Source organism: Acaryochloris thomasi RCC1774, from assembly GCF_003231495.1.
Taxonomy (GTDB): domain Bacteria; phylum Cyanobacteriota; class Cyanobacteriia; order Thermosynechococcales; family Thermosynechococcaceae; genus RCC1774.
Genome location: NZ_PQWO01000029.1, coordinates 1 through 44,371 on the forward strand (window position 1 = coordinate 1; position 44,371 = coordinate 44,371).

At 48.1% G+C, this 44,371-nt stretch carries 39 protein-coding genes; 18 read left to right on the top strand and 21 right to left on the bottom strand.

Features of this window, described 5'->3' with window-relative positions; genetic code table 11:
• A partial coding sequence (locus C1752_RS24715) for an alpha/beta hydrolase (RefSeq protein WP_110988721.1) occupies nt 1–981 on the bottom strand: 981 nt, incomplete at its 3' end.
• A 161-nt stretch (nt 982–1,142) separates the two neighbouring features.
• On the opposite strand from C1752_RS24715, the gene cysH reads away from it, so the two are divergent.
• Entirely contained in the window at nt 1,143–1,868 is a 726-nt protein-coding gene (cysH, locus tag C1752_RS24720; RefSeq protein ID WP_110988722.1) for a phosphoadenosine phosphosulfate reductase, read from the top strand.
• Between the two features lie 2 nt (nt 1,869–1,870).
• The gene (locus C1752_RS24725; protein ID WP_233501876.1) at nt 1,871–2,125 is read left to right on the top strand and encodes a MoaD/ThiS family protein; all 255 of its coding nucleotides are present in this window, start codon (nt 1,871–1,873) and stop codon (nt 2,123–2,125) included.
• Nucleotides 2,126–2,136: 11 nt separating this feature from the next.
• Here C1752_RS24725 and C1752_RS24730 read toward each other — a convergent pair whose 3' ends face one another.
• On the bottom strand, nt 2,137–2,805 hold the full coding sequence (locus tag C1752_RS24730; RefSeq protein WP_110988724.1) for an HAD family hydrolase: 669 nt from the start codon (nt 2,803–2,805) through the stop codon (nt 2,137–2,139).
• Between the two features lie 182 nt (nt 2,806–2,987).
• On the opposite strand from C1752_RS24730, the gene C1752_RS24735 reads away from it, so the two are divergent.
• The 6 genes from C1752_RS24735 (at nt 2,988) to C1752_RS24765 (ending at nt 10,504) form a co-directional block, all read left to right on the top strand.
• Nucleotides 2,988–4,223 carry a class I SAM-dependent methyltransferase gene (locus C1752_RS24735; protein ID WP_110988725.1) on the top strand — a complete coding sequence of 412 codons (1,236 nt, stop codon included), beginning with the start codon at nt 2,988–2,990 and terminating at the stop codon, nt 4,221–4,223.
• A 135-nt stretch (nt 4,224–4,358) separates the two neighbouring features.
• Nucleotides 4,359–5,483 carry a class I SAM-dependent methyltransferase gene (locus tag C1752_RS24740; protein WP_110988726.1) on the top strand — a complete coding sequence of 375 codons (1,125 nt, stop codon included), beginning with the start codon at nt 4,359–4,361 and terminating at the stop codon, nt 5,481–5,483.
• A gap of 282 nt (nt 5,484–5,765) precedes the next feature.
• Nucleotides 5,766–6,107 carry a hypothetical protein gene (locus C1752_RS24750; RefSeq protein ID WP_146242425.1) on the top strand — a complete coding sequence of 114 codons (342 nt, stop codon included), beginning with the start codon at nt 5,766–5,768 and terminating at the stop codon, nt 6,105–6,107.
• A gap of 78 nt (nt 6,108–6,185) precedes the next feature.
• A complete protein-coding gene (locus C1752_RS24755) occupies nt 6,186–6,731 on the top strand; it encodes a hypothetical protein (protein ID WP_110988729.1) in 546 nt (181 codons plus the stop codon).
• 63 nt (nt 6,732–6,794) lie between these two features.
• Nucleotides 6,795–8,876, top strand: a complete 2,082-nt coding sequence (locus C1752_RS24760) for a dynamin family protein (RefSeq protein ID WP_110988730.1) — start codon at nt 6,795–6,797, stop codon at nt 8,874–8,876.
• A 5-nt stretch (nt 8,877–8,881) separates the two neighbouring features.
• Nucleotides 8,882–10,504, top strand: a complete 1,623-nt coding sequence (locus tag C1752_RS24765) for a dynamin family protein (protein ID WP_110988731.1) — start codon at nt 8,882–8,884, stop codon at nt 10,502–10,504.
• Nucleotides 10,505–10,689: 185 nt separating this feature from the next.
• Here C1752_RS24765 and C1752_RS24770 read toward each other — a convergent pair whose 3' ends face one another.
• Together C1752_RS24770 and C1752_RS28645 are read right to left on the bottom strand one after the other, a co-directional pair.
• Entirely contained in the window at nt 10,690–11,214 is a 525-nt protein-coding gene (locus C1752_RS24770; protein WP_110988732.1) for a PM1101 family membrane protein, read from the bottom strand.
• Between the two features lie 239 nt (nt 11,215–11,453).
• Nucleotides 11,454–11,939, bottom strand: a complete 486-nt coding sequence (locus tag C1752_RS28645; protein ID WP_158535194.1) for a hypothetical protein — start codon at nt 11,937–11,939, stop codon at nt 11,454–11,456.
• Nucleotides 11,940–12,531: 592 nt separating this feature from the next.
• On the opposite strand from C1752_RS28645, the gene C1752_RS24775 reads away from it, so the two are divergent.
• Both C1752_RS24775 and C1752_RS24780 read left to right on the top strand, forming a co-directional pair.
• Nucleotides 12,532–13,674, top strand: coding sequence for a citrate synthase (locus C1752_RS24775; RefSeq protein WP_110988733.1), 1,143 nt, complete (start codon nt 12,532–12,534; stop codon nt 13,672–13,674).
• A 79-nt stretch (nt 13,675–13,753) separates the two neighbouring features.
• Entirely contained in the window at nt 13,754–14,317 is a 564-nt protein-coding gene (locus C1752_RS24780; RefSeq protein ID WP_110988734.1) for a (2Fe-2S) ferredoxin domain-containing protein, read from the top strand.
• Here the strand turns inward: C1752_RS24780 and C1752_RS24785 are convergent.
• The gene (locus C1752_RS24785) at nt 14,295–14,759 is read right to left on the bottom strand and encodes a DoxX family protein (RefSeq protein WP_110988735.1); all 465 of its coding nucleotides are present in this window, start codon (nt 14,757–14,759) and stop codon (nt 14,295–14,297) included. The two genes, C1752_RS24780 and C1752_RS24785, sit on opposite strands and share 23 nt — an antisense overlap.
• Before the next feature lie 440 nt (nt 14,760–15,199).
• Nucleotides 15,200–15,664, bottom strand: coding sequence for a hypothetical protein (locus tag C1752_RS24790; protein ID WP_110988736.1), 465 nt, complete (start codon nt 15,662–15,664; stop codon nt 15,200–15,202).
• A gap of 859 nt (nt 15,665–16,523) precedes the next feature.
• On the opposite strand from C1752_RS24790, the gene alaS reads away from it, so the two are divergent.
• Both alaS and C1752_RS24800 read left to right on the top strand, forming a co-directional pair.
• Nucleotides 16,524–19,133 carry an alanine--tRNA ligase gene (alaS, locus tag C1752_RS24795; protein ID WP_110988737.1) on the top strand — a complete coding sequence of 870 codons (2,610 nt, stop codon included), beginning with the start codon at nt 16,524–16,526 and terminating at the stop codon, nt 19,131–19,133.
• Nucleotides 19,133–19,795: an HAD family hydrolase gene (locus tag C1752_RS24800; RefSeq protein WP_110988738.1), complete on the top strand. Its 663-nt coding sequence runs from the start codon at nt 19,133–19,135 to the stop codon at nt 19,793–19,795. The genes alaS and C1752_RS24800 overlap by 1 nt, the downstream gene beginning before the upstream one ends.
• A gap of 72 nt (nt 19,796–19,867) precedes the next feature.
• On the opposite strand, the gene cmoB is transcribed toward C1752_RS24800, so the two are convergent.
• A complete protein-coding gene (cmoB, locus tag C1752_RS24805) occupies nt 19,868–20,836 on the bottom strand; it encodes a tRNA 5-methoxyuridine(34)/uridine 5-oxyacetic acid(34) synthase CmoB (protein ID WP_110988739.1) in 969 nt (322 codons plus the stop codon).
• 63 nt (nt 20,837–20,899) lie between these two features.
• Between cmoB and C1752_RS24810 the strand changes: the two genes are divergently transcribed.
• From C1752_RS24810 to trhO, 4 genes are all read left to right on the top strand, one after another.
• Entirely contained in the window at nt 20,900–21,610 is a 711-nt protein-coding gene (locus C1752_RS24810) for a methyltransferase domain-containing protein (protein WP_110988740.1), read from the top strand.
• Between the two features lie 273 nt (nt 21,611–21,883).
• Entirely contained in the window at nt 21,884–22,489 is a 606-nt protein-coding gene (locus C1752_RS24815) for a hypothetical protein (protein ID WP_110988741.1), read from the top strand.
• Nucleotides 22,486–23,136 (top strand): OmpA family protein, encoded by a 651-nt coding sequence (locus C1752_RS24820; RefSeq protein ID WP_110988742.1) that lies wholly within the window; start codon nt 22,486–22,488, stop codon nt 23,134–23,136. Before C1752_RS24815 ends, C1752_RS24820 begins: the two co-directional genes overlap by 4 nt.
• A 188-nt stretch (nt 23,137–23,324) precedes the next feature.
• Nucleotides 23,325–24,281: an oxygen-dependent tRNA uridine(34) hydroxylase TrhO gene (gene trhO, locus C1752_RS24825; RefSeq protein ID WP_110988743.1), complete on the top strand. Its 957-nt coding sequence runs from the start codon at nt 23,325–23,327 to the stop codon at nt 24,279–24,281.
• Between the two features lie 15 nt (nt 24,282–24,296).
• Here trhO and C1752_RS24830 read toward each other — a convergent pair whose 3' ends face one another.
• The 4 genes from C1752_RS24830 to lepA all read right to left on the bottom strand — a co-directional run bounded on the left by C1752_RS24830 (nt 24,297) and on the right by lepA (nt 28,918).
• Complete coding sequence (locus C1752_RS24830) at nt 24,297–24,800, bottom strand: mechanosensitive ion channel family protein (protein WP_110988744.1); 504 nt, start codon at nt 24,798–24,800, stop codon at nt 24,297–24,299.
• A gap of 5 nt (nt 24,801–24,805) precedes the next feature.
• Nucleotides 24,806–25,891, bottom strand: coding sequence for a TIGR00341 family protein (locus C1752_RS24835; protein ID WP_110988745.1), 1,086 nt, complete (start codon nt 25,889–25,891; stop codon nt 24,806–24,808).
• A 6-nt stretch (nt 25,892–25,897) separates the two neighbouring features.
• Nucleotides 25,898–26,800 (bottom strand): YihY/virulence factor BrkB family protein, encoded by a 903-nt coding sequence (locus C1752_RS24840; protein WP_110988746.1) that lies wholly within the window; start codon nt 26,798–26,800, stop codon nt 25,898–25,900.
• A 306-nt stretch (nt 26,801–27,106) separates the two neighbouring features.
• A complete protein-coding gene (gene lepA, locus C1752_RS24845) occupies nt 27,107–28,918 on the bottom strand; it encodes a translation elongation factor 4 (protein ID WP_110988747.1) in 1,812 nt (603 codons plus the stop codon).
• Nucleotides 28,919–29,280: 362 nt separating this feature from the next.
• Here lepA and C1752_RS24850 point away from each other — a divergent pair, with 362 nt between their 5' ends.
• A complete protein-coding gene (locus C1752_RS24850) occupies nt 29,281–31,488 on the top strand; it encodes a CHASE domain-containing protein (RefSeq protein ID WP_110988748.1) in 2,208 nt (735 codons plus the stop codon).
• Nucleotides 31,489–31,669: 181 nt separating this feature from the next.
• On the opposite strand, the gene acsF is transcribed toward C1752_RS24850, so the two are convergent.
• Nucleotides 31,670–32,746, bottom strand: a complete 1,077-nt coding sequence (gene acsF / locus C1752_RS24855) for a magnesium-protoporphyrin IX monomethyl ester (oxidative) cyclase (protein WP_110988749.1) — start codon at nt 32,744–32,746, stop codon at nt 31,670–31,672.
• A gap of 265 nt (nt 32,747–33,011) precedes the next feature.
• Here acsF and bioF point away from each other — a divergent pair, with 265 nt between their 5' ends.
• Entirely contained in the window at nt 33,012–34,184 is a 1,173-nt protein-coding gene (gene bioF, locus C1752_RS24860; RefSeq protein WP_110988750.1) for an 8-amino-7-oxononanoate synthase, read from the top strand.
• Between the two features lie 399 nt (nt 34,185–34,583).
• On the opposite strand, the gene C1752_RS24865 is transcribed toward bioF, so the two are convergent.
• The 9 genes from C1752_RS24865 to C1752_RS24905 form a co-directional block, all read right to left on the bottom strand.
• Complete coding sequence (locus C1752_RS24865) at nt 34,584–35,507, bottom strand: WD40 repeat domain-containing protein (RefSeq protein ID WP_158535195.1); 924 nt, start codon at nt 35,505–35,507, stop codon at nt 34,584–34,586.
• Nucleotides 35,508–35,673: 166 nt separating this feature from the next.
• On the bottom strand, nt 35,674–36,252 hold the full coding sequence (locus tag C1752_RS24870; RefSeq protein ID WP_110988752.1) for a ferric reductase-like transmembrane domain-containing protein: 579 nt from the start codon (nt 36,250–36,252) through the stop codon (nt 35,674–35,676).
• Nucleotides 36,253–36,354: 102 nt separating this feature from the next.
• Nucleotides 36,355–37,044 carry a GAF domain-containing protein gene (locus C1752_RS24875; protein WP_146242426.1) on the bottom strand — a complete coding sequence of 230 codons (690 nt, stop codon included), beginning with the start codon at nt 37,042–37,044 and terminating at the stop codon, nt 36,355–36,357.
• A gap of 53 nt (nt 37,045–37,097) precedes the next feature.
• Nucleotides 37,098–38,150 (bottom strand): aliphatic sulfonate ABC transporter substrate-binding protein, encoded by a 1,053-nt coding sequence (locus C1752_RS24880; RefSeq protein WP_158535196.1) that lies wholly within the window; start codon nt 38,148–38,150, stop codon nt 37,098–37,100.
• Nucleotides 38,151–38,155: 5 nt separating this feature from the next.
• The gene (locus C1752_RS24885; protein WP_110988755.1) at nt 38,156–38,629 is read right to left on the bottom strand and encodes a GNAT family N-acetyltransferase; all 474 of its coding nucleotides are present in this window, start codon (nt 38,627–38,629) and stop codon (nt 38,156–38,158) included.
• A gap of 180 nt (nt 38,630–38,809) precedes the next feature.
• On the bottom strand, nt 38,810–40,036 hold the full coding sequence (locus tag C1752_RS29510) for a calcium-binding protein (RefSeq protein WP_110988756.1): 1,227 nt from the start codon (nt 40,034–40,036) through the stop codon (nt 38,810–38,812).
• A 213-nt stretch (nt 40,037–40,249) separates the two neighbouring features.
• Complete coding sequence (locus C1752_RS24895) at nt 40,250–41,152, bottom strand: DMT family transporter (RefSeq protein WP_110988757.1); 903 nt, start codon at nt 41,150–41,152, stop codon at nt 40,250–40,252.
• Nucleotides 41,153–41,233: 81 nt separating this feature from the next.
• Nucleotides 41,234–42,268: a fatty acid desaturase family protein gene (locus tag C1752_RS24900; RefSeq protein ID WP_110988758.1), complete on the bottom strand. Its 1,035-nt coding sequence runs from the start codon at nt 42,266–42,268 to the stop codon at nt 41,234–41,236.
• A 96-nt stretch (nt 42,269–42,364) separates the two neighbouring features.
• A complete protein-coding gene (locus C1752_RS24905) occupies nt 42,365–43,285 on the bottom strand; it encodes a fatty acid desaturase family protein (protein ID WP_110988759.1) in 921 nt (306 codons plus the stop codon).
• Nucleotides 43,286–44,371: the final 1,086 nt, after the last annotated feature.

Here is a 44,371-nt window from a genome sequence, read left to right on the forward strand (position 1 = left end):
AGGAAGACCTTCTGCAACATACGTCAATGGAGAGGCTCGACGATATAAATCTGGACGCTCAGAGGGAAGGCTACCTAAAAAATCCTCGAGGACCGAGCGCGTATCTATCGGATCCGGATCCGGGGGATTATCGTATCCTGTCGCTAAATCAACAGGACCATAGTAGTTAACCACACCTCGAATCTGTGGCTGAGGGGTTGCATAGGCAGCAAGCATGGCTAGATGTGCTCCTGCAGATCTACCGACCATAACAAGTTGTTGGGGATCTGTTTCATATTCAGCCCCATGACTCTGAATAAAGTCAAGAGCCGCCTGGACATCTTCAAGCTGGCTAGGGAAGCGATGTTGAGGGGCATGGCGATAATCAATAGCCCAGACAACATATCCCTGGGCTGCGATATAGCGGTTGAAGTTACGGTTGGCGGTGGGTTCGCCTCGTCGCCAAGCGCCACCATAAATAGTCACAATACCCGGATAGCGCCCAGGCTGTGGAGGCTGATAGATCTCCATAGAAAGAGGAACACCCTCGGGCTGGGCAAAGGCAATATTAGAGAGCTGGCGGACCTTGGGTTGCGGAATACCCCGTAGAGCATCAAAGAATATAAAAGGACGGGTCCGAAATTGATTCTGCTGGGCGGCAGGAATGGTGCTGAGATATTCTGGGCCTAAACTCTGCATAGCAGCTTCAGCAGTGCGGACAGTTGTTGAAAGCTGCATCAGAGGATGGCTAGAGAGCAGGAGACCGAGGGTGCTGCAGCCAATGAGAACGACAGAAAGTAGGGTGCGTTTACTAAAGAGGCAAAGAAGAAGTGAGATTGCATTAATCCCCATCAGCCAGACGCTAACCTCTGGGGCACCGATACTCAGTGGCAGCCAAAAGGCAGTAGAGGCAGGCAAAACGATCCACCAACTCAAAAAAAATCCCGCCAGACAGAACCCAACCCTCAACACAAAACTAAATTTTTTAAACTGCATTGCCATTGGCGTCTAGCCTCAGAAGTCATAGAGTAGTGAACAGTGTGGATTTTACTATAGGCATGCTAAAGCTTGTCTGCTAAACTACGGCTGTCCGGTGGGGATTGTGGTCTTTATCGGACAGCGCTGTCACCCCAGCAAACCTTCTCAAAGGGAACTTTGTCATCATGACTCAAGGCACAATCTATCTAGCTGAACAGCTAGATGTTGCAACCCTTAACCAGCAGTTCGCGGCAGCCCATCCGAAAAGCATCCTGATGTGGTGCCTAGAAAACATTGAGCAAGGCCTGGTGCAGAGTACCGCCTTTGGTGCTGGTGGCATGGTGATCATGGATCTCCTTTATCAGGATCTCAATCCATCCCCTGCAGTTCCCGTGATTTTTCTAGATACGCTGCATCATTTTCCTGAGACCTTAGCGCTGGCAGAGCAGTCCCGCGAACGCTATGGGTTAGAGCTACGCATCTATCAACCCCAGGGATTCCAGCAGCAAGATGTCTTTGCGGCCCACTACGGCGAGGCGCTTTGGGAACAAGACCTGGAGCAGTACCACCAGATTACAAAGGTCGAGCCACTCCAGAGAGCACTGCAGGACTTAAACGTAACCGCCTGGATTACGGGTCGTCGTCGGGACCAGTCAGCAACCCGCACAGAAATGGAAATTTTTGAGTGGGATTCACAGGGGCGGCTCAAAGTTAATCCGCTGGCGGCTTGGAGTTATAAAGATGTTTGGCGCTATGTGGTGGGGAACGATGTTCTCTACAATCCGCTTTACGATCAGGGATATGCGAGTATTGGCGACCAGCCGCTAACGACAATTGTGCAAGATGGCGAACATGAGCGGGCCGGACGCTGGCGGGGTGCTGGTCGCCTCGAATGTGGAATGCATGCTTAGCCATGACAGCGGTTAAAGTCATGGTGAAGCTGTTTGCGGCTTATCAAGAGGCCTATGGTCAGACAGAGATTATGTTAGAGCTGCCGGTTGGAACGACAGTGGGAGAGATTTGCGATCGCATCTGCCAGCCCTATCCCGAATTAGAGGAGTTGAAGGAGGTCACCCGCTACGGTCTCAATCTAGCCTTCGTGGATGCTGGAACCCCTGTTCAAGAAGGAGATGAAGTCGTCCTGATTCCGCCCGTTAGCGGCGGCTAGCTCACCCAGATTTAATCAGACGCAATCAGCAGCCGATCAATGAGTTCTGCAACACCCGACCCGCGTTCTCCTTGCGTCACAAAATCAGCCTTCTTTTTTAGAACCGGCAGAGCATTAGCAACGGCAACCCCATAGCCACAGAACTGCAGCAGATCGAGATCGTTTTCTGCATCACCCACACCAACGACATGGTTAGGCGCAAGCTCCATCTGTAAAAGAAGGTGACGGAGACCCGCTGCTTTATTGATGCCGTTGGGTAAAACCATAACGGCTCGCTTATTACGGATGACCTGCCAATCTATTCCTAAGGCCGAAATAATATCGAGCACAGTTTGGTCGTGGGGTTCCCAGGTGGCAACAATCACCTGACCAACAACAATGGGAGAAACGCCCTGAGCTTCTAACTGTTCGAGAAATACTGACGGCGGAGGCGGAGCGATGCATTGAATTTGGCCGGTCGCTGGCTCATAGATTACAGGACCGTTTTCCACCACCACTTGGTCAAATAAAGCCAGCTCCGGGAAAATAGCCTTCAGCTCTTTTAGCTCACGACCGGTCACCATAATCAGAGATCGTCCAGAAGCCTTCCAGCGCTGGAGCGCCGCCACCGTCTCGCCACTCACGTACCCATTGGTGGCTAAGGTACCATCATAATCACTCGCCAAAGCTAAGTAAGACATGCTTTTTCAGACCTGCTCAGACGAGAACGATTACAAGGCGTTAAGTTCAGACAGACTCAGTAAGGCAGTGGTCGATAGCGTATCTTTGGATCGTCCGCAAAACTTGACTTCTTCCTCTGAGGCGAACCGGAAACATCACAGTATCCGGCAATCTCTCATGCAAACGCGCAAGACAATTAACCATGCCCAATATTGAACCCGACACCCATAATGCCACGCTCTGCCAACTCATTGCTCAGCGTATCAGCGAGCAACCCCAGCAGCGAATTACCTTCGCTGACTACATGGACTGGGTGCTTTATGAACCAGAACAGGGCTACTACGCCACTAACGCCGTCCAGATTGGCATACAAGGCGACTTCTTCACCGCCCCCCACCTGGGCCCAGACTTCGGTGAACTACTCGCAGAACAATTTTTTCAAATGTGGCAATATCTGGACGGTCCAAGCTCATTCACATTAGTAGAAATGGGGGCAGGCCAAGGACTGATCGCCATAGATGTGCTGAGGCATCTACAGCGCTGTGCTGCAGTAGACACAAACTATGCTGATTTTTGGACAGCTCTAGAATACATAATTGTGGAAAAGGCCGCAGCGCTGATTGCTGAGCAAAAGCACCACCTCCAAGCCTTCTGGGAAGAAATTCATAAGGTAAAGTGGCTGACGCTGGCAGAGATTCCGCCCTCTTCAATCACAGGATGCTTATTCTCCAACGAGCTAGTGGATGCGTTGCCAATCCATCAAATTGTGATTAAAGAGAGAGAACTACTTGAGATCTATGTACAGACCGGTAAAACGCCTGATGTGGCTGCTGAACAACCTATTTTTCAAGAGCAACATGGTCAACCCTCAACACCAGAGCTAGCAGCCTATCTGGACTGGATGGAGATTGACCTCACTCAACTGCCGGAGGGCTACCGCAGCGAGATTAATTTAGCAGCCCTAGATTGGCTGAGTGAAGCCGCCAAGAAACTAAAGCAAGGCTATTTACTAACCATTGATTACGGCTATTCTGCAGAAAAGTACTACAACCCTGCCCGTCAGCAAGGAACACTACAGTGCTACCGTCACCATGCCTCTCACGGCGATCCTTATCAATATGTAGGTCGGCAGGATATTACGAGTCACGTTAATTTCACAGCCTTAGAACGCCACGGCGAAACCCTAGAGTTAGAAAATCTAGGACGAACCCAACAAGGACTATTCTTAATGGCTTTAGGTTTAGGCAATCGCCTAGTCACCAATAACAACACAGCAGATCTGACTCAGCTCTCTGATGTACTGCGGCGGCGTGATGCGATTCATTCTCTGATGAATCCTTTGGGATTAGGCGGTTTTCAAGTATTGATTCAGGGTCGGGATATAAACACACATCAGCAGAAACAGGAATTAAAAGGGCTACAGGCTCGTTTGATATAGCGATTATATCTATCCTCTATCTGCTGACTCGCTCCCTCATTATTCATTTCATGCGGTTTATACTAAAACATGCCCAAGATAGCAGAGCCTTCCGCATCAATCGGAGTCAATATAAGTTAGAGAGCTTTCAAACTCATGGTATTTCTGTATACTCAAGCTCAACATCCACTCATTCCTAAGGCTCATTCACCAGAATCAGATTTGCAACTCGCCAGTAAAATCTCAGAGTTCCGTCAGAATTACTTCAAAACTCTTCAAAGCAAAATAGAAGAAATTTCGTGTCTGGATCTGGCAGAAGAGAAACAAGGACTTTCTTACTCTTACTTTCGGGAAGAACTTGATCAATCTCCAGAGATGCAAGCTGCAAACCAACGCCGCAGTTCACTACAGGATAGTCTTTGGCAACAGGTTTCCGAGGAGATTGGCAAGGACCGAGATCGGCTTGCTCAAGAATTTGAGACTTATGCAAAGAATCAAGAAAGATTAGAACTTTTCCCCGACCTTAAAATTCCTGTACATCAATTGAAGGTTGATATCCATAGAATGCCGGGGGGCTATCTTCAGGATAAGGTTGATGATTTTTGGCAAGGGATTCTTTATGACCACGGTGTCTTTCTTTATGGGCAAGGGTGGTTAGGTTCTCTAAACGATGAGTTAGGCCAGACATTAATTCATCATATTTTGCAGAAGTATTATCCAAGACTTGATCCCAAAAAAATTCTCGACATGGGTTGTTCTGTGGGTCATAGCACTCTCCCCTATGCCTCTCACTATCCTCAAGCAAAAACTTGGGGTATCGATCTGAGTTCTTCGCTGCTGAAGTATGCAAATGCTCGAGCAAATGCCCTTAGTCAAGAGGTCTATTTTTCACAGCAAAATGCTGAGCAAACCAAGTTCGCCGGACAATTTTTTGATCTCGTAGTCAGCCATATTTTGATACATGAAGTCCCCTGTGGAGCTAGGAAAAGAATATTTGAAGAGAGCTACCGTTTACTTGATAAAGGTGGGGTAATGGTGCATTTAGACAGCAAATTATTTCTCTCTCCTTCAACTCATACGGCTCGTTATTTTCGAGATACTGAAGTCTGGGTCAATTCTGAGCCATATCTAGCTTCGTCAAAATTTGAAGACTTCAAAACCTATGCATTAGCAGCAGGCTTCTCAGCAGAGAACTTTCAGGTTTTATCTGTTCCGGGTTACTACGCCCATCAGCATGGCAACCATAATCCTGGTTGGGCTGCATTTTGTGCTGTCAAATGAAAGGGGTCCGGAAAGACTCATCCCGCTTCTCTAAGTCCTGTAGCCTCGGCAGCATATCCACATTGCTCACGAACAAAGGATTAGTAAAGCGAAGCTGAGCATGAGGTTTGATAAAAGCAAAAGATGAGTATGGGTTAAATAATTCTAAGAAGCAACTCATTTTGGCCCATATGTCTTGAAATCTGTGGAACAAGGGCAACCTAACAGTAGGCGCATCAAGATCGCCCAAGGATGCTCATGGTAAGCATCCACATCATAATTGCGGCAAAACGGATCACAGAGATGGCGACTTCAAGAGAAGAAGAACTTCGACAGCGGGAATTAGAACTCAAAGAAAGAGAGTTAGAGGTTCGTCTACGTGAACTAGACGCTGATGTCCAGAGATCTACTTCGAAAGAGCCTGAAGTTCAAGAGCCGGCTGACTATGCAGAAACTAAGCTAGAGGATGCTCGCCCAGGACGATCTTTTCGTCGCCGCTGGCGCAGAGCAATCACGATCAGCAAATTTGTTGGGTTGGCTGTTGTCTCAATCGCAGCCGTCAGTGTCGCTTTCTGGCTGGGCCTAATCGTGATCTTCGGTGCACTTGCCTATACCCTTTTTCAGGTCTTCTTCACTAAAGATTAGCTAGATTTTGCGCATTTCAAAACCGTTTGACCCGTCAGTCAGCCGTTACCGACTCACCCACAGATTAGGAAAATCTCAATGAAAATACGGTCTACTTGGATTCCCTATCCGGGGGCTTGGTTGAGTGCGGTGTTGCTGCTCTTACTGACGGGGGCAATTGCCTATGGCGGACAGGTGTTTTTGCAGATGGGATATCCTCTAATTCAGTTTTCGCCTAATGTTGGGATTCTGTTTGGATTGCTGGCGCTATTGATGCCGATTTTTGTGGTTGCGATCGCACATCACACACTCCACCTGTTTTTAGATCACTTTTTCCCCGACTCCCAAACCTCTGCGCAAAAAAAAGTGCAGGGATTTTTCCCAAATCTAATGAGCTGGTGGGAAGGACTCTATGGGTGGCAGGTGATTGTGCTGAGCACCTTGATCACAGCCGGACTCATCAGTGGCTTTACGACTCCAGACGTATCCTATGCAAATCTTTATTCCCTCCTTTCTGCTTGGGACAAAACCCGCTATATCTTTACCTTTCCCACCCTTATTTGGATTGTTATTTCCGCCTATCTTTATCAGTTTGAGCACCTTGTCCATCGTCATTTGATGTCGCTAAATTCAGGCCGACGATAGCCGCCTTACCTTTCTATTCTTCAAAGCACAAGCCGTACTTCTAGCAGCAGCCCTTCGAACAACATGAGTAATACCGTCGCCTCCAAAACATTTTTGCAAGACTTAGGCCGCGTTGCCCAAGCCCGTCAACACATTGCGGGACACCTAAGCGAAATGTCTCAAGCCATCCAGCAGGCAGAACGAGCCGCAGAGCAGGGGTCAGGACAGCTTGGCCTAGAGCGAGACATTGAAGACATTAGTCGGGCCAGTCAAAATCTAAAGCAGGGCGTTTTTCGGCTGCTGGTGTTAGGCGATATGAAACGGGGTAAAAGTACATTTCTCAATGCGCTGATTGGCGAGAATCTGCTGCCCAGCGACGTTAATCCCTGTACGGCTCTGCTGACCATCCTGAAATACGGGGCTAAAAAGCAGGTAACGGTGCATTTCAAGAACGGCAGCAGTCCTGAACAGCTTGACTTTCAGAACTTTAAGGAACGCTATACCATCGCCCCTGAAGAAGCGAAGGAATGGGCGGCGAAGAATCAGCAGGCTTTCCCTGATGTCAGCCATGCCGTCGTGGAATATCCTCTAGCATTGCTGGAGAAAGGCGTGGAGATTGTCGATAGTCCTGGCCTTAACGATACGGAGGCCCGCAATGAGCTATCGCTGGGTTATATCAATAACTGCCATGCGGTTTTGTTTGTGTTGCGGGCCTCTCAACCCTGCACGATGGCCGAGCGCCGCTATCTAGAAAATTATATGAAGGAACGCGGTCTCTCGATCTTTTTCTTAATTAACGCTTGGGATCAGGTCAAAGAAAGTCTGATCGATCCTGATGATGTTGAGGAGCTACAGGCGGCTGAATCAAAGCTGCGAAAGGTTTTTCAGACCCATCTTGCATCTTACTGTCAGGTGGAGGAGACTGATCTCTACCATGAGCGTGTGTTTGAAATCTCGGCTCTCAAGGCATTGAGAAAACGACTGAAAGATACCGATGCACAATTAGAGGGAACAGGTTTTCCGGCTTTTATGGGCGCGCTTAATACCTTTTTGACAGAGGAGCGAGCGGTGTCAGAACTGCGTCAGGCGCGGACGATTGCACGACAGGCACGGGAACGGGTCGCAGACTCAGTGGATCGTCGGATTCCGCTTCTAGATCAAGATGTGACAGAACTCAAGCAGCTTATTAGTTCTGTGGAGCCAGAGTTTGGACAGTTGGTAGGCATCCGCGATCAGTTTCAGGGAGAGATTCATCGGCTGCGAGATCGCAAGTCTCGTCAAATAGCAGATTCTTTCCGGGACTACGTGTTTGGCCTTGAACAAACCTTTGAAGAAGATTTTCTCAAGTATCAGCCGCCTAGCCTCAAAATCTTAGATATCTTCAATCAGGACAAACGTTCAGCCCTAGATGCGGCCCTAAAGCAAGCCTTTCAGCAGTACGTCAACGACAAGTTTTTTGCCTGGACGCTCCAAGCAGAGAAGGACTTGGGCACAGCCTTTGATGATCTGTCGAAAGAAGCAATCAAGTATGGTGCTTCCTATCAAAGTATTCTGGATCAGATCACCGAAAAGTTAACCGGACGCCCCATTGAACCGCGTCATACCAAAGCCGTAACCGAGGAAGAGAGTTCCCCCGCCTGGGCAAAATGGGCAATGGGTCTCTATTCTCTAGCTTCCGGCAATATCACCGGAGTCGCAATGCTAGCGGGAGGCTTTGACTTCAAAAGCGTCGCCCTCAACATCATGACTGTGGGCAGTATTGCCATTGTATCCGGCGCTGTGTTTGGGATTATGCTGGGTCCAATTTCCCTAGCACTGCTAGGCTTTGGGGTCGGAGTTCTACAAGCCGAACAGGCTCGCAAGGAGCTGGTCAAAGCGACAAAGCGAGAACTGGTGAAGCATTTACCCCAGGTGGCCCAGGAGCAGTGGCAGCCCATCTACAGCGCGGTGCAGGAGTGCTTCAACAGCTATGAGCTAGAGGTGATTCCCCGCCTGAATGACGATATTCAATCTCGGCAACAGGAACTGGATAATCTGGTGCAGCAGAAAGAATCCCGAGAGATCCATCGTGATACAGAACTGAAGCGCCTCAACACTCTCAAGCAAACGGTAGCAACTGAATGTCGAGGGGTGGAGACTGTCTATGAAGCGCTTTTGGCAGGATAGGAATAATGTCTGAAATACCGCTGGTTCAAACGCTGCAGACGGCTGTAGGTCTATTAGAAGGAAATGAAGAGCTGCGACAGCAGGTTTTGACGGGATGCGATCGCATCTCTAATCCCAGCACTCGCATCGCTGTCTTCGGTCCCTTCAACTTCGGTAAATCAACCCTCCTCAATGCTTTGTTGGGGGACCGACTGCTGCCGATGGATCTGATTCCAGCAACAGGTGCAGCGATTACCGTTAAAGCAGGCCCCGAACTGCGTACGCAAATTAATCTCACGGATGGCCGTCAAATCTCTGAAAGTGGCACAGCAATTCTAGAGGAATACGCCACTCTCGATGATCAACGCCAGATGCGAGGTGATGTGGACTCTATTGAGGTACAGTCAACGGCCCCGTTACTGACTCAGGGCGTCGAGTTTATTGATCTACCGGGTACGAATGATCAGGAAGCACAGGATGAGATCGTTCGGGAGCAACTGCTACAGGCCGATCTAGTGATCCAGGTCGTCGATGGTCGCCAACTGATGACGCTTTTAGAGCGGGAACAGCTTAGAGATTGGCTGCTAGATCAGGGAATCTCCACCGTGATTTTTGTGGTCAACTTTTTGAATCTGGTGGAACCAGACGACCAAAAACAGGTGATGACTCGGCTGCGATTTATTGCCGAGAGCTTTCGGAGCCATCTGCCCCCCGGCATTAGCAATCTCTATCGCGTCGATGCCTTACCCGCCCTCCGGTCTAGACTCCAGGGAGATGGTGCAGCCCTCACAAATTCAGGGTTACCGATGCTAGAGGCAGCCCTCCAGAGCTTTATTGCCACACCTCAGCAGGATTTAATACGGCTGCGAATGCCGCGATTGCAAAAGCTTTCTGAGCAGGTCACTGTAGCACTCCAGAAACAAGTTTCTGTACTCCAAGTCAAGCAGGAAGAAGTGCAACAGCGGGCGGAGAAACGTTCCCAGATTAAGCAGAAGGCCCAAAGGCTTCTACAGCAGGACTTCCGAGCACAAACTCAAGCGCTACAAACTTGGTTAGAACTGCAAAATTTACTCAATCAATATCAAGGCAGCGCTACGTTAGCACTTCAGGAGAACAAATTTGAGGATTGGGTTACTCAAACGTTCCGCCCTGCATGGATGCATCACCAAAAAGCGGTGGTTAGCCCGGTTCATAAAGCCTGTGAGTTTTTTGAGCAGCCCCGTCCTGCTGACCTGTGGGTGGCTTTTCCACCTGCGCCCAGTGTGAAATCGGCTCAGACGGCTGCTCCTTCATCCTCGACATCTGGGAAAGACGTGACCCCAGTTGCGATCGCAACTGGGGTCGGCCTCCTGCTCAGCGGTCCCGTCGGCGCAGCAGTCCTTGGGGGAGCTAGCTATCTTTTGAATAAGAAAGAGAGTTCGGGCGATACTCAACCTCCAGCTTCAAAGACAGGACAGGAGGAAGAACAGATCAGAAACTATCTGACACAATTTAGCCAAGTCGCCTTTGCAGCTCTGCAGCAGTACCAGAGTGCCGCTCAATCTATTCTCCAGTCAGCAATTCTAGACAAACAACATATCAACCAATCGCAAAACCACCAACTACGGCTTCTACGATCAACTCTAGAGCAATTGCAGCAGTCCTGTTAACGGATTACGATGAGCGGCGTGCAGCCATGAAAAAGAGCCAAATTCGCAGGGTAACTCAGACGTCCCCTCCATCGCTTGGTTAGACTTGAAGCCAAAGTGTGAAATACCTGTAAGCTAGATGGTAAGAAGGAAAGATTAATGAATTCGATTCTAGGAATAGCATTTATGTATTGAGTTATGCCGATCTACTTATTTTTTCCTTTCCTATCGGGCTTAATTTTTATTTTTAATCCCAGACTGATTTCAAATTCATCGATGACATAGTCATTTTTTATCATAGCTGTTATACCAAACAGTCCTAAACCACCAACAGCGCCCCCACCAACAATACCAGCCGCCGAGACTCCGCCACCTGTTGTAGCCGCTGTTCCCGTTGTTGCCGCAGCAGATGCAATCGTTGCATCTGCTGAAAGCTTAGTGATTATTACACTTGTTGCTGTGGAACTTGAACCTACTGCGCCCCCTCCAAAGAAACCAGATAGAATTCCAACAATTCCAGCCATGCCTCCTGTCAGCACTAAAGCTGTTGCTGCCGCCACGGAAAAACCTGCGACAACAAGGAGGTTTACTAGAACCTTTTTTGTAAGACGCTTAGCAGTCATGATCGTATTGACTCGCTTGGCAAGTTCGGGCTCCTTTATCAAAATGGAAGGCTCTTTTCTTTTGAGAGCACTTTGAAGTTCTTTCTTAGATGTAACAACGACTGTCATATTCAGAAACCCCTACCCCGTAAATTGCGTAACACCTACTTTCACGAATTGTAAATCTTCAAAAAATTTAGAGCAATTATTATTCCACCAAAGCCAGTGCTAACAGTTGCACTCACCGGTCGGCAAAACATCCCACAAAATTAAGCATAGGAGATGGATCTGCCGATCCGGTGAAGTATAGGGTTAGACAGGTAGAGTGACACCCTCTTCATAAATGAGAAACAAAAGGAATCCCGAGATTAGTTACGGTTTCTACACCAGCCCCCACAGTCATCAGACCAATGCCCCTTCTCTGTGAACTCAGGACGGTCACCAATACCTCTTAATCGAAATTGCCCTCTCCCATCAGACACAATTTTCGCCGCTGAGAAACACTTTCCGTTTGCACTTGGAGATGGGATCACACTATAGTTGCTTTTCCCAGAGGATCGGCTCCTGTCATACAAGCCAATTAATAACCGTCTGTTGAACTGTTCACCGGGGGATAAGGAAGTCGGAAATCGGTGACTATCGCCCTTACCAATAACAATTTCATCCCAGCTACCCCCATGAAACCCCCACTGGACAATCACTGGATAATCTGAATCATTCCTAATACAGGCTTCATAACTTGCAGCGCTCGCATTTCTAGAAATGCTAAAAGTAGGTACAAAAACTACTGCAAGAACTAGGCTAAGTTTTTTAAGAGATTTAGCAGAGAACAAAGCAGTAAAGTACTCAATCATGATTAAAACCCTCTACAACTGTGAATGAGACTGAGGCACAAAAAATTCCAAACAACTTGGGACTCTTTGAAGTAAATGACCCTCCCACATTTCCAGGAAAATCAATCTTCCCGCGACATACAAGGAGCCATGTGAAAGAGGTCCAACTATATTTAGAAGGCAAATTCCCCACCAAGAGAAAATGATTAGCAGACAATAGAACGTCTAAAGTCCTTAAGTAGGCATAATATAACACTCTCTACCTTGAGTTTATATCAAAAATATATTCCGATATAAAAATCCTATTCAGAGAAAAAATACAGATTGTCTTTATCAAAATTTTGTAGATATATAGGAAGAAAACTTCCTATATATCTAGCGATTCAGGGTTTTATCGGGCACACGTAATGGAATCAGATTAGCGAAGGGTGCCAAGTACTCTTTTAACTCTGGGAAAATCAAAAAAAGCATATCTCCGTCAGCAACTAGCGAGTCTCTTAACAGAATAGTTTGTCCCTGAACACAGAAAACTCTAGAACAGGGCTATGATTGAGGCATTCACGGGAGTCTATGCAGCAGCCCACCGTGATCCATGCTCTAGCGAAACAAGATTATGGCAGTTTGCGACTATTCTCCTGGCCTAGAAAACGTGCCAGCAGCTCGATCGAGCATCTGCTTTATCGACGGCAAAACCGGACAGCTCGAATATCGCGGCATTCCGATCACTGAGCTGGCCCAGAAGAGCAGCTTTCTAGAAACGGCCTACTTATTGATTTGGGGCAACCTGCCCAGCCAAAAAGACTTCGACACCTTTAAGCAAGAGATTATTCATCACCGCCGCACAAAATATCGCATTCGAGATGCGATGGAGTGCTTCCCGGCCAGCGGACACCCAATGGATGCACTCCAGGCTTCCGTAGCAGCTCTGGGCCTATTTTATTCGCAGCGGAAGCTCGACGACCCAGCCTACATGCGGGAGTCGATTGTGCGCCTGCTAGCAAAGCTACCGACGATGGTGGCAGCCTTCCGGCATTTGCGTAAAGGTAACGACCCAATCAAGCCTCGTGATGACCTCGACCACACCGCTAACTTTCTCTACATGCTCAACGAGCAGGAACCTCATCCACTGCAGGCCCAAGTCTTCGATACCTGTCTGCTGCTCCATGCCGAACATTCACTAAACGCTTCCACCTTCTCAGCAAGAGTCACTGGCTCGACACTCACAGATCCCTACGCGATCGTGGCATCGGCAGTGGGAACACTGGGGGGGCCACTCCACGGAGGCGCGAATGAAACCGTGATTCCAATGCTCAATGAAATTGGCACTGTGGAAAATGTACGCCCCTACCTCGATCAAAAGCTGGCTCAAGGTGAGAAAATTATGGGGTTCGGCCACCGGATTTATCGCGTCAAAGACCCTCGGGCTAAGATCTTGCAGGGGTTAGCGGAACAGCTATCAGAGACCTTTGGTTGCGATCGCTACTATGGCATCGCCCAAGAACTCGAAAAAGCTGTCGAAGAGCGTCTTGGAGACCGCAAGATCTACGCCAACATCGAGTTTTACTCTGGCTTAATTTACCGACAGCTCGGCATTCCGTCAGATTTGTTTACGCCCATTTTTGCGACAGCCCGGACCGTCGGCTGGCTAGCCCACTGGAAAGAACAGCTCGAAGCCAATCGTATTTACCGCCCCACCCAAATTTACGCAGGCCAACATGATCAAGGATATATTCCTGTCGTCGAGAGAGCGGGATAAAGTTCTGATTGCCTGTCTTAAGAGGGATGACGAGATAGCTCACCAAGCCTAGGCTAAAACAGTAGAACTCAACTGCTTCATGGAACGCTCTCAATTTACGGATATTTCTAGCTTCACAGTTCAGGGACGTTTATTGCGCCTGTATGGAAAGCAGAAGAAAAAGCCCAAAGCTCTGCGAGTCGAGACAAAACAGGGAAAGTACTATATCCATCTTTCTAAAAAACTGCGCAAGCAAGGCTGCTCTGGCTTGAAGAAAGGAGAGTGGGTTTGGATCACAGGTTCCCTAGAACCGAAGGGAGGCCGGTGTATCTTGAAGGCAACAGAGCTTCGCGTTATTGCGCCGGAGATCGCCCCCTCCCACTCCACCAACGGCGCGCCTGAAAACTCTAGTTCGCCTTCAACTCAGTCCGGTAAGGTTTTGATTTGCTTGAAGTCGAGCTGTGTGAAGCGTGGCGCAAAGGGAGTTGAGAAAGCGGTTGAGACAGTAATTTGCGATCGCAACCTCACCGAAGACATCACAATCAAGCCCACCGGCTGCATGGGGCACTGCAAAAAAGGTCCGAATGTTGTCGTTATGCCCGGAAAGCAGCGCTACCAGAAGGTCAAACCCAGTGATGCTCCTAGACTGATTTCTCAGGCTTAGAACTTAAAGATTTGGTTTTCAGCCAGTGATCTACAGACACTGTGTTGAAGCTGCTGCAGGCCAGCAGAATAAACAGGATCAAACCATAGACCAACTGACTGCCCGCAGCATCCCAATTCTGTACAGATGTGACCCCGAGCATCAAAATCACCATCAAGGCTGAAGTCACCGTTAGCGCCGTGCGAGTTCGCCAGCCCACAATCATCAGCACTCCCACAATTAGCTCAATGATCGGGACCAAAAAGGCATTGATACGCACCAAGGGTTCCGGAAAATAGGACGCTTCCATGGCCTGCACCATACTGTCTACAAAACCAGGAATGTTGCCAATCCGGGTAAGGCCGTGGTTGAGGAAGTTGACGCCCATTAAAAGACGAAGCAGGAAGTATGCGATCGCAATATCCTTTGAATTCAAACGCAGGTCAGTTCTGTAATCATTCATTGTTCTATCTCAGTGGGTGCGTGCAACGCTAGTCATCACTTAAACAGCGTAGCCAAAACTTATGAGAGCATTATTCACGCAGAAATTACAGCGCCTCCATAGTTGGAAACATTATATTTACGATTCTGTTGCAACCTCGGTTACTTGCGCTGGTAGATTAAGAGCTTTCTCATTCCTTCTGTAGCGCAAGACGAACAATACGAGGATATGAGACGATCAATGCCATTGGCAAGGGTCAGATTGTTGGTATCGAGAAAGGAGATATCCGCTCTCAAAATCACTTCATCTCTGAGATCTTTGGGGTAGCCGTATAAAAAGACATGAGAACTCTAGCGTTCTCATGTCTTCTCGAATTTTTGCAACACAACCCTTTCGCAGACATGGGTTGGTTATTTCAATGTCCCAATCAATACGTGTACCACTGGCTCACTAGATAACTGTTACCGCTTAGGAGTCGTTCTGACAATTGCTGTCCCGAGAGGAAATTCATCGTTGCTAAGACTGGGGTAGTTAGCAAATACACGATAGGGTACGGAGACACCTTGAACAATTCGACCTTGAACGCGAGAATTTAGCATCACCACCCGAACAGTCTGACCGGCGGGGATTGGTTCTGCAAAAGTAAGAGCAAACTCTTCAAAACCAAAGTCCTCTTTAGGTTCAACTTGCACACCATCAACAAACACGGCCAAACTGTCAAGTTCATGGAACGTAACGCATTGGACACGAAGACGCTTCAGCGGTTCTTCCTGAACAGCAACCTCAAAAAAGTGATCTTCGCCGTTACGCAGCACACCCGCTTCAGAAACTACCGATGTGGCAGCAGCCTGTGCTTCGAAGGTAATTGCGTTCAAGCCGGTTACCATTGCAACCGCAACTAAGCCATTTAATAGTAGCTTCTTCATTATTACTACACCCTCAATAGATTTTTACATGAAATTTCTAAGATGCTGGCACCTCAGAAACTAGGGACTAAGGCAGGCTTAGGGAACATTTTAGAAACCCATTTAAGCATATGCTGAAAGCCTGATTTAGATTCGGCTTCCTGAGCTATATCTACATACTTTCTCTTGCTCCAACGATCCATTTTCCTCAGGAGAATGACGCTACTAGCAAAATCGGAAACTTAAGGAAAAGGAATCTATTTACCCCCTCAAAGACTTCCCTAATTTCCTTGCAGTAGTGCTCAATAAGTAATTCATCAAAATTAGCCTTACTTTTATCGGCCATAATGAGTAGAAGATGAGTATTGACCTACATCGATATGAATTATGGTTGGGATCTGCTGCAAAATCACACCAACATCAGGATTTTGTCTTTTTTTGGCGATACTGGGATGAAGAGCCTACTAAGTAGTGAGGCAGAATCAAGTTAAAGATCAGATATTAGCAAATGCTCTACATGGCCCTCACCCCCAGCCCCTCTCCCAACATTGGGAGAGGGGAAAAAGATCCCCTCGCTATCTGCCTTTCTCCCCCTTCGCCCAGTATTGGGAGAGGGGGGCTGGGGGGGTGAGGGCCAATGCAACGATATTGAATCTAATCAGGAATCTTCAAGTCAATTAAGCCTATCTACTTAGCAAGGCAGAGCTACACGTTCAACCGGTCAATATCAAACGCTTACTCAACGGGTCTAAACCCAGGGTTGTATTGCAACAATTGTGAGAGTAGGAGAAGCCCAATAAAAGCGATCGCAACTCTCAAACCAGAGATCATCGAACCCCGCATCATTTAAAATAAGGACTCACACAACAGGAACCCCACAGTGGCTAAGCTCAGCGGCGCTCAAATCCGACAGAAATTTCTCGACTTCTACGCGGCCAAAAACCATCAAGTCTTACCGAGTGCTTCCCTGGTGCCAGAAGATCCCACAGTACTGCTCACCATTGCTGGGATGCTGCCCTTCAAGCCCATCTTCCTGGGCCAAAAGCCTGCTGAGTACCCACGGGCGACGACTTCGCAGAAGTGTATTCGCACCAACGATATTGAGAATGTCGGGAAGACCGCCCGCCACCATACCTTCTTCGAGATGTTGGGCAACTTCAGCTTTGGCGATTACTTTAAAGAACAAGCCATTGCTTGGGCCTGGGAACTCTCCACAAAGGTGTATAAACTCCCCCCCGAGCGCATTATCCCCAGCGTGTTTGTAGAGGATGATGAAGCCTTTGCGATCTGGCGAGACAAAATTGGCATTCCTGCTCACCGAATTCAGCGTATAAGAGAAGACAACTTCTGGACTAGTGGCCCTACAGGTCCCTGCGGTCCCTCCTCAGAATTGTTTTATGACTTTTATCCTGAAAGGGGCGACGACAGTATTGATCTCGAAGACGATTCCCGGTTTATCGAGTACTACAACTTAGTGTTCATGCAGTCCAATCAGGACAGCGAGGGTAAACTGACACCCCTAGAAAAGCAAAATATTGACACGGGCTTGGGTCTAGAGCGGATGGCTCAAATCCTCCAGGGAGTGCCCAACAACTATGAGACCGATCTGATTCTCCCGATCATCAAGACAGCAGCTAAGATCGCCGGGATTAAGTATAAAAAGTCCGACGAGAAGACTAAGACTTCGCTAAAGGTGATTGGCGATCATATTCGGGCGGTCGTACATCTAATTGCCGATGGAGTAACGGCCTCCAATACCGATCGCGGCTATATACTCCGCAGGCTGATTCGGCGTGTTGTGCGGCACGGTCGATTGATTGGTATTGAGGGAGCCTTTACAACTGAAGTCGCTGAGAGTGCGATCTCACTCTCTGAATCTGCTTTCCCTACCGTCCGCGAACGGGAGTCAGCCATTAAAGCAGAGCTAGAGCGCGAAGAGGCCCAGTTCTTGGCTACGTTAGGGCGAGGCGAAAAACTGCTGGCTGACATTATGGCTAGTAAACCAAAGCAAATCTCCGGCGAAGACGCCTTTACTCTCTACGACACCCACGGTTTCCCGTTTGAGCTAACCCAAGAGATCGCCGCCGAGCAGGGGCTAACGGTGGACGAAAAAGGTTTTGAAGCAGAAATGGCGAAGCAGCGCGATCGCTCCCGTGATGCCCACGAAACTATCGATCTCACCGCTCAGGGTGCCTTGAGTCAGCTCAAGATTCATCCCACTGAGTTTTTGGGCTATACCCAGCCCGACTCTAGCGCTGCGGTAAAGGCATTGCTAGTAGAAGGCAAGTCTGCCGATAGTGCTGAGGCCGGAACGCAGGTGCAAGTAGCGCTCGACCAAACCCCTTTCTATGCCGAATCCGGGGGACAGATTGGCGACCAAGGCTATCTGTCAGGTAAAGATGTTTTGGTCCGCGTCGAAGATGTACAAAAAGAGTCCGATGTTTTTATCCATTACGGACGGGTTGAGCGCGGCAGTCTCAAAGTGGGCGATCAGGTTTCAGCCCAGATCGATCTGGCCTGTCGTCGTCGGGTGCAGGCCCATCACACCGCCACGCATTTGCTCCAAGCTGCTCTGAAAAAATTGATTGACGAGAATATTGGACAGGCCGGTTCTCTGGTTTCCTTCGAACGCCTGCGGTTTGACTTCAACTATGGCAAGCCATTGACGGCAGAAGAACTGCAGTCCATCGAAGAGCAGATCAATACCTGGATTGCAGAAGCCCACGCAACGACCACCAGCGTCATGCCCATTGCTGACGCAAAAGCCAAAGGTGCCGTTGCCATGTTTGGCGAAAAGTACGGTGCAGAAGTCCGGGTGATGGATGTCCCTGGTGTGTCAATGGAGCTGTGTGGCGGCACCCACGTCACAAATACGGCTGAGATTGGCATCTTCAAGATCGTTTCTGAAGCGGGTGTTTCTTCTGGCATTCGTCGCATTGAAGCCATTGCGGGACCGGCTGTGCTGGAGTATCTCAACGTGCGTGATGCCGTGGTGCGAGATTTGAGCGATCGATTCAAAGCCAAACCGGAGGAACTGCCGGAACGGATTACAAACCTCCAGACTGAGTTGAAGTCTACACAGAAACAGCTTGAGCAACTCAAATCTGAGCTAGCCATTACTAAATCTGATCAGCTTGTCGAGCAGGCGGATTCGGTTGGTTCATTTAAGGTGCTGGTGTCTCAACTTGAAGGTGTCGATCCTGAAGCGTTGAAGACGGCGGCGGAACGGCTATTGCAAAAGCTAGGTGAAGGTGCAGTGGTGCTGGGGTCTGTCCCAGAGGCTGGCAAAGTCAGTCTGGTGGCGGCGTTTAGTCCAGAAGTGATTAAGCAAGGGCTGCAGGCAGGGAAATTTGTGGGTGCGATCGCAAAACAATGCGGCGGCGGCGGCGGCGGTCGTCCGAACTTAGCACAGGCGGGCGGACGCGATCCCAGCAAACTGGGCGCAGCCTTAGCTGACGCTCGACAACAGTTAAGTGATGCTCTCGGTTGATGAAGGCAGTTATCTTTGATCTAGATCAGACACTCCTTGATCGCGAACAATCACTGATAAGTTTCGCTAAATGGCAGTGTCGCGGCATGCTGCGAACTAATATAAATGATGAGAATTTATTTATAGCCCGCTTCATCGAATTAGATGCAAACGGTACTGTCTGGAAAGATAGAGTTTACGAGAGTTTAATTTCTGAATTTGAAATACAGGGTTGGAGTGTTCCAGAACTTCTATCCGTTTACGAACTGTGTTTCTGTGGATTTTCCGTTCCAAAGAATGGGGTCAGAGATGCGCTCGATGAAATTTCGAAGAACTACAAACTAGGTCTGATTTCTAATGGGATGACACCTTTCCAAGAACGTAACTTTCAAAGCCTTGGATTTGCTTCGCAGTTTGAGAGCATCATTGTTTCTCAGGCCGTAGATATTCGCAAGCCTGACCCAAGAATCTTTGAGCTCAGTTGTAAAGAACTCGGAATTGATACATCAGAGGCTATCTACGTCGGAGATAATCCTGTCGCAGATATTGAAGGGGCAAGGGATACAGGATTACACACCATATTTATTCCTAGCTCGGTACATTCTAAATGCTCCATTGCAGACGCCATCTGTTCTGATATGAGACAGCTTCCGCAGATTATCAATGGCTTTGTCGATCCGTGATTGAATACTGATTGCACAAGTAGCATGCGGCAACGATACAGCAGCGGCCTTCAATTCGTTAATAATAGGTCTTCACTCGGGCTTAGTTGCGATCGCAACCCCTCTCACCGGCCCCGGATAGCCCTCAATCGTCTTCGTCACATCATTGGGATCTAAAAAATCCGCCAGCGATTGCTTCATCATCCAATCTGTTGCCCGCTGCTCTTGAACCGTCGTCGGCGTCACATCCACAATCCGAACGTCTTGAAACCCGCATTGAGCCAGCCAAAGCCTGAGGGTACCGCAAGAAGGAATCGCCCACACATTCCGCATTTGAGCATAGCGATCTTCGGGCACCAGTACTTGCTCTTGCTCTCCCGCCAGCACCAAAGTCTCCAGCACTAACTCTCCCCCCGGCCTCAGTGCATCACCCAGCACCGCCAGATGCTCCAGTGGTTCGCGGCGGTGATACAGCACACCCATCGAAAACACCGTATCAAAAGCACACAAACAACCCGGCAGATGTTCAATCCCCAGCGGCAACACGTAGACTTCTGGTTGCGGTAGATAGCGTCGCATCGCCGCATACTGCATTTCAAATAAGCGCGATGGATCTAAACCAATCACCAGTGCAGCCCCGGCCCCCGCCATCCGCCAAGCATAGTAACCATTTCCGCAGCCCACATCTAAAATCACCCGCCCCTCCAGGGGTTGAATCTGGTCCTTAATACGCTCCCACTTCCAGTCAGAACGCCACTCCGTATCGAGATGGAGACCAAATAGCTCAAACGGTCCTTTGCGCCAGGGCTTGAGCTGCTTCAGAGCTGTTACAAGTTGCTCTTGCAGTTCCCCATCAATATCCTTTGACCGACCGATCCTGACACCGTTGACCAAATCGACCTCACTGGGCAGCGCATCTGGAAGACTGGCAACGGCCTGCTGCCATTGCTCCATATGACCGTGCTTTTTCGGTGCTGTTTGGAGCTGTGTTGGCAGCGTCTCTAGCCAGGGGCGCACAGAGGTTCGAGAGAGACGGTCATACAATCGATCGAGTTCAAGCATAAACGGGAGTTCCAAGCCTCCCTAGACTATGCCATGCTCTAGAAAGAGTTGAGGAAAAGAACCTTGGCAAAAGTGGGTGATGCCATCCAGGCTGCAAATGCGAACTGGTCTTTCGGGGGGCAAACCCGCGAACAGTTTGAACAGCATATTCATAAATCTGTTCCCTTTTATGCCGAAGGACATCAGCTTGTGGAGGCGCTCTCTGATTTCTTTCTAGTGGAAGGTTCAGTTTGCTATGACTTAGGCTGCTCCACCGGTTCACTTATGGTCTCGCTCGCGGAACGTCATGCCAACAGGCAGATTCAGTTTATCGGCATTGACTGCGAAGCCGATATGGCTCAGCAGGCGCAGGCCCAAGGTCAAACCTTTGCCAATATTGAGATCCGTCACCAGAACTTGATTGATGTAGAGCTGGAGCCAGCCGACCTGATTGTGGCCTATTACACGATGCAATTCGTCAATCCCAAGCATCGCCAAGCCATCTTCAATCAGATTTACGAAGCCCTTAACTGGGGCGGCGGTTTAATTTTGTTTGAGAAAGTGCGCGCCCCCGATGCTCGCTTCCAGGACATGACGACGACGCTCTACACCGACTTTAAGTTGCAGCAGGGTTATTCCGGCGATGAGATTGTAGCCAAGACCCGCAGTCTAAAAGGAGTCTTGGAACCTTTTTCCACTGCAGGCAATCTAGGATTATTAGAACGAGCCGGTTTTGTCGATATTATGACAGTGATGAAGTACGTTTGTTTCGAGGGTTTCCTAGCCATCAAGTGATCTAGAGGTGGTGCGAAACAGTTGGAGATAAATAAATGACCTATGCCCTAACCATACGCTTAAAAACTCAGTTCTAAGCTATGTATTCTCCCCCCTTTTTCAAGGGAGGCTGAGGGGGATCTGACTCGTGGCCGTATGCAACAGGCTTGCTAAAATTACGGGTTGTAGAGCGATAGCTGAGGGAAGAGCATACTTTAAAGTGTGGCAGATGTACCACCATTTTGGCCCGTGCCTAGTTATCACGACTAATTACTATTTGAAGAGTTATCAACGATGCAAAGATATCTAAAATTTTCTCTACTGACTTTATTCATTGCGCTATCCGCATGTACAAATGGGAATCTCACGGAGAACAGCAGCATTGAAACGGCTGCTGAACCAGAGAATATTGACTCAGCGTTCACTCAAGGTGCCGAGCCAGAAGATGTTGAACCGACGGTAGAAGGCGTCGGACGGATCGAATCGGAATCAGAGCCAACACCAGTGGCAGCCGCCCCCAGCGAGGTGCTTCAGACCCAGCCAGGGCCAAGGGGTATGGAGGTAGACTTACGTCGTGCTGTCGTTACTGGTGATATCCTGACCGTTGAAATCACCTATCGCAACCCGACTGATAGGGTCCAATCTACGGTCTACAAACCTGATAAAGTCAGCATCATTGATGATGCCACCTCGAAACGGTATGACGTGCTTCAAGACGACACAGAGCGCTACATGGCATCGCCATTAGCTGCGACAGACAGCATTAGCCTCACGGCGGCGTCCAAGGGGGGAGCAGCTACTGGGTGGTTCAAGTTCCCGGCTCCGCCCCCTTCTTCAGAGACAATCTCGGTCAATATCCCCGAGGTAGGAGCTTTCCTAGGTGTTCCGGTGCAGCGATGAGCAAACATTTGACCACAATACTCTTGCTGCTTATATCTGCGCTGGTGGGCTGCAGTGAGCCGATTGCCGAGTTGCCCCCCGAACCACCTGCGGGGAAAGAAGCCTCTTCGCCTGTTTTGCCTTCTCCTGACAGTGAGCTTCCTACTCCCTCTGAACAGAGTCAAGACCGTCTTGATTCCAGTACTCGTAGCGAGAATAATGATGCCGGTAGACCTCTCACCGCGCGAGTAAGCGATCTCAATGCGCTTGTCGATGAGCTGGGTGGGCGTGTGACGGCGCAAGAGATTACGGTTCCACTCCCCGCTGACGTTCTGTTTGATTTTGATAAGGCCGAGCTGCGTTCTGATGCCCTGCCCACGCTCCAGCGTCTTGCAGATCTAATCAGAGAAAGTGGTGATGGAGCAATTCAGATCGAAGGACATACAGACTCTAAAGGTGAAGAAGCCTACAATCAGCCTCTCTCTGAGCGGCGCGCCCAAGCCGTTGCTGATTGGCTCACCAGTCAGGGTATAGGCTCAGATCGCCTACGCTCAAGTGGCTTGGGTGAATCAAAGCCAGTCGCAGAAAATACAAATGCAGACGGCAGCGATAATCCTGAAGGACGTCAGCAAAATCGACGGGTAGAGGTCATTATTCAGCGAGAATGATGACGAAAAGGGGTGCTGCTAGCTTTGTCCTGAGAGAGGAGCAGCGTTACCGGCTTGATGTTCCAAGCCTGTTATTTTAGACGTTTTGCAGATAGGAACTCGACAAGTCGGTTTTGTCGATATTATGACGGTGATGAAGTACGTCTGTTTTGAAGGGTTCCTCGCTATCACGTAGCCCCAGTCACACCATGCCAGATCATTCACTCGTTATAGAGCCACCTTGCGATCGCCCTATCGTAGTGGCAACCATGTATAAATTTATATACATAGAAGACTGCCTGCCCCTCAAAGAGCAGCTCATCGAAATTTTTCAGGCCCACAACCTCATGGGCACCATTCTCTTAGCCACAGAAGGCTTAAATGGCACCGTTGCCGGTCCAGCATCGGGAATAGAGGCTCTATTTCAGTTTTTGCATCAAGATTCACGATTTGTTGACCTATGGCCGAAGCTTTCCTACGTACCAAGCCCCCCCTTTAAACGCATGAAAGTTAAGGTGAGGCGCGAGATTGTCTCCATGGGCTTAGAGGGCATCGATCCAGCAGAGAAAACCGGCACCCATATTGATCCTAAAAACTGGAATGAGCTGATCCGAGACCCCGAAGTGCTGGTAATTGATACTCGCAATCAGTATGAGTATGAGATTGGTACCTTTGAAGGGGCTAAGTCGCCTGAGACCGAGAATTTTCGACAATTCCCGCAGTTTGTTGATGAGCAGCTTAATCCCAAAGAGCACCCAAAAGTCGCAATGTTTTGTACCGGTGGAATTCGTTGTGAGAAGGCTAGCGCCTATCTATTGGAACAGGGATTCGAAGAGGTCTATCAGCTAGAGGGCGGCATTCTCAATTACCTACAGGCGCACCAGCCTGAAAATTCTCTATGGAATGGCGAATGCTTTGTCTTCGACGAGCGCGTTGCCGTCGATGAACAGCTTCAACCCGGTAGCCATACCATGTGTTTTGGCTGTCGCCACCCGCTATCCGAGCAAGACTATCAATCAGAGAAATACGAGCCAGGCATCTCCTGCCCCCATTGCTTCGATCAGCTAACTGAAAGCCAGCGTGCTAGCTTTGCAGAGCGCAGATTACAGATGGAGCTTGCGGCCCAACGCAGCCAAAAACATCTGGGAACATCGGAAGAAACGTAAGGCTGTGCAGGCCCGTTACGGTTTACGCACCGTAATAGGATTTGTAAACAGCGTTGAATTCGGTATTAGGATGCGATCTCCTTCAGTTTCCAGGGTTGTGTAGCGCAGATCAATTTCAATCACCGTTCCCTCTAAACCCGACACCGTAATCCAGTCCCCACGGATAAACGGACGGTAGGTCAAGACAAGTACACCAGAGAGCAAATTTGACAGAACGTCCTTGAGGGCAAAGCCTAGAGCAAAGCCCGTCAGACCTAGGCTAGCAACCATCGCTGAGACATCAACCCCCATCGTGCCCATTGAGACGGTTATACCCACTAGAATGATGCCCACAGAGACCACTCGGCGCAGAAGGTTAACAATATCCCGATCTAGATGGCTACGCCGACCGACCTGATCAACAATCCTTCCGGCAACGAGACTGAGAAACCAGAAGACAAGCAGGCTCAGTAAACCTGAAATGAGCTGAGGGGTAAATAGCAAGAGTTTCTCAGTCAATGCTTTAATGCCGTCGTTCATATTCTTTAAGGCTCTATTCCATCTTCAAAAAATTCTGTGGGTACAACGCGTACCTTAAGCTGGACGGGCTGCTCAAGACGTTCAACAAGAAACTGACGAACCAACTGCACCTGTTTTTGAGAGATGGTGCCCGGGGGTGCGGCAACATCTAACTCAACAAAAGCACTATCAAAATCAGGGCGAACCTCAAGGCGCTGAATCTCAGTATTGGCAAAGGTTAGCGATTCACGTGAAATTAGGGTATTTATTTCAGATTTGAGCTGCTGTCGCACCAAAATATTACGTAGAGACCAGCCGAGAGGTACTCCAAGAATCAGTAGGGAGACGCCCCCGGCCACCAAGCTCTTTCTCGCTCGTTCGAGAGAACCATAGCTCTGAAAAAGGAAAACAAGTGAACCACTGAGAATAATACCAATCAAGTTGGTGGCAAATAGGACAGTGGCCCCTACCGCAATATTTGTGTTGGCCCAAGCGATCCCAATGCCAATCACGCTCAGTGGTGGCACTAACGCGACAGAGATTGCGACCCCAGGCAGGGCATTTTCAACCTGACGCCGCGACTGGGCAAAGGCTCCAGCAGCCCCTGCTGCCAGCGCTACGCCTAAGTCAATCAAGGTGGGCCTGACCCGAATTAAAATCTCTGAACTCGGCGTTTTCAAACCGATGAGAAATGTAATAATCGCGGCAGTCAAAACAGAAAGAATGACGCCCTTGAAGGTGGTCAATACCGATCGCTTCAGCAAGCGTCGGTTCCCCACAGTCATGGCATAGGCCATCCCAATAATAGGCCCCATCAAGGGAGCAATGATCATGGCACCAATAATGGCGGCAGCACTATTGGCAAGCAGCCCTAGCGTTGAGATCACACCAGACAGACTCAGAAGCGCATAGAAGCTTAAAGAGGGAACCGAGGCCTTCCAGAGGCTACGGTTCAGCGCAGCGATGGGCCTTTTCTTTTCAATGACCCAACTCCAATCACCGCTATTCTGATTCCAAATCTCAGAGATTTTTTTGCGCGTGCGGATGAGCTGCCGAAAAAAGCGTAGCTTCAGTAGTCTGCGCTTCAGCGAGGGTGAAGATTTATGGGTCATGCAGGTTCAAGTCGGAGGAGGCTGGTCTGGATTAACTGAAACGGCATACCGAGCAGGCAATATTTTAGAGCCATATTTTTGGGCATAAACCTGTGTCAGTTCAGCACCAAAAAAGAGAATTTGAGCTGAGTAATATACCCATAGTAGAAGAACAGCAAGAGACCCGGCTGCGCCATAGGTCGAGCTAAAGCTGCTGTGGCCGAGATAAAGACCAATCAGAGCTTTACCCACCGAGAATAAAATCGAGGTCATGATCGCACCAACCCAGACGTCACTCCACTTGATCATGACGTCTGGCAGCACTTTATAAATCATGGCAAACAAGATAGTGATCACGCCAAATGAGATCACAAGGTCCAGGAATTGACCAATTTGAATCAAACCTTCCGAGCCTTTGTTGAGATACTCACTGATGACTGCAAGGCCCGCACTGAAGATCAGAGCTACGAGCAGCAGAAAGCCAATACCTAAAACCATCGCAAAAGATAAAACGCGATCGCGCACAAAACTGACAATCCCTCGACCGGGTTTGGGCTTGACCTGCCAGATTGTATTCAGAGCATCCTGGAGTTGCGCAAACATGCCGGTGGCTCCAAAAACCAAAAAGACAAGACTGCTGAGTGTGGCAGTAATACCGGACCCTGACTGCTGCGTATCCCGCATCATGACCTTTACAATAGCTGCACCATCGTCGCCAACCAGATCTCTAAACTGAGCTAGAATCTGAGCCTGGGCTGCCTCTTCACCGAAGGCAAGACTCAAGATCGCAATCACAATTACGAGAATGGGAGCGAGCGAAAAGGCTGTGTAGTAAGCCAGAGCCGCCGCCAGTCGAGAGGCTTTGTCGGCCTGCCACTTCGCAATTGTCATCCTCAGCAACTTAATGGCTCGCTTTAGTTTCGGGGGCATACTGACAAAGGTCCATTTAGATCGGCTTGAAGAGGCTTGTGAAGCTCTAGTTTACGCTCCGGGAAGATTGAGACGAGTGGGGTTATCAACGTTGCTTAAAATTGTGCCGCAGATATCATCCAACTGCAGATCCCTGGCATTGTAACCGAACAGATTTTTGAATTCACGACCTAGCAAAACTAAAGCCCAAACATTTAGCTATGTGGAGCCAAAGGAGCACAGATACGAGCGATGTTCAAAGATAAAGATGTCCGAGCAAATTCACATGCGGTTTGAGCCGGAAAATCGACTCGGAACGAATCATGTCTAATCGTCTTTAAGCTTCAATACAGCCATAAAAGCCTCCTGGGGCACATCAACACTGCCCACAGACTTCATTCGCTTTTTGCCTTTTTTCTGCTTCTCTAGTAACTTGCGCTTCCGCGATACGTCGCCGCCGTAGCACTTCGCCAATACATCCTTGCGCAGGGCTGGGATGCGCTCACTAGCAATCACCTTAGAGCCAATCGCAGCCTGAATCGGAATCTTAAACTGATGGCGGGGAATGAGTTCTTTAAGTTTGCTCACTAGCGCCCGCCCCATCCCGTATGCTTTATCGCGATGCACGATGGCCGCGAGCGAATCAACCGGATCTTCATTGATCAAAATATCAAGCTTCACCAGATGGTTCTCGCGATAGCCAATTAACTGATACTCCATGCTGGCGTAGCCGCGCGATCGCGACTTCATCTGGTCAAAAAAGTCTGTGACAACTTCCGCCAAGGGCAATTGATAAATTAACGTTGTCCGCCCCGGCGTCAGGTATTTCATATCCTTGAATTCGCCTCGCCGATCTTGGCCCAGCTCCATCAGCGTCCCCACAAACTCCTCGGGGGTAATCATATCGACTTGAACGGAGGGCTCTTCAATTTTTTCGCGGTGGTTTGGCTCTGGCAGAGTACTGGGGTTATCAATCGTGATCACCTCTCCCGTATTGGTGGTGACGCGATAGACCACTGAAGGGGCCGTAATAATCAGGTTGAGGTTGTACTCACGCTCTAAACGCTCCTGCACAATTTCCATATGCAGCAGGCCCAAAAAGCCGCACCGGAAGCCAAAGCCCATCGCGCTGGAGGTCTCAGGCTCATAGTTAAGGGCTGCGTCATTCAGCTTTAGGCGCTCCAAAGCATCGCGCAAATCAGGGAACTGATCGGCATCAATGGGAAACATCCCGCAGAACACCATCGGCTTCGCTTCAACGTAACCTGGTAGGGGGTCTGCAGCCTCGGCTTTGGCAAGGGTAATGGTGTCGCCCACCCGAGCATCTTCTACAGCCTTGATAGAGGCTGCAATGTAACCCACTTCTCCGGCATGGAGTTCACCAACCTGGACCTGAGTCGGTGAGAGAACACCGAGTTCATCGATATCAAATTCTTTGCCTGAGGCCATCAGGTGGATGCGATCGCCCGTCTTAACGGTCCCATCCATGACGCGGAAATATACAATGACGCCTCGGTATACATCGTAATAACTGTCAAAGATCAAAGCCCGCAGCGGCTTATCGGTCGTATCTTCCGGCGGCGGCACAAGATGAACAATGGATTCCAGAATTTCATCAACACCAATGCCAGCCTTCGCTGAAGCATGAATGGCCCCACTGCAGTCAAGCCCTACAATCTCTTCAATTTCGTCCTTAACCCGCTCAGGCTCAGCACCCGGCAAATCAATCTTGTTGAGGACGGGGATAATCTCCAAATCATTCTCAATAGCGAGGTAAACGTTTGCCAAAGTTTGAGCTTCAACCCCTTGGGAAGCATCAACAACCAGCAAAGCTCCTTCACAAGCGGCTAGAGATCGCGACACTTCATAAGAAAAGTCCACATGCCCCGGTGTGTCAATCAGATTAAGCACATATTCTTCACCGTCTTGGGCCTTGTAGTTCATCCGAGCAGCCTGCAGCTTGATAGTGATGCCTCTCTCTCTCTCAAGATCCATGCTGTCGAGGAACTGCTCTTTCATTTCCCGAGCCTGCACCGTACCGGTCACCTGCAATAGGCGATCTGCCAGCGTAGACTTGCCGTGATCGATATGGGCAATGATCGAAAAGTTGCGAATACGAGAGACGGGAACGTCAGTCATGCGGTCAGTAAACTCACAAAGGGCTAAGGGAGTATGGAGAACCCCAACAAAATTGTAATCGTTCCTAACGCGGGTGCGGTGATTTAGGTAGTGTTACGTTAACCCGTTGCCCAGATGACAGGTTGAGGGATTTACAGCTCCAGCTTTACATAGATGTCAGCTGATCAGCTCCTTCATTATCCTGATGGCTTTGCGCGGGTATCTCCGCTATCGCTTGACTTATCAAGATATCTTTAGGATTGCTGTTTAAAAAATCAGAGGGTTGCTCCCATTCATCTGCCTTCATAGAGCCAATGCAACAGAACCTTCATCAGCTTGATTTATACTATTTCAATCGGCCATTAGATTTGGAAAAAGCTTAGATGCAGAAACAACAGAGCGATGTTTTTCTGCGCACGAAGAAATTATCAGCCCTACCATTAGCGGTGACACTATGCGGCGTGATAGCTCTAACTTTTATGGCCTTCTGGGTTGTACTACAGCTCGAAAAATCCAATCGAAAGAAAGAATTTAAATTACAGGCATCCAATGCAGAATTATCCATCCAAAGAGCATTGGATCGGAATATCGAATCCATCGAATCCATCGTTGCTCTTTACAATGCCTCTGAGACGGTTGAGCGGCAGGAGTTTCAAAAGTTTGTCGAAGTTCGCTTGCTTGAGAATTCAGCGATCAAAGCGCTGGAGTGGATACCACGGATCCCCTCTACCGAACGAGAGACCTACGAACAGGCAGCTAGACAAGAGGGGTTCCCTAACTTCCAAATCACCGAGCGCAATCTGCAGGGGCAGATAGTCAGGGCCAGTCAACGCCTAGAATACTTCCCCATCTATTACATAGAACCCTTTCAAGGCAATGAGCCTGCACTTGGCTTCGATCTAGCATCTAATCCGGCTCGACTAAAGGCGATGAATCAAGCCCGAGATCAAAATCAAGCGATCGCCACCGCTCCCATTGACTTGGTACAAGAAACACTAAAAGGCAAGAAAGGTATTCTCATCTTTTTGCCCATCTTTCGCCAAGATCAACCGATCAACTCTATTCCAGCTCGTCGCCAGAACCTAGAAGGATTTACCCTTAGCATTTTCCTGATTGAGGATCTGATGAACCGTATCTTGGATGGCACCCTCCCAAAGGGCTTCGAATTTTACCTCTTGGATCAATCATTGCCTCAGAGCGAACAACTCCTCTACGCCGCTTCGTCCACTCAAAAGAAGACCTCTGGCAATTTTAAGGGGGATATAGCTAGCACTCTTCAGAAAGGAATTTATTACACCACAACCCTAGATATTGCTGAACGGAAATGGTTACTGATTGCCAAACCTAATGCAGACTCTATTGTCCATCAAAGTTCTGGTCTTCAATGGTTGGTTTTGGCGAGTGGGGGAGTCGTGATGCTTGGATCTATGGCGAACTCGTTGGCGCAAGCCCTTGAGCGCAGACAGGCAGCATCCACCTTGAAAAAGAGTGAAGCTAGATTTAGAGCATTAGTGACCTCCGCCCCAGTTGGGATTTATCAAACCTCTTTCCAGGGAGAGTGTGAGTTCGTAAACGCCCGTTGGCAAGCTATGACAGGACTTACGATAGATGAGGCAATGGGAACTGGCTGGTCTCATGTACTCCATCCTGAGGATCGAGAGCGAATTTGGAGCGAATGGTCTCAGGCGACTGAATCGGGGATAGAGTTTGAGTCGGAATATCGATTCTTGACGCCCCAGAAAAAGGTGGTTTGGGTGTATGGCCGGGCGATCTCACTTCGAGATGATGCTGGAACCGTGACGGGCTATTTAGGAATCGTAACGGATATTAGCGATCGCAAGCGCGCAGAAGAAGAACTGCAGCAACTCAACCAAGAACTCTCTCGCTCTAATCAAGAGCTGGGTCAGTTTGCCTATGTTGCGTCTCATGATCTGCAGGAACCACTCCGTAAAATCAAAAGCTTCACCGAACTCTTGGTCAAACGCTACCCAGAACAAGGAGACGAAAAAGCAGAGCGTTATATGAACCACATTATGGATGGGACCCATCGGATGCAGTTACTGATCCGCGATTTGCTGACCTATTCTCGAGCCGGACGAGCGGAACTTAATATTCAAACCACTGACCTAAACGAAATCTTAGAGGGCGTTAAGTCTGACCTCGCCCACATTATTGCAGAACGAGAGGTCCAGATTGATGCTCAGCTCCTGCCAACTCTATCTATAGATCCGTCGCAAATGCGGCAGTTGTTTCAGAATCTAATCAGTAATGCAATCAAATACTGTCAAGCTGATATCCCCAAAGTTTTAATTCGGGTCGTTCAATCTGAAGCATTCTGGACTTTTACCGTTCAAGATAACGGCATTGGTATTGATCCTAAGTATGCTGATCGTATTTTTGTGATTTTCCAGCGCCTTCACAACCGTGAAGCCTATTCTGGGACCGGGATTGGCCTAGCAGTCTGCAAAAAAATTATTGAGCGACACGGTGGTAAAATCTGGCTCGATCCATCATCTCAAACTGGATCTACATTTATGTTTACGCTACCCAGCAAAGGCCAAATTCAGCAACAAGTTAAGGATGGCGGATAGACTGTGTCTCAACTCACCCCATCAAAAGTAAAGTCAGACTCGTAATGATCTGCAAGTATTGATGAGCTACAAGCAATGCACAACAAGGAAAACATGCAATATTTACTGGGGCATGTCAGAAAAAAAAGAGCCTGAGATTTTCAGGCTCTTTTTCAAGTAGGTCTATCCAGACTTTATTGAACTATCGAATAGTGCCCTCTAGCTGAGCCGTAGGAATTGGCTTGAGCAAATAGAGATTTAGAAACTGGATGGCGTTGGAGATAAACGCAGGTAGCTTCTTGAGAGTCTTAACCGGCTTGGACGCATTGGAAGCATCCACAGCACGGAGCTTCTCACCATTCGCAACGCAGGTTTCTAAGCGGCGATAGAAGTCAGGATGATTAACATCTAACACGATGGGGAATACGCGACCCGCAGTATCGTTAGTCTTCTCAATAACCTCCTTGTCATACTCACGGGCATTGAGGCCCAGCATGGCATAAAAGTCAGAGCGGTTTAGATCATTGAGATACATGGTGGCAAACACCGACAGCAAGAAGAAACGGCACCAGAGCCGTGCTTTCCAGTCTTTAAGAATATCGGGTTGCGATCGCATCAGCGCATCAAAGAAGTCGCCGTGGCGATTTTCATCCTGGCACCAGTTCTCAAAGAACTCAAAGATGGGGTAGATGCAGTCGTCAGGATTCTGCTCTAGGTGGCGATAGATGGTGATGTAGCGCCAGTAACCAATCTTCTCAGAGAGGTAGGTGGCATAGAGAATGAACTTAGGCTTGAAGAACGTGTAGCTGCGGCTCTTGGTCAAGAAACCTAGATCAAGAGACAGGTTGAAGTCAGACATCGCCTTGTTCAGAAAACCGGCATGGCGAGCTTCATCTCGGGAGATGAGGTTAAAACACTCCGCCAGCATAGGGTTCTTATCTTTGATGCGGCGGCTGATTTCTTTGTAGAGCAAGAAACCCGAAAACTCCGCCGTACAGGAGCGCTCTAGAAACTCAATAAAGAGCTTGCGCTTCTCACCGTCAATATGATCCCAGGACTTTTCAAAGCGATCGTCCCGCACAAAGTGAGTTTTGTTGTAGTCAATCTTGAATTCATCCAGGATGGCCTGCATCTCGTCCTCATTGATCGAGAGGTCCATCTTCGCCATTTCATCAAAATCGGTGGTGTAAAACCGTGGCGTGAGGATTGTCTCAGCGGCGGGGGATTTTATCCCATCGCGCATTTCAGAAGGTTCAGGCTTGCTGAGGGTATTTACCATGAGGGCCTCAAGTCGTTGTTTCGATGTAATTTATGCCGCTGTCAGACACAGACTGTAATCTTTCGTCACGTTTGTAAGGAAAGACTATGCAATGATCTGCATCGACTCTCCTGCAATGTTACATGAACTGCCCAGGGATACAGGCGGCCTACAGGGCAAGCGTTACATTTCGCAAAACGTCGTTTACATTTCGCTAGACTTCAACGGCAGTCTCTTTAGCTGAGCGCTAGATTACTTTTTGAGATTCTCTGACCGAATAGACACTATGCAATCTTCCTATGCTTGGCTCGAATCATCCTTAGCGACGATTCACAAAGCTCACTGGCACCGTTCTCCTCGAGTGACGGCGGGGCAACCTGGTCCAGTTGTGCAGCTTGAAGGTAGATCGGTCTTGAACTTTGCCAGTAATGATTATTTAGGGCTGGCTGGGGATGAGCGGCTGCAGGCAGCTGCGATCTCATCTATCAAAACCCACGGCACAGGCAGTACAGGGTCAAGATTGCTCAGCGGTCATCGTTTGGTACATGAGGAATTGGAAGGTGCGATCTCAGCATGGAAAAGAACAGAGGACGCGATCGTCTATAGTTCTGGCTATCTCGCTAACATAGGAACGATTGCTGCACTGGTCGACAAACGAGACCTAATTGTGGGTGACGAATACAACCACTCTAGTCTCAAAAACGGTGCGAAATTGAGTGGAGCAAGGATTCTCGATTACCGCCACAGCAACGTCACGGACCTACACAATCAGCTACAGAAGACTCGGCATAACTACCGTCGCTGCCTACTATTGACCGACAGCGTCTTCAGCATGGATGGCGATCTCTGCCCTCTACCAGAAATCTTAAATCTTGCTCACCAGTATGACTGCATGGTGCTTGTCGATGAAGCCCACGGCACGGGTGTCTTAGGACCGACAGGTGCAGGCTGTGTAGAGCACTTTGACTGCAGCGGCGTGCCCCTCATTCAAATGGGGACTATGAGCAAAGCTCTCGGCAGTTTAGGAGGATATGTAGCGGGGACTGCTCAGCTGATTGACTACCTCCGAAATCGGGCTGCCACATGGATTTATACAACAGGGCTATCCCCAGCAGATACCGCAGCAGCACTAGCTGCAATTCAGATTATTCAATCCAGACCTCAGCGCCGTGAGCAGCTGTGGCAGAATGTCGCCCAGCTTAAGGAGGCGATCTCAAAACTTCCTCGGGTCATAGATGGAGAGTGGAAACTGTTGCCTTCAGATTCTCCGATTATGTGCCTGCAGATGAAGAGCCCAGAGATTGTACTCAAAGTGAGTCAAGAGCTACTGGAGAAGGGTATTTATGCTCCTGCAATTCGCCCCCCGACTGTTCCGACCAGTCGCATTCGGTTTTCTGTGATGGCGACCCACCAATCTGAACAGATTGATCGGTTAGCAACAATATTGGAAGCAGGTTAGAGCTAATTTAGAAGAGAGTATAAAGTGTGCTTAATCCAGACTAGGAGAGTAGACATCCTCTCAATATAGGATCAGAATCCTGCAATCTATAAATCCCTACAAAAAAAGCACTAAAAACCCTCAGAACAGATGAAAGAATTATTTTTATACTTCCATTTAGTAGCATTCATTAAGCATATTAATAAGTTCTGCTCTTCTAAATAAAAACTACTTTTGGATTTTTTAATGCCTATAGAATTGACATCTTAACCGTTGGCAATTTCACCTTATTAATCAATAAATAAAGATAGGAACTCACGAAATTAAAAGTCGACGACCATTTCCATGAGAATGAATTTTATACCAATACAGAGAAATCATGTATCAATATTTCTATAGAGCGTACAACTCAAACACATGCTAATTTTTCAGACGTGTTGGCCAACGTTTAATTGTTGTGTCACTGCTGCCGGTGAAAATACTCTTCCCATTAGGACTGAAAGCAACCGTCCAAATTGCTTGGCGATGCTCAGGTAAGGTACCTAAAATATTCCCTGTCGCTGCACTCCATAGCTTGGCAGTTGTATCATGACTGCTGCTCACAAGAATCTTCCCATCGGGACTAAAAGTAATTGCTCGGACCGCATCCATATGCCCAGCAAAAGCTTTGAGTAGTTTTCCCTGGCTAACGTTCCACAGCTTGACTGTTCGGTCATCACTACCAGTGGCTAGCGTACGACCATCAGGACTAAAACGAATGGTTCTTACAGAATCCTCGTGGCCCATCAAAGCCCAAATCTGAATCGGTGGGTGGCGATCGGCAAGTTGCCAAACTTCGATACGACCGCTATCGTCACCGAAGGCAATTTTGTTTTCTTTGGGACCAAAGGCTACAGACTGAATCCAGCTATCGGTCTTGACGTGATAGATCCGTTTTCCGGTCTTCAGATTCCAGATATGGAGCCTTCTGCCCGTTCCGCCGCTGACTAAAAACTGACTATCTGGACTGAGGGCAATCGCTTTTACATCATCTCCCTGTTTGAGCGTCTGTAATAGCTGCTGTGTTTCTAAACTCCAAACCTTGATGCGATTGTCCCAACTCCCACTAACAAGCGTCTGACCATCTTGGCTGATGGCAATAGACGCGACAGCATCTCCATGGCCCTGAACAGTGTGGGCTAGAGTCCCTGTCTGTGCATTCCACCACCTGAGTTTGCCATCATAGCCACCGCTCACGAGGGTAGCCCCGTCTGGGCTGACCGCAATGGCATAAACCCAAGTCCCTCTATGATCCAATGTCTGGGACGCAGAAATAGGCTGAATTGCATTTGTTGCAAGGGCCAAAGTTTTAGACCTTGCCCACACTTGGGAGCAGATCAGCCCCAATACACCTATGAACACAGTAGCCATAAGGAGTAAGACAGTCGGTCTTTTAGAGCTAAGCTGTTTCCGAGCAGTTCGACATTTCATGCCTGATACCTCCTGAGGGAATGCGTTCTAACTGAGCAAATCATCGGCTAGATTGAGACTGCGCTCCTGTCAGTGCTTGAGGGCTAGAACAAGGAGAGCGTGGAACCTGATTTGATGCTTTCTTCTCCCGCCATAAACGTAGTATTGAAAGGGCTGTAATGCATAGGATCGCGATCATGCTGATTGGCGTGACATAGGTCCAGTGATCAGACATTTTGTCCCATACATGCCAAGTCAGCAAAAACAGGGCAAGGTAGGTCAGCCGATGAAGCTTTTTCCAATTTTTTTTAAGAGCTCTAACACTCCAGTCATTGGAGGTCGCAGCTAAGATAGCAAAGATAGCCATTGTCGCAATTCCCTGAAAGTAAATCCATGAAGTCCTGGGATCCATAAAATCGATATCGCGCTTTCTTACTAGTATCCAACCGTGAATAATAGCCAACAAAAAAGCTAAAACACCGATGCATCGACGCTGTTTGAGTAATGCCTTCGGTATACCCGTTTTTTTCATATGGGGGAATACAATTCTCATCACGCTTGGCGTAAGGGTAATGACATAGCTGAGTAAGGCTAAAAGTCCGAGAAAATTTTCAGGGGGCGGAGTGTCGATACCAAACATACTCACTTATTCCTATAAAGATTTTCATGAGCTGGAACACTTGAGGTATTGGCTGTAAAGCAGCCCATGTATGACGGTCTAACTTCAAGGCTGGGGATTGACTTACTGGAGATATCGCACGATCCACGGACCTAATCTTTCTTGAAGTTCAGTGGTGATCTTGCGATCGCGTCTGGTCCAAATTCTTGGTGTTTCAAAGACACAGGGCTCTAAGATGCCGTAGAACACATTCCCTTGATAAATCGGAGCGTGGATGAGTGCCCGATGTCTAAACACAGATCGTTCTAATGCCAAGTCCAGTGTGCCGGTGGGCGCTGACTCGATATCTCCTATAAAGTGGGCTTGCGAAGATCGATAAGCTGATGCGGTCAGTGGATCCTTTTGATTTAGCGCCTGCGACTCAGGACTCCAGGTAGACTGGACCATAGTGGGCCATCGAGTTTCACGACTATAGCCGTGGGTAATTCGAGTCAACCGCTGCAGCGGAGCACGGACAAAGAGGAAGCAGCGATCGCATCTCAACTCCTTCACCACCACAGGCATAAGAGCTGTCAACACTGAATTGGGATCTCGCGAGTTTTGCAAAGCTGCTGTTAAGGATTGAGGAAGATCGGGACTAGCGGCTTCCGGCATTGCTGAGGATGTTGTTTGAGGATGAAAGCTACCCTGTCGAGAGGGGGGCTGAGCGATCAACTTTGTTCGAGCGCAACTCCCGATTGTGAGACTTCCGACAACCCCCCTGAGTAACCCCAAGGTCTCCCGACGAGACCAGCTAAGCTGTCTGTATTTCACGTTTTACCTACTGATAGTTTCATCACATCCAGGTGTGTACGGCCCTCAATGCTCTAAGACTCACGGCCTAAATCATTCTGCCGATAGGCCCGTAGTGGACGGTCGTCAAAGAGCGTCGTTAGGTTAGGCTGCTCTGCTAGAAGTCCTGCTTCCGTCAAGAACTGGGCCGCTTTTTGAGCCGTAAAGCCGAGATGGTCAAAATTGTTCCCTGGCGTCAGTGCTCGAATGTTTTCGTCAACCGATAGAAGATGTATACCCTGACTGAACATTTCAAACTTCGCGTCAGAGAGTTGTGAGTGCGTCAGCATAATTTCCCTGGAGAGGTCTGGGTTTTGATTTATAAAATGAAGGCTCTTAAACCAGCTTTTGACCAAGAACTGAACTGCATCCATCTTCTGATTCAACGCTGTCTGACTCACAGCAATGACCTGAGGAATACTTCCCGAAAAATCTTTAGAACTGAATAGCTCTCGACTGCCTGGACGTTTCAGAGCCACTAGCCAGTCCGGCTGCCAAACCACAATCGCATCTAGCTTTCCTGCCACAAAAGCAGTTGCAGCATCTATTGTGCTCAGGTCCTCAATCTTGACCGCATCACGCTTCATGCCGACTTTTTCTAAGACTAAGGTGAGCAAAAAATCAGTCAGCTTCCCTCGCTCAACACCAATGTGCTTGTGCTTGAGTGCTGCAGGACTTGCGATCTCTCCGGTCACGATGATTTTGTCGTTGCCGCTAGAATAATCAGTGACTAACACCACAACTTCGCCATTCACCGAACGCGATTCCATCTCAACTGTGTCATTGAAAACTTGGCAGTTGGCATCCAGAGTCCCTTCTGCTATGGCTGCTAAAGCGGCGTAGTAGTCGTCAAACCACTGCAGCTCAATCTTGATTTCATTGGCTTCAAGAAAAGCCTGCTCTTGAGCAATTGCCCAGGGCCACCAACCTGCCCAATCCCTAGAACATCCTAGCTGCAGAACCTGCGCTGTTTCCTGAACGCTTGGTGCTAGCGTTTGCTTAGAGACCAGAAACCTAGAGGGAGCACAACTCAATGTCAGAACCAACACGCAGATAAAAAGAGAAGATAGCCGTTGTCGGGTGTTCACGCTGTTTAGGCCGATACGGTGACAGAATACAAATCTCGTTGGGCCTGCGATGGAGAAATTTCTAAGGACTGATGCTCAAGCAGCATCGTGGTGGAGAGATTCTGGGTAAACCCAATGTGTTCATAGAACCCTTGCTCTCGGGAAGTCATTAAGTACACGCGCTCGGCTGAGCAAATGTGAGGATGTTTTAAGAGCGTTGCCATTAGCTTGCGACCAAGGCCCACCCCTTGATACTCCGGGTGAATCACAACATCCCAAATAACAGCCCGATAAACACCGTCAGAGGTGGCGCGGACAAATCCAATCTGTCGCTCTCCCTCCCAGACCGTGATCACAGGGTAACTGTTTGCGATCGCAACTTCTAAATCTGCACCACAACGAGCAGCAGCCCAGGGAGCTGAAAGCTGAAATAATAACTGCAATTGCTGTATATCGATTGCTGCGGTGCGATCGCAAAAACGGAAGTGGCAAGTATCCATTCAATGACTCTCTTTAGAACTAGGCACACAAGCGGGAATAGAGGATAGGATCAGAGCGTCCGTCCTCAACATCGTCAGCCCTCTGAATTGATCTCCCCTTCTATTTCCTATGCCAAGAACGGTGAGTGCTCCGCCCCCAGCCAGGAAGAAAATGCAATTCAGAGAGCTATAGACGCTCCTCTAGAGAAGGATAAAATCTGACGTGCTTAGACCGGGGTTATCAGTGAAGGTGGTTAGCAATCCCCCCTCTCCAAAGCCAGCGTTGGCACCGTTCTGGTTGTAAAACAGGTCGCCTGTGTTGGTCTGATAAACGATTTCAGCTAAGCTTTGGCGAGCGCCCATCGTGCTGTTCACCACCTCAAAGTCAGCCGCAACGCTGAAGCCGTCGCCCGCAACACTACTCAATGTGTCAAAGGTGGTCAGACCTAGGGCAATCTTGTCCTGACCTGCGACAAATCCTTGGATCTGGTCGCTGCCAACATCTCTACGGACAAAGGTTACGCCCGTGTCATAGGTGTACAGATCTGCACCTGCACCACCAACTAGGGTGTCATTACCAGCACCACCGATCAATGTGTCAGCACCACGATTGCCGAGAATCTGATCAGCGCCACTGCCGCCAGAAAGACTATCACTGCCTCTGCCACCCATCAGAGTGTCGCGTCCATCATCCCCTGCGAGGGTATCATCTCCCTGCTTGCCTTGAAGTAGATCGGCTTGGTCACCCCCTTGAAGATCATCATTACCTCTGCCGCCGTTGAGAATGTCAGCACCTGCTTCGCCAATGAGAGTATCGTCTCCCTTGCCACCATTGACGAGATCCGCTCCGTCACCGCCGCGGATAAAGTCGTCGCCCCTACGTGCGAACACTCGGTCGCTGCCTTCACGGGCAAAGATTCGATCATCTTCTTTAGTGCCTTGCAGAAAGTCACCTATTTCAGTACCAGCAACTGTATTAAAGGCCTGGCCTTCGTAGTCCACAATGCCGACAAGTTCAGTGTTGAAACCAGCTACAGGTACAGGGGTCAGGCCCTGACCAGCAACCTCAAAGTAAGCATCTTCAACGAAGAGTAGCTCTGACTGACGAATGAAAAATCCGCCAAAGCCCTCTACGCCGACGTCATCGGCAGAGGGCAAATAGTCAATTCCCTGAATCTCACCATCTTCAAATGTGGCGAAAGGAAAAGGGGGTTCGCCATCGCCAAAGTCAATATCATTCTCTTCAGTAAACGTTTCACCAAAGATATTAAGGGTTAATTTAAAATCACCCAAATCATCTTCAATTCGAGCCAGTTCTTCTCCATTACCCGTAATTACAGAAGTGTCATAGGAGAAATCCCCATCAAAGTTCTGACCACTAAAAAGGGTGACATCAAACTCGAAAGAATTCATCGATTCTTCGTTCATTTTCTATATACCTAACTTCACAAACCAGACCGATATTCACATGAATAATGATTTAATTCAATGAAAGTTTTGTTTATCCATTGATTATCCTTTGGTAAACATGCCGACAACCAGATGCAGAGAACTTTGCCAAAAAGACACGATTTTGACGAAAATAATCTATTCGATTTTTAGTGACGTTTGAATTAGATATTTAACGAGAAATATTGATTATCATTGATGCTTATACTCTGATCTTTGAAATCGGAGGATAATCACCGAGTTGAGAATCAAAAAACCACCGACAGCTTGAATAGTGGAGAATTTCTCTTTAAGGAGAACCATGCCAAGGAGCACAGTTATCAAGGGCTCAACGGTCGATAAAATTGAGGCTTGAGAGATGCCAAGAATCTGAATTCCGGCTAACAAACTCAGAACAGGTACGATTGTTGATACGATGACGAGCGCCATGGTAATCATGACAGCCGTTAGGTTTGAGGGCAAGATAAAGGTTGACTGCGCGGTCGCCGCTCCGACAAAACTCACAGCAGCACCTAGAGAAATATAGGCACTGCTGACAATAGGATTAAGGGTGTTTACAAGCCGTGCACTCAAGAGTAGGTAGAAAGAATACCAAAGCCCCGAAGCTAGACCGAGTAATATTCCTGTAAGTGAACGATCTGGGCCAGTCAAGTCAGCAATTAACAGACAGCCGACAAGTGCTGAAGCTAGGGCAATGCTTCGGTTGAGAGTGGGACGTTCACCCTCAATTAACCAAGCCAAAAGCGTAACGATAGCTGGGTAAGAATACAGCAGCAGCGTTGCGATACCAGCACTCGTATATTTTAGGGCTGAGAAAAGAAAAGCTGCCTGTCCCGCATAGCCTAACATTCCAAGACTAATTGCCGAGAATGCATCGCGCTTCGAAACTCGCCATTCCTGTCTCAGCCATAACCAGATCCACAAGATAAAAGATGCACCTAAAAATCTCAATGCTAGGGTGCTTGTAATGTTTAAGCCCTCTGCATAAATAAGTTTTCCAAAAATTCCCAGCGTAGAAAATCCAAATGCAGACATAAGGATAAAGGCAATGCCTTTCCATTCATGCGTTAGCTTCGGATCGCGTACATTGATCAATATTTTTTCCTTTCGCTAACAGTCTGATAAAGCAACTCAGAAACTGCTTCATTTCTACAGCACTACATCAATAGTCCCGTTCTAATACGGCATGAATAATAGGGAAACCGCTGTTGCACCGTAAAATTTTTCCAGATCCAGATCTTCAGGACGGTTTAAAGCTTGACCCTGTCCTAGAAAAATTCGAGAGATGCGGAATCGATGGTAGTTTTGCAGCAGATGCTTCACATCAATGTATTGAACTTCATTGCCGCGATAAAGTTCACGATCTAAGTCAGGCAGGCTATGCCACGGGCAGCGCATCACATCATGATGAACGTTGTGATAGCCGAAGTTAAGGAGCAGCAAATTGACCCATCGGTAGCGAAAACTAAATAAAGGGGTGGAAAAGGTGTGGAGCGTCTCGTACGCGCGGCTATGGTTAGGCAGTTCAGAACCGATAGGGTACACGTCAAAGGTATGCTGGAATGCATCAATCCACCGAATGACTGTCACCATACCCGTATAGGCAATAAAGTAAAGCACTAATGCCTTCAATGAAATAGTCCCCATGACGGTAAACAAAGCCCCACGAATCACTAACAGCGTCGCAACTCTTAGCCGCAAATGCTTCCGATCAGGATGCCAAAACGGCACCGTAATCGATCGCCACTGAGCCATAAAGTTCAGGCAGGGAAAGTACAGCCACTCCAATGTAAGAATTGCATTACGCACAGGGGAAGGAAGGCGTCCCATCATACTAGGCAAGTCAAAGGGACCAAGGTCTACACAATCGATATGATGACCGAGATGGACCCTGGCTAGATCTCGAAAGGGAGCATAACAGCCGCCGTTCAGCCAGATCATGAGATTGCCTCCATAGGTATTCCAACGACGACTGTAGAAAATCGTGTCGTGCATGAACTCATGGGTCATGATGGCAGAGTTGATGAGGCTGTGAGAAAGCCAAATCACGCCCAGTGCGTTTAACAAATAATTGTCTGAGAATAGAAATGTAATACCGCCGCAATACCCAATCAAGATGCTAGAAATTGCGATCGCATTTGCAAAATGATTGCGATAACCTAGGTATCGTTTAGAATCTATTTCCGTTTCAGGTCTGACAGTCGTAACCATAGTCTGTATTTACTTTCGCAACCGTGTAATGAAAGACAAGAATCACCTACTGAAATCAAGAAATGACTTCAGTACCTAGAGATATATATTTTTTGCCTAAGCTTTCACTGAGATAGCTTGGGACAATGGCTGAGACTCAATATCTTGAAAAGCCCACGCTAGAAAGCTATTTTCCCCGAAGAAGTAACCCTCAAAGGAGGGAAGATAGGCATATTCAGGGTCGGCTAGCAAAAGCTGATGAGCCGTTCGCAATCTAGAACCAGGAATAGCAGAATTCAAGTGGTGAATGAGATGCAAATGATCTGCATGGGGAAACATCAAGAACTGCAGAATGGGGTGACACATGATGTTCCGAGTGAAATAAGGAACGCTGGTATCTAGCATGTGCTCACTCATATTCACTAACTGACGGATAGCTGCGTATGTCGTAAGCAAAGGAACAACATAAAAAAGGAGAAAGTCTTGCCAGAGTCCTACAGCAGAAACTAGCAGTATGATGGTCAACCAAAAGAGAATTCGAGCAACAAGCTCTACTCTAGAAGCAGGACTGAGAAAGCTTTGAGCATAAGCATTTAGACTTTTTCTGAACTGATATGCTCCGCTTAAAACTCGAAACAGGTGCCAGTTCCTTTGATGCCGAGGGAGTGGTAGATGAGCATATTTTGGCAAATTAGGATCTCGTTCTGAATCCCCAATATGAACATGGTGTTCCCGATGAATCTTTCGCAATACACCAATTGAGATATGAACTGGGAATGCACAAAAAATTGATGTAATCCAGTCATTTAAGAATGAACTCTTAAAGACCTGATTATGAAATGCTTCATGGGAAAGATTATCCAACGCTCTCAAACGAGAGCCAATCAGCAGTAATGCGACTGGATACAGCCAGAAGCTTAGCTTAGCGAGGGCAACAGCTATACCAATGACAATATAGTGACCTAGAATTTTGCCAAAGCCTGAGAGATTATCAGTTGTTTGAAGCTCTCGTAGTGATTGCCTAATCGCAGCATCCATATTCTCTATTCCCTAGACAATTGACTCGTAGAAAAGTAAAGGTCTGAATGATACTTTTGAAATAAAGCATTACGGTTTGACTCTGTAAAACAGAGAGAATTATGGCTATGAACCGGAAAATGGTTGCATCCAGTAGAGGCAAAACAATCTCTTAACTTGATCAACACAGATACTTCCGGTGGGAGAAAGTATCTAGCGACTTTCTCCGGCGAGGATAAAGCCTACTATTTCAAACAAATAAAGGCGCTATGTGAGTTTGATCTTTTCCCTGCAGGAGCTAGAAGACACCAACAGATCAGTCACTCAACGGATCATGGACTCTCAATTTGATTGAACCTATATCGACTGTTCATACCAATATCCAGCCAAGTGGAGAAGGGCCACCTCAGGCTGAGGATTGGCAATGAAATCAATCAGGATCAATCATGCCGATAAATTCTTATGGCCGTAAGTACAGAAAGTAACCTCTTAATTACTTCAACTTCCGACACCAATGAATTTAGCGCACTTAGATCTCTTTAGGGTTATATGCAGATTATGCATTAGTTAAATATGCTACTGCTTTTGTGCAAACGGTAACCTAAGCTATTTTGTGCTCACAAAATTATCGAGCCATCGCGGCTCGCCCGGTTTTCTGTGTCTTTTTGGCTTGCCGATCACCCTCTTTGGAAGGGTCATTTTTTATTTCTGAAAATAAAATTAAGTAATTATTCGTGTCCGTTTTTTCTTAGCAGGCGCGAGTTTTTTCTCTCAAAAAGAATAAACTGCTGCGTGAAGTCGTGCTGTATTTAGTGGACTTAACGGGTACAGCATTATCTCTACTTTTACAAGTGTATTAATCCCTTGTCGTTGTGATGCACTTCTTCTGAATAAAGGGGCCGTAATCTACTGTCGTGAAAGGTAATCGCAAACTTCTATTCAATGCATTCGCTCACCAATCTAACCTTGCAGTAAGTAGGGAGGTGCAAATAAGCTTAAGATAGCTATCGTATCTATCGCCTCTTCCTCCATGCCAGCAGCATTGCGTATCACTTTGACTGAAGATGAAGCATCAACTCTTCAAGACCTTCGCCAATCTCCAGCAGC

Bases quoted from the DNA above. Each gene is read 5' to 3' on its own strand.
- cysH (WP_110988722.1), top strand. From the start codon at position 1,143: ATGACTCAAGGCACAATCTATCTAGCTGAACAGCTAGATGTTGCAACC.
- C1752_RS24725 (WP_233501876.1), top strand. From the start codon at position 1,871: ATGACAGCGGTTAAAGTCATGGTGAAGCTGTTTGCGGCTTATCAAGAG.
- C1752_RS24730 (WP_110988724.1), bottom strand. From the start codon at position 2,805: ATGTCTTACTTAGCTTTGGCGAGTGATTATGATGGTACCTTAGCCACC.
- C1752_RS24735 (WP_110988725.1), top strand. From the start codon at position 2,988: ATGCCCAATATTGAACCCGACACCCATAATGCCACGCTCTGCCAACTC.
- C1752_RS24740 (WP_110988726.1), top strand. From the start codon at position 4,359: ATGGTATTTCTGTATACTCAAGCTCAACATCCACTCATTCCTAAGGCT.
- C1752_RS24750 (WP_146242425.1), top strand. From the start codon at position 5,766: ATGGCGACTTCAAGAGAAGAAGAACTTCGACAGCGGGAATTAGAACTC.
- C1752_RS24755 (WP_110988729.1), top strand. From the start codon at position 6,186: ATGAAAATACGGTCTACTTGGATTCCCTATCCGGGGGCTTGGTTGAGT.
- C1752_RS24760 (WP_110988730.1), top strand. From the start codon at position 6,795: ATGAGTAATACCGTCGCCTCCAAAACATTTTTGCAAGACTTAGGCCGC.
- C1752_RS24765 (WP_110988731.1), top strand. From the start codon at position 8,882: ATGTCTGAAATACCGCTGGTTCAAACGCTGCAGACGGCTGTAGGTCTA.
- C1752_RS24770 (WP_110988732.1), bottom strand. From the start codon at position 11,214: ATGACAGTCGTTGTTACATCTAAGAAAGAACTTCAAAGTGCTCTCAAA.
- C1752_RS28645 (WP_158535194.1), bottom strand. From the start codon at position 11,939: ATGATTGAGTACTTTACTGCTTTGTTCTCTGCTAAATCTCTTAAAAAA.
- C1752_RS24775 (WP_110988733.1), top strand. From the start codon at position 12,532: ATGGCAGTTTGCGACTATTCTCCTGGCCTAGAAAACGTGCCAGCAGCT.
- C1752_RS24780 (WP_110988734.1), top strand. From the start codon at position 13,754: ATGGAACGCTCTCAATTTACGGATATTTCTAGCTTCACAGTTCAGGGA.
- C1752_RS24785 (WP_110988735.1), bottom strand. From the start codon at position 14,759: ATGAATGATTACAGAACTGACCTGCGTTTGAATTCAAAGGATATTGCG.
- C1752_RS24790 (WP_110988736.1), bottom strand. From the start codon at position 15,664: ATGAAGAAGCTACTATTAAATGGCTTAGTTGCGGTTGCAATGGTAACC.
- C1752_RS24800 (WP_110988738.1), top strand. From the start codon at position 19,133: ATGAAGGCAGTTATCTTTGATCTAGATCAGACACTCCTTGATCGCGAA.
- cmoB (WP_110988739.1), bottom strand. From the start codon at position 20,836: ATGCTTGAACTCGATCGATTGTATGACCGTCTCTCTCGAACCTCTGTG.
- C1752_RS24815 (WP_110988741.1), top strand. From the start codon at position 21,884: ATGCAAAGATATCTAAAATTTTCTCTACTGACTTTATTCATTGCGCTA.
- C1752_RS24820 (WP_110988742.1), top strand. From the start codon at position 22,486: ATGAGCAAACATTTGACCACAATACTCTTGCTGCTTATATCTGCGCTG.
- trhO (WP_110988743.1), top strand. From the start codon at position 23,325: ATGCCAGATCATTCACTCGTTATAGAGCCACCTTGCGATCGCCCTATC.
- C1752_RS24830 (WP_110988744.1), bottom strand. From the start codon at position 24,800: ATGAACGACGGCATTAAAGCATTGACTGAGAAACTCTTGCTATTTACC.
- C1752_RS24835 (WP_110988745.1), bottom strand. From the start codon at position 25,891: ATGACCCATAAATCTTCACCCTCGCTGAAGCGCAGACTACTGAAGCTA.
- C1752_RS24840 (WP_110988746.1), bottom strand. From the start codon at position 26,800: ATGCCCCCGAAACTAAAGCGAGCCATTAAGTTGCTGAGGATGACAATT.
- lepA (WP_110988747.1), bottom strand. From the start codon at position 28,918: ATGACTGACGTTCCCGTCTCTCGTATTCGCAACTTTTCGATCATTGCC.
- C1752_RS24850 (WP_110988748.1), top strand. From the start codon at position 29,281: ATGCAGAAACAACAGAGCGATGTTTTTCTGCGCACGAAGAAATTATCA.
- acsF (WP_110988749.1), bottom strand. From the start codon at position 32,746: ATGGTAAATACCCTCAGCAAGCCTGAACCTTCTGAAATGCGCGATGGG.
- bioF (WP_110988750.1), top strand. From the start codon at position 33,012: ATGCAATCTTCCTATGCTTGGCTCGAATCATCCTTAGCGACGATTCAC.
- C1752_RS24870 (WP_110988752.1), bottom strand. From the start codon at position 36,252: ATGTTTGGTATCGACACTCCGCCCCCTGAAAATTTTCTCGGACTTTTA.
- C1752_RS24885 (WP_110988755.1), bottom strand. From the start codon at position 38,629: ATGGATACTTGCCACTTCCGTTTTTGCGATCGCACCGCAGCAATCGAT.
- C1752_RS29510 (WP_110988756.1), bottom strand. From the start codon at position 40,036: ATGAACGAAGAATCGATGAATTCTTTCGAGTTTGATGTCACCCTTTTT.
- C1752_RS24900 (WP_110988758.1), bottom strand. From the start codon at position 42,268: ATGGTTACGACTGTCAGACCTGAAACGGAAATAGATTCTAAACGATAC.
- C1752_RS24905 (WP_110988759.1), bottom strand. From the start codon at position 43,285: ATGGATGCTGCGATTAGGCAATCACTACGAGAGCTTCAAACAACTGAT.